Here is a 56,530-nt window from a genome sequence, read left to right on the forward strand (position 1 = left end):
TGGTAGGCGACGGCGATGAGGTACATGGGGATGAAGGCGAGAAGCACGATGCCGGGAGCCTTAACCCCGGCGAGGAGCGCGCCACCGCTCGCGACGATGAAACCGAGACTCGCGGCGAGGCTGTAAGCCGGGGCGGTGGAGGCCACCCCCATCACAATGCTGGAGATGAGTCCGAGGGAGCCACCCTTCAGGCCCTTGCTGTCCACATCGTTCGTGGACGGAACGGTTGCGGTCATGCGCACACTCCTTGCGTGAAGGCCGCAGACAGAACGGCACAGCCGGGTAGCCAGAATCGCTCGTCGTCGAACGGCCTGTGTGGCTCACACTAGTACTTCAGCGCACCAATTCCGAAGAGTTTTTGCTACGGATTTGATTGCGTGAGGGTCGCGAATACGACGAGATTCTCTGTGTAGTGTCCCGTCGAGCGATCAAATGGCCCGTCGCAGGTGATCAGCCGAAGTTGCGGGGTCGGCACGGTGCCGTAGACGGCATCGGTGGGGAAGGCCGATTTCGGCACGAGGGAACTCGATGAGACGACGAAACTCACGGAGGTGCCATCCGAGAGGCCCACGCTGATGGCGTCTCCGGGCACCAGCTCGGGAAGGTGCTCGAACACGGCGGGCCTGACCACCGAATCGAGGTGGCCGGCGATCACCGCCGGCCCGATGCGGCCGGGCAGCACTCCCCCGGAGAACCAGCCGGCACGATCGAAATCGATCGGAGGATGAAGGACGCCGCTCGAATCGACCGCGAGGGACTCGAGATCGGTCGACACCCCGATCGCCGGAATGTCGAGGTGGGTCGCCACGATGCCGGCTCGGGGCGGAGCATCCGTCGTCGCGATGGGATCCTGGAGAGGCCCCCCGGAGCCAGTCGAGTCCGCGACCGGCTGCTGGAGCTCTCCCGCACCGCTGATGTGGGCGGCGGCGACTGGGCCGACACCCTGCACTCCGGCGATGACCAGGGCGGCCGAGAGCCCCAGGACCGTTCCGCCCGCGAGGATGCCCGCTACCCAGGGTGCACGGCTGACCCGTGCGTGACGGCCGCTCATCGCAGCATCTCGGGCGCCACGTTCGCCGGGGTGAGGCTCGTCGTGGCGCTGCTCGGCGAGGCATTGCGAGCGAGGAATCCACCGCCCGTTTGCACGGCGCCGAGAGGAATCTGCTCGGCCGCGGCACTGTCCACGATCGGGCGGGCGGTGAGAGCCCCCCGGGCGGTGTCGAGTACAACCAGGGTGGTGACAGAACCGGGAACCAGGGACACCGTGGTGCTGAAATCCCGTGACTTCGCCTGGAGCAGGAGCGTCCAGGTGCCCGCCGGCACGTCGATGTACCCCGTCGCCGTGCCGCCACGAGCTTTGGTGGCGATAGTCGTGCCCGTAGAGGTTGCGACCGTGACGCTCGGCACCATCGCGGAAGCTTGAAGCAGACGGATGCGGGCGATGCCCGGTGCCGGGGTCGCGAGTTCGTCGGGGAAGGCCTTGAGGTGCAGCCGCGCGTTTCGCCCGTAGGCGGCGACCGTGGTGCTCTTCCCCTCCACAACCGTCACGGAGGAGCGGGCGACGGGAGTGCTCGAGGCGCGCGAACCGGCGCGCGTCATGGTGACAAGGTAGGTGCCGGGTGAGAGCGGCTGGTAGGCGGAGATCGCACCGTACGCGACAGAGTCGAGTCGAACTACGGCGGAATCCCGTCCGAGCTGGGTGAGGCGCACATCCACGGACCGGGTGTCGGGAGAGAGGTGCGCGACCCGCACCCATCCGGTCTGCGGCGCGGGAGTGGCGAGCGCGGGACTCGCTCCGGCGATGGTGGTGAGCGCGATGATCGCGAAAGCGACAACCGCGGGGACGAGGCGCCGGGGATTCGGCCGGGTATTCGACTGTGGCATGGGTAAGTCCTCCACGTCGCCGCGTGTCGGGTCGAGATTTCGGGTCACGATGTCGGGTCAAGGCGGTTCGGGTGCTACGACGACGTATTCCGGTTATTCGGAGCGCCTTCGAAGATCGGATTGGTGGGGGTCCGAGATTCGTTCGGCGGGTGACCACCCTGCCCCTTTCTGCGTAGGGTGGACACATGCAACCAGGCAACCAGTTCGGCGAATTCTTGCGCGCCCGGCGCGAACTCCTCACCCCCGAAGACGTGGGGTTGCCGGCCACCGGCCGACGTCGAATCCAGGGCCTGCGGCGGGAAGAAGCGGCCCTCGTATCCGGGCTGTCTCCCGAGGACTACCTCCGCCTGGAACAGGGTGTCGAACAGAACCCGACTGACGACGTGCTCGACGCCCTGACCAGGGCGCTCAAGCTCGACGACGACGCGGCCGCCAGCCTGCGCGACCTCGCTCGGCCCGCACCGGTGGAGCACGATGCGCTCCCGATCGCCCCGGACGAGGCGCCGGAGGGACTCGCCGGAGTCATCGACACCTGGCCCCACCAGGTCGCCTGGATCGAGGGAAGGCTCACCGAGGTGCTCTCGGCGAACCCCCTCGCCCGCGCCCTCTCCCCCCGCTTCGCCCCCGGCACCAACCTCATGCGCTCGGTGTTCCTCGACCCGGCCTCCCGCGAGCTCTATCCCCAGTGGGACCGGATGCTCGTGGCCACCGTTGCGCGGCTGCGTACGCTCATCGGTCCGGACATCGACGACCCGGCCCTCACCCAACTCGTGGGTGAACTCTCCGTTCGCAGCGGTGAATTCCGCGCCCTCTGGGGAGCGGCGGAGCTCCCCGCCGACGTCGACTCGATCACCCGGATCACCCACCCGCAGGTCGGCGCCCTCGAACTCGAGACGGAACGTCTCGCCATCGGCACGCCCGGGGGATCCGACACGCGATCGCTGGTCATCCTGCACGCCCGCCCTGGTTCGGAGTCGGAGACGGCCCTGCGCCGACTCGCCGCGATAGCATCCGGAACCTCGCCGGCGGAAGCCCAGCGCATCCTGCCCGCGCCCGTGCCGATCGAATCGAAGCGCCGCCTCCCGTGAGCCGGAACTCCACAGTGGGAGCGCCGGGCGGGACTCGCGTCGGCCGCCGCATGGTCCAGATCCTCGTCGCCATCCTGCTGGTCTTCGTGCTCGCGATCGTCGCCCTGGTCACCTGGGCGAACATCGTGATGCAGGGCGAACGCGGACCGGCTCTCGCCGCGTGGCGCGACCCAGGGATCTCGATCACCTCGACCGACCATTCGGTGATCCTCACTCCGAAGAGCGGAGCCACGGGCACCGGGCTGGTCTTCATCCCCGGTGCGAAAGTCGATCCCTACGCCTACCTGTACAAGCTCTCCGGCATCGTGGAGCAGGGGGTTACCGTCGTGATCACCAAGCCGACCCTCAACCTCGCGTTCTTCGACCAGAGACCCCTTGCCACCTTCACGGCGGATACCAGCGGGGTTACGCGCTGGTTCGTCGGCGGCCACTCACTCGGTGGGGTTCGCGCCTGCATGCTCGCCGATTCGAGCGAGGCACCCGCGGTCGCGGGCCTCGTGCTCTTCGGCAGCTACTGCGCCAACGACCTCTCCCGCACGGATCTCAGCGTGCTGAGTATCGGCGGGGAGCGGGACGGGTTGAGCACTCCGGCGAAGATCGCGGCGGGCAAGAGCCTGCTGCCGGCATCCGCGGTCTTCGTGGAGATCCCGGGCAGCAATCACGCGCGCTTCGGCGACTACGGTGTGCAGCCGGGTGACGGCACCGCGACGATCTCGAGCGCCCGGGCCCGCTCGGAGATCACCGCGGCACTGGCTGCGGTTCTCTCCGGCGGGTAGTCCGGCGCGCGACGCGGAGACACGTACCGGGTCAAACACAGAGCCAGGGCGGGCGAGTCCGGCCTTTCCGTGCCGGCGTGCCGACCCGCAAGGACCGGACTCGCCCGATCGTGCTGCTACTTGTCGCCGGTGAGCGCGTCCTTCACGCTCTCGCCAGCCTTCTTCACCGATGCCTTCGCCTGGTCGGCCTTGCCTTCGGCGACGAGGCTGTCGTTGTCGGTGACCTTTCCGAGCGCTTCCTTCCCCTTGCCGAGAAGGTCCTGCGCGGTGTTCTTGATGTCGTTGTCTGCACTCATTTGCGAACTCCATTTCTGGTTCGGTTTGCACTGGTTTTCACGACTGAGACGGGTACTGTGAACAATTCGTCACGCTCTGGGGCGAAACTTTTTTGAGACGGAACGGATGGCCGGTGATCGACCTCTCCACGGCCTCCGACCGCATCCTCGCCGAGCGGTCGGCCGATGGCGACACGAACGCCTTCTCTGTGCTGGTGAGGCGTCACGCCCCCTATTTGCGCGCCTTCGCCCACCGCCTCACCGGCTCTGCGGCGGATGCGGACGACGCCGTGCAGGAAGCCCTGATCTCTGCGTGGAAGCAGCTTCCTACGCTGCAGGACCCGAGCAAGGTGCGGTCCTGGCTGACCAGCATCGTCAGCCGGAAGGCCACCGACCGTATCCGCAGCAGGCGGCCGACTGGCGAGCTGGATGACGAGCTCGTGGCCGAGCACGGTTCCGGGCCCGAAGAACGTGCGATCGAGACATCCCGCATGGAGGCGCTCACCCGCATCCTCGACGAGCTGCCCGAAGGCCAGCGCCAGTGTTGGGTACTGAAGGAGGTGGGCGGCTACTCCTATGACGAGATTGCCGAACGGCTCGATCTCAGCGTGACCACCGTGCGCGGAAAGCTCGCGCGCGCCCGACAGACTGTAGTGAGAGAGATGGAGGTGTGGCGGTGACCGAAGCCTCTGCCAGCGACGACGTCGGTGGCTCCGGATTCTCGCTCGACGATCTCAGCGACTATCTCGACCGCGGGCGGGAGCCAGCCATTGCCGCCATCGACGGCAATGCCGAATGCCAGGCGATGCTCGCGAGCCTCGAACGTGTCGGAGCGCTCTCCCGCGACCTCGTCGTGCGGGATGCCAGGGACAACCCCGGGATCGAGGAGAGCTGGTTGCAGGGAGTGCTGACCGCGATCTCGCGCGAAGTGCGGGCGGGGCGGGACATCCCGCTCAGCAGCTCCGAACCGAACACTCGTCTCACCATCACCGAGGGCGCGGTGCACGAGCTCGTGAGAGCGGCCGGCGACTCCGTGGAGGGAGTACTCGTGGGGCGCTGCACCCTCGACGGCGACCTCGACGATCCTGATGCTCCCGTGCGCATTGCGCTGACGATCAGCGTCGTGCTCAGTGCACCCATCATTGACCTGGCCGACGCCGTTCGCGAGCGCGTCTATTCCGAGCTTCTGAAACACACCGAGCTCACCATCGAGAGCGTCGATGTCACAGTGACCGATGCCCACACCCTGGAACGCCCCGTCGAGGAGGACGAAGCATGACCGACGAACTCGACTCCCTCGCCGCTCAGCTCGATGCCGTCGTGCGTTCGGTTCCCACGGTCGCCGCGCTCTACGCCGCCGAGCCTGGTCTGTTGCGCTCGGTACGAGAGCTCACGACCGGGACCGACACCCCGCTCGCGTTGATCTCGGTGCGCCGGGCGGAGCAGGGTCTGGCGATCGTGGCGAGTGTCGCCGCATCCGGCCGACAGCAGGCCCCCGTGACCGCGCTCGCCGTGTCGACGGCGATCCGCTCCGCGCTTGCTCCGGGCGTCGAGGCGGAGATCCTGGTGCGGGTGAGCCGCATCGAGGGCTGAGGCAGCCCGTCAGCCGTCGTTGCGATTGTTGTGGCGGATGACCCGCACGGCGATCTCCTCGGCATCGATCGACGCGAGGATGGCCCGCACGGCCGGCTCCTGGTATCGCCCCTCGCGCCGGGCGGCGAGTACAGCCGCCCGCTCGGCCTCGATCATCGCCAGTCGAAGGCGACCGAACACCGCCTGCGCGGGCTCCACGCCGTCGTCTACCGGATTGAGGAGGGATTCGCCGAGCAGCGTGGCATCGTTGCGAAGGCGTTCGACCACGGCCGCGTCATCAGCCTCCATCCTCTCCGCGTCGAGTCTGACGACCCCGGCTGCGCGGGCCTCCGCCATCAGCATCTGGGCCTCCACGAGCTCCTGGTCCGCATTCGGCGGGGGAAGCTTCAGCCGGCGGATGATCCACGGCAGCGCGAGTCCCTGCACCAGGGTGCCCACGACCACCGCAAAGGCGAGGAATTGAAGAAAGGATTTCTGCGGGGTGGCATCGGGCAACAGGAAGACCGCCGCGAGTGTCACCACCCCGCGCATGCCGGAGAATCCGATGGCGACCGTGGCTTTCCCGCTCCAGCTGCGCTCGCGGAAGCGCTTCGGACCGACACGGTAGAACCCGCTCACCGCCAGAATCCAGGCGAATCGCGCCGCGATCAGGAACACGAGCATCCCGACGCAGATGAGAACGACCTGAGCGATTCCGAACCCGGAGTCGGCCACACCGCGCAGGATGCCTTTGAGGTTGAGGCCGATGAACAGGAACACGGAATTCTCGAGGAGGAACCGGATGGTGCGCCAATTCACGGAATCCGCGATGCGCGCCTGTGCCGATTGCACCACCGGCGCCTGGGTCCCGATGATCAGGCCGGCGATCACCACGGCGAGCACCCCGGAACCGTGAAGCAGTTGGGTGGGGATGAACGCCACGAAGGGTGTCGCCAACGACAGGCTCGTGTCGAGCACCGGCGCTTTCAGCGTCTTACGGATGGCGGAGAGACCGAATCCGGCCGCCAGACCGAACCCCACCCCCACGACGACGGCGAGCACGAAATCCGCCGCGACCGCCCAGGGGTTGAGGGTGCCGACGATCGCCGCCATTGCCGCGGAGAGGGCGACAAGAGCCGCAGCGTCGTTGAACAGGCTCTCACCCTCGAGCACGGTCACGACCCGTCGGGGCAGCCTGAGGCGGCCGGAGATGGAGGTGATGGCCACCGCATCCGTCGGGGCGACGACCGCAGCGAACGCAAAACCCGTCGCGAGGCTGATCGCCGGCACGATCAACCAGGTGAAGAAGCCGACGACAACGACCGTGAACAGCACAAGGCCGACCGAGAGGGTGAGGATGCTGTCGCGCCGGGCTCGCACGTCCACGAGGGACGTGCGGATGGCTGCGGCGAAGAGCAACGGCGGCAACAGCCCGTAGAGCACCAGCTCCGGCTGCACCTCGATCCTCGGCAGCCACGGCAGGAAGGAAGCGACCGCGCCGACGGCCACGAGCGTGACGGGCGCCGACCAGCCCACCCGCCGCGAGAGCCCCGTCACCGCGACGGTCACGAGCACGAACGACACGATCCAGATGATCGTCAAGACCGAGCCATCCATGCCGTATCCCTTCCCGTGTTGCTATCCGAGGGTAGAGGACGCGGGCAAACGACGAGAGCCTACGGCGCCGACAGCTGCTCCCTCACCACCCGCCGCAGCACCTTCCCCACGATATTGCGCGGCAACTCGTCGACGACCTCGATGCGCCTCGGCACCTTATAGGCCGCCATCCGCTCCTTCAGGTGCTCGCGAATCGCGGGCACATCGAGGGTGGCCCCGGGGCTGAGCACGACGGCGGCGACGACATCCTCTCCGCCCTGCGGAGTGCGGATGCCCACGACGGCGGCATCCGTGATGTCCGGATGCGAGATCAGGGCCTCCTCGACCTCGGTCGGCGCCACGTTGAATCCGCCCGTGATGATGAGCTCCTTGATGCGGTCGACGACGGTGACAAAACCGTCGGCGGAGACTGTGACGATGTCGCCGGTGCGCAGCCATCCACCGGCGAGCAGCGTCTCGGCCGTCTCGGTCGGGCGGTTCCAGTAGCCGCTGAAGACCTGCGGTCCGCGCACGAGCAATTCGCCCTCTTCGTTCACCCCGCGATCGATCGTGGGGTCGTCGGGATCCACCACCCGGATGTCCGTGCTGGGGAACGGCACGCCCACCGTGCCGGGCCGCCGAGAGGGTCCCATCGGGTTGCCGACGACGATCGGGGATGACTCGGTCATTCCGTAGCCCTCGACCAACAGGCCCCCGGTGGCCTGTTCCCAGAGCTCCACGATGCGGGTGGGCAGGTTCATCGCTCCCGAGATCGCAAACCGGATGCCGCGAAGGCCCACGCCCCGGTCCTCGGCCGCGGCGACCAGTCGTTCGTAGATCGGCGGCACGGCGGGCAGGAAGGTGGCGGGAGTCTTGCGGAACGCATCCAGCACGAGCTGTTCATCGAATTTGGGGAACAGCACGAGCCGGGCCCCGATGCTCAGCGCAAAGCTGAGGCACAGGGTGAGACCGTAGGCGTGGAAAAGGGGGAGCACCCCGTAGACGACCTCGCGGCCGGCGCGCAGTCCGGGAATCCAGGCCTCCCCCTGCATGGCGTTCGCCCGCAGGTTGCGGTGCGACAGGATCGCGCCCTTCGGCGTTCCCGTCGTGCCGCTGGTGTACTGCAGCACCGCGGTGTCATCGAGGGCCGCGCCGGGGAATCGGCGGGGAAGCGGTCGGGATGACTCGAGGTCGTGCCAGTCGATCGAGCCGCGCACGCGGCGTCCGCTGGTCAGCGCGGCTCGCGCAAGACGGGCCTTCTTCACCGGGAGCCGCAGGGCGACCTGGGTTCGCAGCGGCATCTCCCGCGTCACGTCGACCGAGACCACGGTCTCCAGTCCGAGGTCGTCGGGCATGTTCAGAAGCGTCGGCACCGTCTTGTCCCACGCGATCGCGACCCTCGCGCCGTGATCCTCGAACTGGTGGCGGAGTTCTCGCTCGGTGTACAGCGGGTTGTGTTCCACGACGATGGCTCCGAGACGCAGTACCGCGTAGAAGGCGATCACGTGTTGGGGGCTGTTGGGCAGCACGAGCGCGACACGATCCCCCTTCACCACTCCCCGGGCGCGAAGCCCGTTCGCGAAGAGCGAGATCCGGTCTCCGAGCTCGCCATAGGTGATGGTCGCGCCGAAGAACTGCAGGGCGACGTTCCGTCGGTATTTCCGCGCAGAGCTGGACAGCATCTGGCTCAGAGTCTCGGTGGGCTCCGCGATGTCGCGAGGCACGCGGAGCGCATAGGAGTCAAGCCAGGGACGATCGGAGAATGGGGTCATGTGCGCCTCGGTGGTCGAACGGTGTTCATGGGGAATTGTGTGTGCTGTCGTACTAGTTCGGAGCCACCGGCCGGGAGGAATGGTCGAGGGACTTCCAAGCTAAGGGGAGCAAGATCTCCCCATGCGCAATGATGTCACTCCCCTGACCCCCGGCCCTGGACAGGAGTCGGTGTGGGACTACACCCGGCCGCCCCGGGTCGAAGCCACCACCGATCGCATCCGCATCCGTTTCGGCGGCGAGACGATCGTCGACACCACGGATGCCGTGAGAGTGCTCGAGACGAGCCATCCGCCGGTCTACTACCTGCCTCGCTCCGCGTTCCCCGCGGGGTCACTGGAGAAGGCGCCGGGGGCGAGCTTTTGCGAGTTCAAGGGTGCGGCGAAGTATGTGACAGTGCGTGGCGGTTCGGCGCGCGCCGAATCCGCCGGCTGGTATTACCCCACCCCGAGCCCGGGCTACGAGCTCCTGGTTGACCGGGTGGCGGTGTATCCGTCGGCGATGGACTCGTGCGAGGTCGCCGGAGAGACCGTGACGGCACAGGCCGGAGACTTCTACGGGGGCTGGATCACCTCGCGCGTGGTCGGCCCCTTCAAGGGTGAACCCGGCACGATGGGCTGGTAGGGCTCGATACGCTCGCTCGCGCTTCCTACTCGACCCGCGGAGGTCGAGTAGGGCGCTCAGCGCCCGTATCGAGACCGGAAGGTCAGACCGAGACGGTCGCGAGCACCTCGTCGAGTACGGCGGAGGCCTCTTCGTCGGTGGAGTTCTGGGCGAGGGCGAGCTCTGAGATCAGAATCTGGCGGGCCTTGAGCAGCATCCGCTTCTCTCCGGCCGAGACACCGTGGTCCTGGTCGCGACGCCACAGGTCACGAACGACCTCGCTGACGCGGTAGACGCTTCCGCTGCCCATCTTCTCGGTGTTGGCCTTGAACCGGCGAGACCAGTTGCCCGGCTCCTCGACCATGTCACTGCGAAGCACGTCGAAGACGGCCTCGACGCCGGCGCTGTCGATGACGTCGCGCACTCCGATGAGCTCGACGTTCTCGATCGGCAATTCGATGGTCAGGTCCGTGGCGTGCACGTTGAGAGTGATGTACTCCTTCGGCTCGCCCTTGATCGTGCGGGTCTTCACCGCGGTGATCGTGGCAGCGCCGTGGTGGGGGTAGACGACAGTCTCTCCGACTTGGAAAATCATGCGGTAATGCCTTCAATCCTTGATTCTGTATCGCAGGGGCCTATCGCTCGCGACGAGAGCGCGATGGGAGCGGGTGGCTGCCTGGAGGGACATCGAGCGGTTCCACGTCCGAGACCGTATACATGATAACGCGTGTGGGCACCATTAAATTGCCAAACGGCCGGTCGGAGGCTGATCTGGCCGGGCGTAGCCTTCGATCATGACTCGAAATCTGCCCGACATCGACGTACCCGACCTCTCCGGACGACTTGCGATCGTCACCGGCGCGAACAGCGGCCTCGGCTTCGCACTCACCTCCCGACTGGCGGCCGCCGGTGCCGAAGTGGTGCTCGCCGTGCGCAACTGGGCCAAGGGAGAAGAGGCGATCGCCCGCATTCGCGCGGACGTGCCGACGGCGCGACTGAGGATGCTGCCGCTCGACCTGTCCTCGCTCGGCAACATCTCCACCTTCGCCGCCATGTTCACGGCGGAGGGCCGCGCCCTCGACCTGTTGATCAACAACGCGGGGGTGATGATGCCGCCGAAGCGCGGGACGACCGAAGACGGCTTCGAGCTGCAGTTCGGAAGCAACTATCTCGGACACTTCGCTCTCACCGCGCACCTGCTGCCCCAGCTGCGCGCCGCCGGGAGTGCCCGCGTCGTCTCTCTCAGCAGCATCCTCGCGCGCGCCGGTCGCTTCGACTGGGATGACCTCCAGGCCGAGAAGCACTACAGCCCGCAGGGCTCCTACGGCCTGTCCAAGCTGTCGATGCTGGTCTTCGCCCGCGAACTGCAGCGTCGAAGCGATGCAGCCGGGTGGGGCATCCGCAGCCTTGCCGCGCATCCCGGATCGACCCTCACCAACCTCCAGGTCACGGGGCCGCAGTCCGGCGGCACGAGCGGCGGTGCGATGACCGCGTACCTGAAGCTGACCTCGGGGATCCCCTGGCTGTGGCAACAGGCGCCGCAGGGCATCCTTCCCGCCCTGTATGCCGCGACGAGCATGGATGCGGTGGGCGGTGCGTACTACGGTCCGGGTGGATTCGCCGAGCTCACCGGCCCGCCGAAGCCCGCCGCCGTGCCGAAGCGCGCACTTTCGGCCGCCGACGCCGCCCGCCTGTGGACGGTGTCGGAGGAGCTCACCGGGGTGTCGTTCCCCGGCTGATCTCGCGGTGAAGCGTCACAGAGTGTCGGTTCATGCCGACAAGGGGCCAGATGTGACGGTTCGCGCGCGAAGACGGCGGGAAAACGGGTCAACCGCGCGCGGGATCGCTCTGCGCCGCCGCCCCGCCGGCTTTCGCACTGCCCTTTTCCGGCAGCAGCGTGTTCGCCTCCTCGAGCGACATTCCATTCGTCTCGGGGATGAAGCGGAAGACGAACAGGAACGACAGCAGCGCCATCGCGGCATAGAGCCCGTAGGTGAGCACGAGGGAGACCGCCGCGAGCGGCGGGAACGACACCGTCACGAGGAAGTTGGCGATCCACTGCGCCGCCGCGGCGACCCCGAGCGCCCGAGCCCGGATACGGGTGGGGAAGATCTCGCCGAGCAGCACCCACACCACGGGACCCCAGGATGCGCCGAAGCTCACCACGAAGACGTTGGCGACGACGAGCGCGATCGGCCCCCAGGCGCCCGGGAGCGAGGGCGCACCCTTCACGATGTCGGCCTGGCTGAAGGCCAGCGCCATGGTGGCGAGCGACACGGTCATGCCGGCGGATCCGAACAGCAGGATGGGACGGCGACCCACCCGATCGACGAGGGCGATCGCGACGAAGGTCACCGCGATGTTGGTGACAGCCGTGATCACCGAGATCGTGAAGGAGTCCTTCTCCTGGAATCCGACCGACTTCCACAGCGTGGTCGAGTAGTAGAAGATCACGTTGATGCCCACGAATTGCTGGAAGATCGACAGGATGATACCGATCCAGACGATCGGTTTGAGTCCGAAGCGATCCCCTCTGAGAGCCCCTTTCTTCGAACCCTCCTCATCGGTGTGGATCGCATCCCTCATGTCGCGGATGGCCCGCTCCACATCGTCGTCGGGCCAGATCCGGGCGAAGATCGCGCGCACGTCGTCGTCGCGCTTCTTGAGCACGAGGAATCTCGGCGACTCGGGAAGGAAGAAGGCGATCGCGCCGTAGACGACGGCCGGCACGACGCCGGCGAGGAACATCCACCGCCAGGCCTCCAGTCCGAGCCAGAACGTGGCGTCGGCCGCCCCGGCCGCGTTGGCGAACAGCGTGTCGGAGAGCAGCGCAGCGAAGATTCCGACGGTGATGGCGAGCTGTTGAAGGGACCCGAGCCGACCGCGCAATTGGCGGGGCGAGATCTCTGCGATGTAGGCCGGTGCGATCACCGATGCGATGCCGATGCCGAGCCCGCCGACGAGGCGCCAGACCACGAGGTCCCAGACTCCGATCGACAGCCCACAGCCCAGCGCGCTGGCGAGGAACAGGATCGCCCCGACGATCATCGCCGGGATGCGTCCGAAGCGGTCGGCGAGCCGACCGGCGAGGTAGGCGCCGACCGCGCATCCGATCAGGGCGCTCGCCACTGCGAAACCGGTGAGAGATGCGCCGAGCGAGAACTGCTTCTGCACGGCGTCGACCGCTCCGTTGACGACGGAGGAATCGAAACCGAAGAGGAAGCCACCGACCGCGCCGGCGATCGCGAGGGCGATGACCTTGAGGTTGGTGCGGGGGCTGGAGGTGTCTGACATCACTGGCTTTCGAACAGGAAACGGGGAACGCCTGTCACCCTACGCTCGGCTTTCATCACTAGTTCAGGGTGTGAACGAGATGCCCGGCGCTACAGTGAAGCGGTGCGGCAGGCGGTGATGGCAGGGGTGTGGGTGAGCATCCACCGGTCCACCGGTGACCGACTGCGAGACCGCGGATTCCTCGGCGCGGCGCTGGCGGAGACTCTTCCGCCGGATGCCTCGATCCCGCGTGTGCAGCAGCGGTGCGTCGACTGCGGGGGTGATCACGGGCAGCCACTCGTCGGGGACGGGGATGCCGTGTGGGCGAGTCTCACCCGCGCTGGCGGAGTCGTCGCGGTGGCGGTCAGCACCGCGGGGCCGGTGGGCATCGACCTCGAGGATCCCCTGGCGCTGGCCCACGCGCCGCTCGACGCCTTCGGATCGGACGAACTCGCTCTCATCCGCGAGTCGAGGGACTTCGCCCGCACGGCCACCCGACTCTGGACGGCGAAGGAGGCGATCCTGAAGGCCGACGGCCGCGGGCTCCGCTGCGAACCACGCGAGCTCCGGCTGGGCATCGAGCCGCTGGCCCTTCTGCGCTGGGACGACTGCCCGGTGCCGCTCGACACCGTGGTCATCGACGGTTTCGACGGGCCGGACGGGCTCGTCGGCGCGGTCGCGAACTTCAGGTGAGACGAGGAAGAGCCTTCGAGTAGACCCAGCGGCTGACGATGCCCTCGATCGCCGTCGAGCTGCCGAATTTCGCGAAGGTGTCGATGACGTCGGGAGGCGTGATGTGCCCGAAGCGCAGGCGGGATCCCAGGTCGCGCAAGGCCTCGAAGAAGGCCTCGTCGCCGATCGCTCGGCGCACCACGTGGAGGGCGAGTGCACCGCGCTTGTAGACCCGATCATCGAACAGGAGCTTCGTGCCCGGATCTCCGACGACGATGTCCTTGGGCTGGTCGTTCACCAGCGCCCAGTGAGAGCGGGCGCACTCGTTTGCGGTGGGACCACCGCTGGCTTCCGACCAGAGCCATTCGGCATAGCAGGCGAATCCCTCGTGCAGCCAGATGTCCTTCCAGCGGTTCACGGTGAGGGAGTTGCCGAACCACTGGTGGGCGAGTTCGTGGGCGATGAGCCGGTCGCAGCCATGGGTGCCATCGATGTGATTGCGGCCGAAGATGGCGAGACCGTGGGCTTCGAGCGGGATCTCCAGTTCATCCGCTGTCACGATCACTCCATAGGCCGGGAAGGGATACGGCCCGAACCGTTCCGAGAACAGCGCGATCATGTCGCCGAGACGGCTGAAATCCTCGGTGACCTCCGTGCTGAGGGCGCTCGGGTAGGAGATGGTGGTCGGTACCGCGGCATCCACCGGAAGCGCGCGATAGCGTCCGATCTGCACGGTCGCGAGGTAGGTGGCCATCGGTTCCGCAACGTCGAACTCCCAGCGCGCGCGACCGGCGCGACTCGTGCGGGAGACCTGCTCGCCGTTGGAGATCACCTGGTACACCGACTCGCAAGACACCACGATGTGGAATCTCGCCTTGTTGCTCGGGTGGTCGTTGCAGGGAAACCACGATGATGCTCCGTTGGGCTGGCTGGCCACCAGCGCGCCGTCGGCGAGCTCTTCCCAGCCGACCTCGCCCCACTCCGAGCGGATCGGATGCGGCGCGCCCCGGTATCGCACCGTCACGGTGAATTCCTCTCCAGCCACGATCGTCTCGAGCGGGGTGATCACGAGCTTGCGCGCGGTCTGCGTGACCTTGCGGGGGCGTTCGGCTCCGATGGTGACCTTCTCCACGACCAGCCCGGCGAGGTCGAGGCTGAAGCGATCGAGGTCATCTGTGGCTCGGGCGGAGATGACGGTGCTGGCGATCAGCCGGTTCGTCTCGACGCGATAGTCCAGATCGATGTCGTAGTGATCGACGAGGTAGCCGCCGTTACCGCTCGTGGGCAGGTAGTCGTCGCCCGCGGAGGGGGAACCGAGGGACGGGCGCGAAGTCTGGGGCATCAGTGCGCTCCAGTATTCCACGGCGCAGAAAGCGGCGATGCCCAGGGCGCAATCGGGTTGCCCGACCACAGCGTGCCCTCCGGCACCCGTTCTCCGCGCATGACCAGGGGTGCCGGCCCGACGGTCGCCCTCCGGTCGATGGATGCCGCGGGCAGGATCACGCTGTGCGGTCCGAGAGTCGATCCTTCGGCGAGGTTCACGGAGTCGAGTTGCATGATGCGGTCGTGGAAGAGGTGGGTCTGTACGACGCATCCGCGATTCACGGTGGAGCCGTCACCCAGAGCGACCAGGTCGGCTTCCGGTAGCCAATAGGACTCGCACCAGACCCCCCGACCGACGGAGGCACCCAGCGTGCGCAGCCAGACGGCGAGCGCCGGCGTTCCGGCGGCGTTCGCGGCGAACCACGGCCGAGCGACCATCTCGACGAAGGTATCGGAGACCTCGTTGCGCCACACGAATGACGACCAGAGCGGATGCTCCAGGGCCGCGATCCGGCCGGCGAAGGCCCATTTCGCCGCTGTGGTGATGCCGGCGGCCACCGCTCCGGCGAGCAACAGCACCACGCCGGAGAGCAGGATCGCCGCACCGGCACCGAGGGCGAGCCACAACGCCTCGAGTGCCGCGAGTACGGCGAGCGCGATCCAGCCGGTGACGAAGACGGGAGCGATGCGCAGCACCTCCCACGCGGCGCGGGCGACCCGCAGGCGCAGCGGTGGCTCGAAGGTGCGGGCCTCGTCGATGTCGCTGACGGTGCGACGGAGTCGGGAGGGCGGATTGCCCAGCCAGGACGATCCCCGTTTGGCCTTGCGCGGGGTCGCGGAGAGCACTGCTACCAGCGCGTTGCGCGGCACGGACCGACCGGGGCCCGTGATTCCGCTGTTGCCGAGGAAGGCGCGGCGGCCGATCTTCGCCCGGCCGATGCGCATCCAGCCACCGCCCAGTGCGTAGGTGGCCACCATGGTGTCGTCAGCCAGGAATGCGCCGGGGGCGATGGTGGTGAGACGCGGGATCAACAGCACCGTGGATGCCTCGACCCCCGCACCGACAGTGGCGCCGAGCATCCGAAGCCAGACCGGGGTGAAGAGGCTCGCGTAGAGCGGGAACAGGAGCGTCCGGGCGCTGTCGAGCAATCGCTCCGTGCTCCAGGCCTGCCAGCCGACGCGGCTGCGGACGGGATGGTGCCCTTCCGTCAGTCCGAGCCCCAACAGCCGCACCACAGCAACGACGAGGGCGGCGTAAGACAGTCCCGCCACGATCACGGCGAGCGGGACCGCGAGCGTCGCGCGGCCGAAGGCCTCTCCGAGGGTGACCGCCGGGCCGATGGCCGCTCCGACGACGAGCGCCCCGAGAACCACCGCGGTCGCGGGGATGGCCGAGAGTGCGAGCGAGCCGAGTCCGTAGACGATCAGCCACCGCGTTCCTCGCGGAGGGCGCGACGGCGGCCAGGCGTGCCGGGCGGAGCCGACACGTTCGGCCGGTGATCCCGCCCATCTCTCCCCCGCCGGAACCCGGCTGGAGACCGCGGCCCCCGCCTCGATCTCGGCGCCGCCCCCGACGCTGGCACCGCCGAGCATCGTGCTTCGCGTGCCGATGACGGCTCCCGCCCCGATGTGAACGGCACCGAGGCGTAGGGTGTCGCCGTCGACCCAGTACCCCGAGAGATCCACCTCGGGTTCGATGGCCGCCCGCGGCCCGATCGACAGCATGCCGGTGACGGGTGGGAGCGTGTGAAGATCGACGCCCTCCCCGATCTTCGCGCCGAGCGCGCGGGCGTAATAGCTGATCCAGGGCGCGCCGGCGAGACTTGCTCCGCCCACGAGGTGAGCCACCTGTTCGACCAACCACAGGCGCAGGTGCACGGATCCGCCGCGCGGGTAGTCGCCCGGGCGCACACCGGCGAGCAGGAGGCGGGCCGCGACCACGGTGATCGTCATCTTGCCGAGAGGCGAGACGAAGAGCACCAGCCCAGCCAGGATCCACCACCAGGAGAGGGTCGGCACGAAACTCGCACCGGTCACGGCGTCGAGCAGATTGTTGGCCGCGGCGAGATAGACCAGGTAGCGCATTCCCACCAGTGCGTGCAGAGGGACCCCGAGCAGGGTCTGGACCAACTGGCTGCGCCGGGGGGTCGGCGTGACGGTTCGCAGCGCGCGCTTCTCTGCCGGCACCCTCGCATCGAGTTCGTCCGCGAGCGAGCCGATGCGCGGATGATCGTAGATATCCGCCACCCGAGTCTGCGGATACCGCACCCGGATGGCCGAGACCAGTTGCGCGGCCGTGAGGGATCCCCCACCCTGCGCGAAGAAGTCGTCGTCCGGGCCCTCCACCGGCGTGCCGAGGATGGCGGACCACTGCCCGGCGATCCAGGCCGCGGTCTCCGACAGAGTGTCCGCAAGATCCCCGCCGACCGCGGGAAGCGGCCACGGCAGCGCCGCCCGGTCCACCTTGCCGGAGGTGCGAGTGGGGAGGGACTCCACCACGGCGAGCAACGGAACCAGAGCCGCCGGAAGCTCGGCACGCAGGAGCTCCGTTGCACCGGCCCGATCGAACTCCGTCGTGCCGTCGGCAAGGGCGAGGTAGCCCACCAACACGTGGTTGCCCGCGGGAGTCGTCTGCACGACGGCGGCGGCACCGGCGACTCCGGGAAGGCCCTGGAGCGCTGCATCGACCTCGCCGAGTTCGATCCGGCGCCCCCCGAGCTTCACCTGGTCGTCGGCGCGCCCCACGAAGATCAGGCCGACCGGGTCGTAGCGCACGAGGTCGCCGCTTCGGTAGGCCCGATCCCAACCGAGTTCGGCGAAGGGCGCATACTTCTCGGCGTCTTTGGCCGCATCGAGGTAGCGGGCGAGTCCGACCCCGCCGATGATCAGTTCGCCGATTTCTCCGGCCGCGACTCGTGCGCCAGCGGAGTCGACGACAGCGAGATCCCAGCCGTCGAGGGGTAGGCCGATGCGCACGAGGCCGGAGCCGTCGAGCACTGAGGCACAGGCGACCACCGTCGCTTCGGTCGGGCCATAGGTGTTCCACACCTCGCGTCCGCGGGAGACGATCCGGGTGACCAGCTCCGGCGGGCAGGCCTCACCGCCGAAGATGACCAGGCGCACGAGTTCGAGGGATTCCTCCGGCCAGAGAGCCGCGAGCGTGGGGACCGTGGAGACGATGGTGATGCCGTGCGCGATCAGCCAGGGGCCGAGGTCGACCCCCGAGCGCACCAGCGATCGCGGCGCCGGCACCAGGCAGGCTCCGTTGCGCCAGGCCAGCCACATCTCCTCGCACGAGGCGTCGAACGCCACGGAGAGGCCGGCGAGCACCCGATCTCCGACCCCGATGGGTTCCGCGGCGAGGAAGAGCCGAGCCTCCGCATCCACGAAGGCCGCCGCTGAGCGATGGGTGACCGCCACGCCCTTTGGCACTCCGGTGGACCCGGAGGTGAAGATGACCCAGGCGTCGTCATCCGGTGTCGGCGGGTCGATCTGGGTGAGCGCTCCGGTCTCTGGGGTGGGCGGAGTCGTGCTCGCCGACACCCGGTCCGCCGTTCCGCCGGTGCCGGCGAAGACACCGCCAGCGCCGATCACGCCCACCACCGCGGCTTCGGAGAACACGAGTTGTGCCCTCTCCTCCGGATCGTCGGCGTCCACCGGCACATAAGACGCCCCCGCCGCCAGAGTCGCGAGAATCGACACGTACAACTCGCGCGTGCCCGAAGGGATGCGGATGCCCACGCGGTCGCCCCGCGACACGCCTAGCGCGATCAGCTGTGCCGCTTGCGCGTTCACCAGCCGAAGGAGCCGCCGGTAGCTGATTGCGCCGAAGGGATCCTCAAGGGCGAGAGCGTCCGGTGTCGCTGCCGCCGTCGCCACCAGAATGTCGATCAGGGTGCGCGGCGGAGTCCGCCGATCTCCCCCGAGCAGCGGGGACTGGAGCGAACCGGGTTCGGGACGTTCCTGCTGGTCGACCGGATCGGGGGTCACTCGTCCTCCATGGTTCTGGGCGATCGGCGGGGTCAGCCGACGTGGCCCCATCGTCGCAGACCGTATTGCGTCGTGGTGACCAATGGGTGAACATCACGACGGCGACGGGCTCGCCCGGAGAGGCGGCTCAACCGCGGTCACGATCGATTTTTGGCTGATCGTCGACCGCCGTTAAGCTGCGAGCCACCCGCGGCGGCAAGGCTGGGTTCATGATCGCAATCACGCTCATGTTCGGCCTCAGCATGACGAGGGGCCTCGATGCGCTCGGCTGATACCGCGCAATCTCCCGCCATCGCCTGGGTCGAGTCTCCGCTCCAGTTGGTCGCCGCGGCGGAGTGGGCCGAGACCCAACCGCACCGGATCGTCGTTGCCCTGCGCATCACGAGCCCACAGATGCCGGCGACGGCCGCAGAACTCCTCTCCCGGGGTGCCCGCTTCGCAGAGTGCGTGCCTTACTTCGGCATCCCGTGGCAGTTGCTGTCCCGCCACCGCTCCTGGGCAGTGGGTGACGCCTTCTCCGGCCAGTTCCGACTCGCCGCCGCTGTGCGCCCGCCGCAATCCCTCACCCTTCTCGACGACGGATCGCAGGCCACCGCCATCGTCGACGCTCTCGTCGGCCGCACCAGTTTCGGGCGCCCGCACCAGCGCGATTCGGCCGCCCTCACCACTCTCGGGATCCTGGCCAGAGACCGGATGCTCGCCCTCGCCGCGCGCGACCGCCTCGAGATCGCCACCGCCTTCGAGTTCGGCGCGGTGCGCACCGTGCTGCTGAGCGATCAGCGCATCCCCGTCACCTCGCACCGTTTCGACTGGGTGCGTCGCACCGCACGGCCGATCGCCGTGCCCGGCAATCGCGTGCTGCTCGGCAGTGCCCTGCCGACGGACGGCCGGATGCCCGTCGACCGCTACCTGCGCTGGGTGCGGTCGGAGGCTGCGGACGCCCCGCTCATCTATCTGCCCCACCGCCGGGAGACTGCAGCGGTCCGGGAAGCGGTGGCCGCCATCGCCGGCGTGCGCATCTTCGACTCCGGCTTGCCCGTCGAGCTGGTACTCGCCGGCGCGCAGGAGCCGCTCGAGGTGATCACCCTACCGACGAGCGCGCGCACGACGCTCACGCACATCCTCGAGGGCACCGGCAGCAGCATCCGCACGCGCTCCCTGCACCGCGAATCGATCCGATGAGTGTGGCGACGGTGAGTCACGCCGAGTGGTTTCTCGTGGAGTCGGGCGGACTGTGTCGGTGGACGATCCGGCACCAGGTCACGGGTGAGCTGGCCGGCACCGTCACGCGCACCCCCGCCGGCTATGTGCTGACCGACGACCAGTCGCAGCGGATCGGCAGCTTCCCCACCCTCGAGCGGGCGCTCGACGGGCTCTACGACTTCGTCTGACCCACGCCCGCGAGAGCATCCGGGCTCAGGATGCCTCCCGGCGGAGGGAATGACCGAGGGTGGACTTTAACAGGAATCTCAACGCGTCCTCGACGGAGTCGAAGTGACCGATGGGCCGGTCGAGCCAGTCCATCAGCTCGAAACCGTCGCTCGTTCGCCAGACCTGCCCCGCGATCAGGAGAGTGCCGTGATGTTGCACATCCCAGCGTCCCTGGCCCGCCTCGACAAGGTCGAATGCCTCCGCGTAATTCATGTCCTGGGCTCCTTCCGACGGTAGAGCGCACCTTCGATCACGCCACGCTAGGCGACGTGCGTTAACGCCGACCGACCGGCGGGTTAAGACATCGCCCGGGTCCGCCGACCGCGCGCATTGACGGTCCCCGCTGCAGGGCGCACACTTGCGATATGCCCCCACTGTCAACGGAAGCCGCTGTCGGAAGAATCGTCGACCGCCTTGCGCTCCGTTTTCCGACCACCAAGCGGGAGCACATCGCGTCCACTGTCGCCGAGGAATACGCTGCGCTATCCGGTAGCCGCATCACCACGTACATCCCGAACCTCGTCGAACACGGCGCCAGATCGCGCTTGCAGCACGAGGTTCACCCCCTGCACCGGGATGTTCGTCCGCTCGCGCCGGCCGCCTGACACCGTCTCCTGTGCGTGACGGCTCGTCGCGTCGGCACCGCCGCCCGCGTCTGGACGCAGACGATGCGCCGCGAGGCGGGCAGCCTGATCTGCCACTGACCGCGAAGGTGAACAGCGAGCGAATGTCAACTGAACACTGCGGGTTGACGGCCCGGGCCTCCGGGCGCAACAATCGTCCCATGGATCAGGTGCAGGAGGACCAGGGCATCGCCAAGGTCATCGACCGGCTGGCGGAGCGGTTCCCGGCCCTCGATCGCGCACGGGTCGAGCAGGTGGTCGCGGATACACGCTCGTTGCTCGACGGCAACCCGATCCGGGACTACGTCCCGGTGCTCGTCGAACGCACCGCGAGAGACCAGCTCCGCCGCATCGCGGCCGGCGATCCGTCCCTGGCGCTGGTCCGCTGATCCGTTCCCAGACCTTTCTTCCTGTCGGGGGAATACTGCAGACTGTGAGAATGCTCTCTTAGAGGTCGCTCGGCTCGCTCAACCGGGCCTCGCATCATCCAGCATCCCCCCTGCACCTCCGGGCACCGCGGCCCACGCGCTCACCTCTGCGCCGCCGGCCCCACCAACGACCAGCCTCTTCCGACGGGAATCACGATGACCAGCACCGTCTCGACCGAATCCACCGCACTTCACGGCGAACCAGACGCCGCGCTCGGCGCGCGCAATCGCGTGGTGATCTTCCTGCTGCTGATCTCCGTGTTCGTCATGATCCTCAATGAGACGATCATGGGCGTCGCGCTTCCCACGCTCACCAAGGACCTCGGCATCACCCCGAGCGCCGCGCAGTGGCTCACGGCGGCGTTCCTGCTCACGATGGCCGTCATCATCCCGATCACGGGTTTCCTGCTGCAGCGCTTCCACACCCGACCGCTCTTCATCGCGGCCATGGGGCTCTTCACGCTCGGCACACTGATCGCGGCGGTCGCCCCCGGTTTCGAAATCCTGCTTGTGGCCCGCATCGTCCAGGCGAGCGGAACCGCGATCATGTTCCCGCTGTTGATGACCACCGTGATGAACCTGGTCCCGGCGGCCACCCGCGGACAGATGATGGGCAACATCTCGATCGTCATCTCCGTCGCGCCGGCCATCGGACCGACGATCTCGGGTCTCATCCTCAGTGTGCTCGACTGGCGGTTCATGTTCATCCTCGTGCTGCCGATCGCGATCGCCGCCCTCATCGTCGGCGCGAGCCTCATCACCAATGTGACCGAACCGGCTGCCACCCGCATCGACCTGCTCTCGGTCGTGCTCTCCGCCCTCGGTTTCGGTGGCCTGGTCTTCGGCCTCAGCAACCTCGGCACCGCGACCACCCCCCTCGAGACCTGGCTGCCGTTGGCGATCGGTGCCGCGGCGCTCGCCAGCTTCATCCTTCGCCAAGTGCGCCTGCAGCGCCGCGATCGTGCCCTACTAGACCTTCGCACGTTCAAGACCCGCGACTTCACCTTCTCGATCGTGATGTTCGCGATCAGCATGATGGCGATGTTCGGCGCCATCGTGTTGTTGCCGTTCTATCTCGTCGGGGTGCTGCACGTTCCGGTGATCACCGTCGGCCTGCTCTTGCTTCCGGGAGGTCTCATCATGGGCCTCCTCGCGCCCATCGTCGGTCGCATCTACGACCGCGTCGGCCCGACCGTGCTGCTCATCGTGGGTTCGAGCATCGTGAGTGCCGATCTCTGGGCGATGAGGATGCTCGACGAGAACAGCTCGTTCCTGTGGGTGCTCGCCGCCCATGTTGCACTGAGCATCGGCCTCGCCCTGCTCTTCACTCCCCTGTTCACTGCGAGCCTCGGATCCCTCAAGCCGGAACTGTACTCACACGGCAGCGCCATCGTCGGCACCGTGCAACAGCTCGCCGGCGCGGCAGGAACCGCTCTCTTCGTCACGGTGATGTCCGCGCAGGCGGCCACGCTGATGGCATCCGGAGCCTCCCCCGAGTCGGCGACGGCGGCCGGCATCCACGTCGCCTTCACCTATGGTGCGATAATCTCGCTCTTCGCGATTCCCGCCGCCTTCTTCGTGCGCAAGCAGCGCACAGACGAAAGCCCGCAGGCACCGGCGCAGCTCGCCTCGCACTGATCGCCGCCGCACGGGAGCGCCCAGTTCCTCGGATACAGTACTCACAGAAGCTCGAGGAGAACACACACAGCATGGGCAGTTTGGTGTATGGGAATTCCACCATCGAGGTGGCGTTCGACGATCGAGCGCTCATGCATCTTCAGATCGTGATCACCAACAAGCTCCGGCGCAACGAGAGCTTCATCTTCACCTGGGTGAATGCTCCAGAGCTCGGCAGCGGTCGCAGCACCATCTGGCTGGATCCGAGCAGCACCCTGTTCTACCGTTACTCCGGCAGCCGCATCCCGAGCATCAACCGCGAGTGGATCGAGGTGCTCATGCTCTCGGCCAACAGCGCGAGCGGCCTGTTCTTCACCCCGGAACCTCCGAGCGGGATGAGCTCATGACATCGCCAGTTCCACTCTCTTCTCACTTTTCCCGACGGATCGCAAGGCCCTCCCGTAGCGCCGCGACCAGGGCGCACACTGGAGAGTGATGATTCCTGCAAGCACCGCTCCCTGGAACGCGACACTCACCCAGCCGGAGTACCTGCTGTCGTTGTATTTCCTGGTGATCGCGGGCCTCGCCCTGTTCGCGGGATTCCTGCTCACCTGGACGACACGCAACGAGGTGGGCTCGCGCTATCGCGGCGCTGTCGTCGCGCGCCTGAGTATCACTATCGTCGCGAGCCTCAGTTATGTGCTCATCGTCGTGGAGTTCCTGCGCGGGTATGACGCCACGGGCAACGGCTATCGTCCCAATGCCGAGGCGATCCTGGCCTTCGCGCCGCGTTTCATGGACTGGTCGATCACGGTGCCCCTCCTCACCGTCGAACTGCTCGCCGTCTGCACCCTGGTGGGCGCCGCGGCCCGGCGCACGCAATGGCTGGCGGGGGGCGGTGCGTTCCTCATGATCTTCACCGGATTCCTCGGGACATTCATCTTCGGAGGCGGTGAGGACACCGCCCAGCTCCTGCTGTGGGGTGCGATCAGCGGCGTGTTCTGGATCTTCACCACGATTGTTCTCATTCGGTCCGTACGAGCCTCCGCGGTGATACTCACCCCGGAGGCGGCGCAGCTGCTGCGCCAGGCCACCGGGCTGCTGCTCGGCGGGTGGGCGATCTATCCGCTGGTCTTCGTCATCCACGTCTTCGCCTTCGGCGGTGGCTGGACGACGACCATGCAGGTCGCGCTGTGTGCCACCGACGTCGTGGTGAAGATCGGATTCGGCGGCCTGGTTCATCGAATCGCGAAGCTGCGGACCGCCGAAGACGTGCGAGCGGGCGATGACGTGCACCCCGAATCCATCTGGATCTCCTCGATCAAGCAGTCGGATGCGGGCGCGGCTCGCGAGGTCTACCTCTCCGAGGGGGCGATCATCCACCCTCGCCGAAGCCGGCCCCCGTTGAACGCCGCCGTTGCCGCGGCACCGGATCCGGAACTGCCCGAACTCGACGACTGAACCGGCGGCACCGTCCGCCTACCGCTCATCGGGCTCGATAAGTCAAATTTGAGTTCACAGGTGCGCTCGTTAGGGTTATGGGCGGCGTCCACCCCCCAAACGGGGGGCGCGTTTCGATCAAGAAACGTGTGAGGTGTTGCCCATGTGGGATTTTATCCAGAGTCATTTCGACCAGATCGCGTTCTCGTCGTGGCAACATCTGAGCCTCGTGGTCCAGTGCCTGGTGCTGGCGAGCATCATCGCCGTCGGTCTGGCCGCGCTCGCCTACCGCAGCAGAGCGCTCAGTTCGGCGGCCAACACGCTTTCCGCGATCGGCCTCACCTTCCCCGCCTTCGCTCTCGTCGGGATCGTGATCGCACCCTTGGGATTCGGCGTTCCCCCGGCGGTCGCGGTCGTCACGTTCTTCGCGATCCTGCCGATCCTGCGCAACACCGTCGTGGGACTGAATGGTGTCGACCCGGCGATCGTCGAATCGGCGCGCGGCATCGGAATGGGGCGCGTTCGCACCTTCCTCCAGGTTGAACTTCCTCTCGCCTGGCCCGTGATCCTCGGCGGCATCCGTGTTTCGGCGCAGATGGTCATGGGGATCGCCGCCGTCGCGGCCTACGTGCTCGGCCCGGGTCTCGGCGGGTTCATCTTCTCCGGGCTCTCCCGTCTCGGCGGCGCCAATTCGCTCGAGTCGGTGCTCACCGGCGTCTTCGGCGTTGTCATCCTCGCCCTCATCCTCGATCTCGTTCTCGTCGGCGTCGGCCGGCTCACCACACCAAGGGGTATCCGTGTCTGAAACCATCGCAACTGAAACCACCGCGGTCAGCGGCAAATCGATCATGCTCGAGGGCGTCACCAAGCACTATCCCGGCCAGAAGTCGCCCGCGGTCGACGGCATCACCCTCGAGATCCCTGCCGGCAAGATCGTCATGCTCGTCGGGCCCTCCGGCTGCGGCAAGACGACGACCCTCAAGATGATCAACCGCCTGATCGAGCCGAGCGATGGTCGTATCGTGCTTGGCGGAGAAGACGTGACCGATATCGACGGCGATGAACTCCGCCGGCGCATCGGGTACGTCATCCAGGCCGGCGGACTCTTCCCTCACCTCACCGTCGCGGCGAATATCGCGATCGTGCCGAAGATGCTCGGCTGGGACAAGAAGCGCATCGCCGATCGCGTCGACGAGCTTCTCGAACTGGTGTCTCTCGACCCGAAAGACTATCGCGACCGCTTCCCCAAGGAGCTCTCCGGTGGGCAGCAGCAGCGCGTCGGTGTTGCGCGCGCTCTCGCCGCGGACCCGCCGGTGCTGCTCATGGATGAGCCATTCGGAGCCGTCGACCCGATCACCCGCCAGCGGCTGCAGGACGAACTGCTCCGCATCCAGGAGGAGCTCCAGAAGACCATCGTCATCGTTACCCACGACTTCGACGAAGCCGTGAAGCTCGGTGACTGGATCGTCGTCTTCAGCGACGGCGCCCGCATCGTGCAGTACGACACGCCCGAACGGATCCTGGCCGAGCCCGCCAATGAGTTCGTCGAGAACTTCATCGGATCCGGCGCCGGTCTCAAGCAGCTCACCCTGAGCCGGGTGAATGATGTCACTCTGGCGGATGCCGTGCTCGCCCACCCCGGCGAGATCGCCTCAGAGGTGCTCGCCCGCGCCGTCGCAGCGAAGCACAACCACGTGGTCGTCATCGACGAGCGTGAGCGCCCGATCCAATGGTTGTCCCGCCGGCAATTGTCCCGTCTGGAGACGATCTCCGCCGGGCGAGAGGACCGCCTACCGGTGGTCGGCAGCCGTGCCACCCTCAATGACGCGCTCGACACCATGCTGGTCTCCAGTGCCGGGGCTGCGCTCGTCACTGGTAAGCGCGACAGGTTCCTCGGCGTGATCGATGTGGAGACGGTGATGGCGGCGATCACCTCTGCGCGCGCCTCGGCGGCCGCATCCGCCGCCGCGCCGACCGGCACGAATTCGGGCGAGATCCCCGTGGTCGCCGGCGCGGCCGCCACCGGAACGGTCGCCGCATGACCGCCGTCATCACTGACACGTCGTCGCCGGGGATCTCCCCGGCCCGTGTTCCGTCAGCGGTTCACTCCTCATCCTGGCGTGGACTCATCGTGCAGCCGATCGCCATCCTCGTCGTGCTCGCCGGATTCGTCGTCTGGCTCAACGTCGCACCGATCACAGCGACGGAGCGCACCACTCTCGCTCCGGACGCCCTCTGGGCCGCCACGCTCCAGCACCTCTCGCTCACCTTCGTCTCCGCTGCGATCGTGCTGGCCATCGCCATCCCGCTGGGAGTGCTTCTCACCCGGCCGAGGTTCCGGCGACTCGGGCTGCCGATCCTCGCCATCGCGAACTTCGGGCAGGCGGCTCCCGCGATCGGACTCGTGGTGTTGCTCGCGATCTTCATCACCTCCGGCTACTGGGCGTCGATCCTCGCCCTGGTGCTCTATGCGGCACTTCCCGTGCTGCGCAACACCATGATCGGCGTGCGCGGGGTCGACGAGCGCCTGGTCGAGGCCGGACGCGGCATGGGGATGAGCGCGGTCGCGGTGCTCTTCCGCATCGAGCTGCCGCTCGCGGTGCCGGTGATGCTCGCGGGCATCCGCACCGCCCTCGTGCTGCTTGTGGGCACCGCTGCCCTCGCGGCGTTCGTCAACGGTGGCGGCCTCGGCATCCTCATCGTCACCGGCGTCAACCTCTACCTCTACAGCGTGCTCGTCTCCGGGGCGCTGCTCATCGCGCTTCTCGCGCTCGCCATCGACTGGCTCGGACGCATCGTCGAGCAGGTCGCCCGTCCGAAGGGACTGTGATGAAACGCACCGCCATTGATCGTCTCGGGCGCTCCGTCGCCGTCGTCGCCGCCGGAATGCTCGCACTCACCGGATGCGGCCTGCAGCCGGCCACCGCTTACGTGCCGGAGGTCTCTCGCGGATCGATCGCGCCGCTCGATCTCCCTGCCGGGGCCTCGCTCACCGTCACCTCGAAGAACTTCACCGAGCAGCTCATCCTCGGAAAGATCGCCGTGATCGCCGCGAAGGCCGCTGGGTTCTCCGTGACCGACCTCACCAACGTGCCCGGCAGCGTTCCCGCCCGGCAGCTGATGACCTCCGCGGGCGCCGACATGATGTGGGAGTACACCGGCTCGGCCTGGCTCACCTATCTCGGCAAGGCGAAGGGCATTCCCGACAAGCAGGGGCAGTACCTTGCCGTGAAGAAGGCGGATGCCGCGAACGGCCTGACCTGGCTCGAGCCGGCGCCGCTCAACAACACCTACGCCCTCGCCATCCGCTCGGAGGAGGGGGAGAAGCTGGGAATCACGAAGCTGTCCCAGATCTCGACCCTCCCGGTCGCGGACCGCACCTTCTGCGTCGAACCGGAGTTCAACTCTCGCGTCGACGGACTGAACCCGATGCTCAAGGCCTACGGCCTCACCCGCGGCAAGGCCAGCAGCGTTCCGGCCTCCGCGGTGAAGGTCTTCGATACCGGAGCCGTCTACACGGCGACCGATCGCGGCACCTGCAACTTCGGCGAGGTGTACACGACTGACGGACGCATCAACAAGCTCAAGCTCACCGTGCTCGAGGACGACAAGGCCTTCTTCCCCGCCTACAACGTCGCTGCGGTACTGAACTCTGACGCCCTCGCGAAGTACCCGGGACTCGCGGGTGTCTTCGACAAGATCTCCCCGCGGATCACCGAGACGACCCTGCGCAAGCTCAACCTGCGGGTGGATGACGGCGGAGAAGAGCCGGCCGACGTCGCCCACGAGTTCATGGTGAAGAACGGATTCATCGGCCCGGATAAGTAAGGGCGGCTCTCGCGCTGCGCGCGCTGACTGCGGCGACTGTGCTGACTGCGGAGATCGCGCTGTCTCCGCTGCGGGCGCTGAGTGCGGCGGCTTCGCCGCCGGCGCCGGCAAGCGCTGCAGGCTCGGGTTGTGCAGGACAGCGTCCTGCGTAACCGCGGAACCCCCCAGATGGTGGCCCCGTCCGCCAGGCGGCACGACGGCACCGGGCAGACTCCAGTTGTGCAAGTCGATGTGCTGCACAACCGCGCGCACTCTCCGTAGGCCGGCGCTCGGAACGCCCAGCTCTACGGCACCTCGTCGCTTACCTCTCGAAGCCCTGCGGTTCTGCGGGGCCTCGACCTGACGAACTCGAGCCGCCGCTGGGGAACACCGCAGTCCCAGCGACTCACGTCGCCCCCGTCTGCGCGCCGGGGCCGGGCCGAGGAGGGCGGATATTCCCCGGACCCAACGGCGAGTCCGCCGCGAGCGGACGGCGTGTCGCGGGAGCGTCCGCCCTCGACCGGGCGCGAAGCCTTCACGGCCGAACAGGGAGGGAGCCGAGTGACTGCAAACCCCGGCGACGCTGCACGACACCACTCCCGACGGCCCGATGCCCGAGCGCCGGGGCGGCTAAAAGCCGCCGAAGTCTCCCCCGCCGAAATCTCCGCCGAAGTCCCCGCCGCTGTCATAGCCGCCATCCCAACCGCCAGAGTCTGCGGCCCCAGAGTCTGCAGCACCCGCGTCCGAAGTACCCGAGTCCGAAGCACCGGCATCGGTGCCATTCGCGTCGGCGGCGCTGGCGTCGGAGCCCCCATCCATCGGCATGAAGCTGCTCACGAGGGCGGAGCCGATGACGTAGCCCGCGACGCTGCCGAGAAGCGAGCTGGCGAACATCCCGCCGAGCCAGACCCCTCCGGCGCCGCCGAGAGCGGATCCACCGAGAGTGCGGGTGAGAGTGCCCGGCTGCTGAAGTTCTGCGCGTGTGGCCGCCTTCGCGAGGGTCGCCGGAGCGGCATCCGCCGGGCGTTCGTTCGCGTCGGAGTTCGCGTCGGCGTTGGCGGTGAGCTTCTCGAACAGGATGTCGCGCTGTTGCGGGGTGAGCTTCGAGAACGCCTCGGTGTGCACCTTCTCGATGGTCTCCGGCGGCGCGGTGCGCAGGAGGTATTCGTAGCGCTCGACGGCGATCTCGTCGTCACTCCGGCGGTTTGCGGCCGCCGGGCGTTTCGTTGCCGCCTGATCCTCGCGGCCGAAGAGTCGGTCGAAGAAACCCATGGTCCTGCTCCTCTCGGGGCTGATAGACCCCATCCTCGCCGTCGATTCTTGCGAACCGCTGCATGTCCGCCAGAAACGGAAGCCGTAAGCCGGAGGTGCCGGCAGAAGACGGGAGGACGGGGTCGTTCAGTGGGGCTAGCCGAGGAACGCGCCGATCCTGGCCGCGATGCGCCGGCCCTGGTCGCGCCCGGCCAGCGCCGACACGGATGCCGTGGCCGGGTCGAGCGGGTTGGTTCCAAACGCGAAGATCGACGCCTCGTCCGCGCACACGACGTGGACGCGGGCGGGCTCGAGCGCGGCAAGCTCATGTGCCGGCAGCGCAACCGGCAGGTTCGCCTCGGCGAGCGGAGCGAGGATCAGCACCGGATCCGACCCCGCGGCGAGGTCCGAGTTCGCGATCGTGCGCACTCCACCGTCGGTGTAGCGCTTGCCTTCGATCTCGACGGTCGGCCAGATTCCCGGAACGGCGCAACTCGCGGAGACGGCGTCGATGAGGTCGACCCCCGAATCCCGGTCGAAGACGCGCAGTTCCCCGGTCTCGGCGTTCACCGCGGTGATGAGCAATCGGCGTTCAGGCCAGTGCTTCACGGTCAGGCGGGCGTCGATCACCGCTCGACGGTCGCCGGCGGCGACGGTCGTGGCGTCGATGGCGAACCGCCCGACGCGACGACGACCCTCCTCGGCGGAGGTCACCCCGTCGAGGAGTTGCGCGAGCTTCTCCTGGAACTCCTGCACGTCGAACTTCGCGCCGACCTCGGCGGTGTGCTGCTCGAGTTGCTGCTCGAACAGCGTCCGCAGAGGCACTCCCCCGGCAACCTGCGAGGCCACGACGGACCCCGCCGAGGTGCCGATGAACGCGGAATCCGCGTGGAGAAGCCTCGACGCGGCCCCAGGCTCGCGCTCTTCGATTCCGAAGAGCACGCCAACCTCCCACGCGATTCCGGCAATTCCCCCGCCCGCCAGTACCAGCGCGCCCACGATCAGGCCTTCGGCACGTAGTCGAAGGTATCGGGGTCGGGGCCGGTGCGCTCGTTGCGGTCGAGCTCGGTGATCGACTGGATGTCATCGTCCGACAGCTCGAAGTCGAAGAGCGCGAAGTTCTCCTCGACACGGGAGCGGGTCACCGACTTGGGGAAGACGATGTCGCCGCGCTGGATGTGCCAGCGAAGGGTGACCTGCGCGGGAGTCTTGCCGACCTTCTCGGCGATCGAGACGATGACCTGGTCGTCGAGCACCTTGCCCTGGGCGATGGGCGACCACGCCTCGGTCGCGATGCCGTGTGCCTCGTCGAAGTCGCGGAGGCTGTCCTGCACGAGGTAGGGGTGAACCTCGATCTGGTTGACGGCGGGCACGATGCTCGTCTCGTCGAACAGTCGCTGCAGGTGCGCCTGCTGGAAGTTGGAGACGCCGATCGCCTTGACGCGTCCCGACTCGTACATCTCCTGCATCGCCTTCCACGTTTCGACGAAGTCGCCGATCGTCGGCAGCGGCCAGTGGATGAGGAACAGGTCTAGGTAGTCGAACCCGAGGGCGTCGAGGGTGCCGTCGAAAGCGGTGAGTGCGGCATCCCGCGCGTGGAATCCGTTGTTGAGCTTGCTGGTCACGAAGATCTCGGAGCGGTCGATGCCGGATGCTGCCACCGCTTCGCCGACCTGCTTCTCGTTGCCGTACATCTCGGCGGTGTCGATGTGGCGGTATCCGACCTCGAGGGCATCGAGGGTGGCCTGCTTCGCGTCATCCGGGGTGATCTGGTACGTGCCGAATCCGAGTTGCGGGATGACGACCCCGTTGTTCAGGGTGATCGTGGGTACTTCGGTCATAGTTATGGTTCTCCTTGCGTTCGTTTCGTGTCCATTGGAGGCCAACACCACCCGCATACCGTGTATGCCCAGCGATTGCCCAGAAAAATATTCGACGGAGAGACCGTCAGGCCGAAGTCACGTCGATCAGCACCTTGCCCACGATGTCGCCCTCGACCGCGGCGTGCGCTTCGGCGGTCTCGGCCAGCGGGTAGCGGTGAAGCGGGAGGCCCGCGTCGTCTCCGATGGGCAGCGCCCCGTCGATGATGGCCGCGTTGATGTCCTCGGCGGCGGCGTCCCGCACGTCCTGCCCTTGGGTGTACAGCAGCTGGAACTGGTAGCGCACATTGAGAGTCATGAGCACCCGGATGTCGAGCACCAGCGGATCGCCGGTCGTCGCGTAGACGGCGATCGACCCCCGGTTGCGGATGACCTTGCCGTCGAGCTCGGCATTCTTGTCGGGAGCGACCTCGACGATGAGGTCGACGCCGTCCGGGGCGAGCCGGCGGATCTCGAAGGCGGCATCCGTCTCGCGGTAGTTCACGACGTGATGGGCGCCCGCTGCTCGCGCAAGAGCCGCCTTCGCGGGTGAGCTGATGGTCGTGACGACGGTTGCTCCGGCCCAGCGGGCCAGTTGGATGGCGGCGTGCCCGACGGCTCCGGCTCCACCGGCGACCAGCACCGTGGTGCCGGCGAGTGCTCCGGGAAAGAGCCGCGACGGGCCGTCCTCTGCGACGGTGAGCGCGCGATGCGCGGTCATGGCGGGCACACCGAGAGAGGCACCGAGATCGAAGCTCGCGGAATCCGGGAGCGGGTAGACACGATCCACCGGCAGCACGGTGAACTCCTGCGCGGTCCCGCCGCGAGCGCTCCGGTACGCGGCGATCGCGGTCCAGACCCGATCCCCCACCGCGAACTTCCGCACACCCGCGCCGACCGCATCGATCACGCCGGCGCCGTCCTGATTCGGCACGACTTCGGCGAATTCCGCCGGATCCCCCGGCCGCGATCCGCGACGGGTCTTCCAGTCGGTGGGGTTCACGCCCGAGACGACCAGGCGGATCCGCACCTCACCGGCCTCCGGTTCGGGCACCGGCCGCTCGACCAGGTGGAGCACGGAGGGGTCGCCGGTTTCGCTGTACACGATTGCTTTCATGATGGAACCAACGCTACGCCCCAAAGAACTCCGCAAGGATCGGCGCGAGCACGGACTGGTCGACGCCATGGTTCTGCCCGTCGACGGTTCGCCGCGCGCCGTGGACGACGGCCGATGAGACGCCCACAGCCGCGCGCGCCGCCCAGGCCGGGCTCTCGCCACCGTCGAGGGCCAGCACGGGCACATCGACGACGCCAAGGCGATCGGCCGGTACGCGTCCGTCACCGGTGAGCGCGATGTCGTGGGGAAGCGTGAGGGCGGTGCTGATCATGCCGGGCCACCAGGGTGCGGCACTCATGCCGGCGACGGCGCCGGCCGGCATGCCGGTGATCTGCAGGAAGGCGCGAGCCGCCCCATCCGTGTCCCCCGCCGCGATCGCCGCGGGGAAGCCGAAGTCCTCCCCGGGTTCGGGATGCTCCGGATCGAAGCTGTACGGCGGTTCATAGACCGCGAGGCGGGTGATGGGCACCCCCGCCATCGCCGCCTCGAGGGCGAGGATAGCGCCGGAGGAGTGCCCGTAGGCCATCGCGGCACCGCCGGCCGCGGTCACCACCGCGGCGAGATCCTCCACCTCACGCGTCACGGTGTCCTCGCCGGCATCGCCAGTGCCCGCACCGCTGTCGCCTCGACCGCGGCGGTCGTAACTCAGGACGGTGAACCGTTCGGCGAGAAGCGTCACCAGGGGGTAGGGCGAGAGTCGGGTGTTGAAGGCTCCCCCGACGACCACGAGCGCGGGACCCTCGCCCACCCGGTCATAGGCGATCGGGGTACCGTCGGCGGACGCCGCAAATTGGGTCATGGAGTCTCCCTCGAGATGTGAACTGGGTCCACCCTCACCGCCCAAGGCTGTCGAGTCAAGAGCGGTTCGGTGAGGCAACCCCCAACCACCGCGTGCCCCGCACCCGCAGACCGAGGGCCAGCGCCCGTGCACCGATGTAGCCGAGCCCGAATGCAGACCAGACCGCCAGCACACTGTGCTGCTGGCCGACGGAATACAAGAGGGGCAGATAGACCGCGACAGTGAGGATGCCGCTCAGCGCGAGGTACCGCCCCTCGCCTGCCCCGATCAACACCCCGTCGAGCACGAAGACGAATCCCGCCAGCGGCACCCCGACGGCCATCACGAGCAGCACGGGAGGCAGGGCCGCGATCACGTCGTCATCGCCCGTGAATACGCGGCCGAGCAGCGGCGAGAGGGCGGCGACGATCACGCCGATCACCAGGCCCGCACCCACACCGAACCGCACGAGTCGGCCGGTCACGAGTCTCACCCGGTCGGGCCGGTCCGCTCCCAGCCCGTGCCCGACCATCGCCTGGCCGGCGATCGCGAGCGAGTCGAGCACGAACGCGAGCAGTGAGAACACCGCGAGTGCCACCTGCAGGGTCGCGAGCCCGGTGACCCCGAGAAGGCTGGCGGAGAACACCGTGGCGAGCATCGCCGCCCGCAATGATGCCGTGCGCAGGAGCAACCAGCCCCCGGATGCCGCGGCCAGCCGCACCCCCGCGAGACCGGGCCGCAGCCGTGCGCCGGTCGCACGCGCGGCGCGCACCACGGAGACGGCGAAGAGGGCCGCGATTCCCCATTGCGAGATCACCGTACCCGCCGCGGAACCCGCGATCCCCCAGCCGAATCCGTAGAGGAACAGCGCGTTGAGGGCCGCGTTGGCGGCGAATCCGACCCCGACGACCACGAGCGGGGTGCGGGTGTCCTGGAGTCCGCGGAGCAGGCCGGTCGCCGCGAGCACGAAGAGCATCGCGGGCAGTCCCCAGGCGGAGATGGCGAGGTAGCTAGCTGCGGCGGCCGAGACATCCGGCGCGACGCGGAAGGCCGCGACGGCGGCGGGCGCGAAGACGATCCCCAGCACGAGGAGCGCCGCTCCGACAGCGAGGGCGAGCCACGCGCCATCCACTCCGGCACGCACGGCCGCACGGCGGTCCCCGCCGCCAAGCAGCCGCGCGACCGCCGGGGTGGTCGCGTAGGCGAGGAAGACGAGAAGGCCGACAGCGGTCTGCAGCACGACGCTCGCGATGCCGAGGGCCGCGAGGGGGACGCTGCCGAGGTGGCCGACCAGGGCGGTGTCCACGAGAAGGAACAGGGGTTCGGCGACGAGGGCGGCGAGAGTCGGCACGGCAAGGCCGAGGATCTCGCGGTCGAGCGGATGGACCCTCACCGGGTCAGCGCCGCCGAAGGCTGATCGCGAGGGCGACCACCGCCACGATCACGAGAATGACAAGTGCCGTGGGAATCCATCCGATGTCGAACGCCGTCGCCGTGTCGTCGCAGTCCGGCACGCTGGGAACGCACGAGAGCCGCACCGTCAGCTGGTTCATTCGGCCAGCCTATTGGTGGGTCGATCGGCACCGACTCAGTGCGAGCGCTCGATCTCCGCCACGATGCCCGGCAGCACTCGTGCCATGTAGGGACCCCAGAGGAACTTGATGATCGCCGCGAGCGGCAAACCGTAGCCGGGCTTCGAGTGGAAGGTGTACCGCCAGCGGATGAGCGTGCCGTTCGGGGCCGTGGTGAACGTCCACTCGGCCCGGGCGCTCGCCACCATCACGCCGAAGATCTTTTGGAAGTCGGTGAGGTTGTAGGCGAAGAATTCGAGGCGGTCCACGTTGGTCGTGTGCTCGATCACGCTTCCCCCGTCGGAGAGCATGAGCTGCCGGGTCTGCCCGACCCCGTCCCAATCGCCGGTCTGGTCGCGTACTTCGACGACCGCCGGAAGCAGGCCGGCCTTGGGGTAGAGACCCACCGGTGTGTGCATCGTGGCGACGTCCCAGGTGTGATCGAGGGAAGCCGTGGCGAGCAATTCCGTGATGGCGGTCGCGCTGCGTCCGGACATTCGATTCCTCATTTCACTGACGATGACTGGTGTTCGGAGCGGAGCGTTTGCGGGTTTGCCCGGGCTACGCGGCCGCGGGTTCCAACCTACGCGGCTGGGGCGGTCTCCGGGATGAGGACGGTCTCCGGGATAAGGGCGATCTTGCCGCCCGGATGCCCGGCGGTGAGCACGGTGAGCGCGTCGATCGCGTTGGCGAGCGGGTAGGTTCGCGCGATGGGCACCACGAGGGTGCCGGCGCCGGCGAGTGCGATGAGCTCGGCTCGAACCTTATCGCGATAGGCCGCACTCGCGGGAAGAGCACCCATGATCACCCGGATGCCGTCACCCTCTGCCCGCTGCATGGCGGCGATCGTGACGATCCTGCCGCGGTCCGCGACAAGGGAGAGCGAGACATCCACCGCCTCGTCGGTGCCGACGGTGTCGAGCGCGGCGGCAATTCCCTCGGGAGCGAGGTGGCGGACGCGCTCTTCGAGACCCTGGCCGTAGGCGACCGGCTCGGCGCCGAACCGCTCGAGCACCGGGAAGCTGCCCTCACTGGCCGTGCCGATCACGCGTGCCCCGAGCAGTCTCGCCTGCTGGATCACACTGACCCCCACCGCGCCGGATGCGCCGTGCACCAGCACGGTGTCGCCGGCGGTGACTCCGGTCACGTGCAACATCTCGGAGGCGGTGGTGGCCGCAAGCAACAGGTTCGCCGCTTCCGGGAATCCCAGCGAGGCGGGTTTCGCGAACACGTTCCTCGAGTCGACGGTGATCGCGGTGGCGTATCCGCCCTGCACCCGGAACGCGATCACCTCGTCGCCGACCTCTCCACCCCCGGATGCCAGGGTGGTGTCCGGGCCGATCGCGCTGATGACCCCCGCGACCTCGTAACCGACGGCGATCGGCAGGAGCGAGCGATCGGATCCGCGCGCGACGTGCTTGAAGTCGGCGGGATTCATGCCGGCGGCACGCACCGAGATCGTCACCTGCCCCGGTGCGGGAGGGGCGACCTCCACCTCGTCGAAGCGGAAGACATCGAGCCCCCCGAAGTCAGTTGCGACCCAGTGCTGGTCCACGGCTACGCCTCCCTCGCGTCAGGGTTGGGAAAACATCAGGTTAGTCCCGTCGCGAGGAGTCAGTCGGCGAGAGGCCCCCAATCCATCGTCTCCGGCGCGAGATCCGAGAGCGGAGCTAGAGGATCCTCGTGCGGGATCGACCGCGACCGAGCACCCTCGCACCCTCCCGGATTCCGAGGAAGATGACGGCGGCCGTGCCGACGAAGGCCCAGTCGACCAGGCCGAGGGGTGCCGTGCCGAAGAAGCCAGCGACCAGCGGCACGTACAGGATGACGCCCATGATGCCGATGGCGAGGGCTATGGCAAGCCAGAAGGTGCGGTTGGAGAACTGGTAGCGCGTGAAGAATCCGTGGATGCTGCGGCGCTGGATGATGCTCACGAGCTGGCAGACCATGATCGTCGCGTAACTGATGGACATGGCCGGCGCGAGGACGGCCGACGGCACCGAGCCGACGAACGGGTCGACCCCGCTGCGCTGGTAGAAGAGCAGGTAGTTCACGATCGAGAAACCTCCGATGAGGGCTCCACACCACGCGAGGTCCCAGAGCGACCGGCCATTGAGGATGCGCGCGCGGGGGTCTCGCGGGGCCTCCTTCATCGTCTCGCCCTCCTCCGGATCCCGCCCGAGAGCCGCGATCGGGAAGATCTCGCCCAACAGGTCGATGGCCAGGATCTGCAGCACGTTGAGCGCGAGGGGCACACCGTAGAGGGAGGTGAGACCGAGGCTCACCGAGTTGACGACGAACTCCGCGACATTGGAGGTGAGGCAGCTGAGCACGCCCTTGCTGATGTTGCGGTAGATGGTGCGCCCCTGGCGGACGGCCCCGACCAGGGTCGCAAAACTGTCGTCGAGCAGCACGATCTCGGCCGCCTGCTTCGCCACATCCGTTCCCGACTCCCCCATCGCGACGCCGATGTTCGCGTGGCGCAGCGCGGGGGCGTCGTTGATCCCGTCCCCGGTGACCGCCACGATGTACCCCGAGTCCTTCACGAGGTCGACGATGCGCACCTTGTCTTCCGGAGCGACCCGACTGAATACCGTTCCACCCCGGAGGGCGTGGGCGAGGACCTCGGCGTCGGGCATCGTCGCGAGTTCGGTGCCGGTCACGATGACGAGTCCGTCGTCCCCGGCAAGTCCGGCCTGCCGGGCGATCGCGGCGGCGGTGAGGGAGAAATCGCCAGTGACGATGTTGACCTTCACGCCAGCGGCGAGCACGGCAGTCATCGCGTCCGGCACGGTGGTGCGGATCGGATCGATCATGGACACCAGGCCGAGCATCGTGAGATCTTTCTCGATCACCGCGAGCTCGGCGCTCGCGGCTTCGGCAGCCGTGATCGACCGCCGGGCGAACGCCAGGTTGCGCAGTGCTCGACTCGCCTTCTCGGTGTGGAGCGCGAGAAGAGCCACACGATCCTCCGCGGTGATGGGCCGTATCCGCGTGCCGTCGTCGATCGTCGAACACCGGGAGAGGATGCTCTCCGGTGCGCCCTTCACCCAGGCCGTGACCGCACCCCCGGCGTCACGGCGCATCGAGGTCATCAGTTTGCGGGTCGAGTCGAAGGGCAGTTCGCCGATCTCGACGGTGCCGGCGAGCAGGGCCGCGCGGTCGATGCCGGCCTTGTCTGCTGCCACGAGCAGCGCCCCCTCGGTCGGATCGCCCACCACGTGCCAGTGCCGGACATCCTCGCCCGGTGGCACCAGCCGCGTGTTGCTCGCGAGCACTCCGACGGTGAGGAAGTCGCGCAACCGGTGATCCGCATCCGCTGTCTCCGGCTCTATCCGGCCGGTCGGGTCGTACCCGATCCCGGTGACGCTATAGGGCATCGTCCCGATCACGAGTTCGGTCACCGTCATCTCGTTCCGGGTGAGCGTGCCCGTTTTATCGGTGCAGATCATGTGGGTCGCTCCGAGCGTCTCCACGGAGCTGAGACGCTTCACCAGGGCGTTCTGTTTGGCGAGAGCGCCCGCCGCGGACGCGAGGGCGGTGTTCACTTCTGCCGGAAGACCCTGGGGAATGAGGGCACAGGCGAATCCGACGGCGAAGAGCATGGCCTCCTTGATCGGAAGGTCGGCCCGCACGGCAATCACCAGCACGACTATCGAGACGGCGCCGACCCCGAAGCTCACGTACTTGGCGATGTTGGAGGTCTCGAGCTGAAGCGGGCTCCGGGTGGCCGGAGCGGACTGGCTCAGTCGGGCGATCCGACCCAGTTCGGTCTGCAGCCCCGTGGCCACGACCACGGCAAAGGCCTGGCCGGTGGCCACCGTCGTTCCCGCGAATGCCATGTTGTGACGATCGGCCACCGGCACTTCATGCGGGATCCGATTCGCGTTCTTACGGGTCGGATCGCTCTCTCCGGTGAGGGCGAACTCATTTGTCGAGAACGCGGTCGCCTCGATCAGTCGCACGTCGGCGGGCACCGACACGCCTTCCGCGAGGCGCACGACGTCCCCGACCACGAGGCTCTTCGACTCCACCTCCCCGAGTTCACCGTCGCGGTAGGCCTCGCTGGTGGGTGCGACGAGCCTCTCCAATGCCTCCATCGTCTTTTCCGCGCGATACTCCTGCACGAATCCGATCAGCGTGTTGAGCGCGACGAGCCCCACGAGCACGGCCGCCGTTCCGAGGTCACCGAGCACCCCGGTGATGGCGGCGCTCGCCAGCAGCAACACGATCATCCAGTCCGCGAACTGGCGCAGGTAGTGTCGGAGTCCCGATTCCTTCGTGAGCTCGACGATTATGTTGCTGCCGAACCGCAACCGGTGCGAAGCCACCTCTTCGGTACTGAGCCCGGTCGGCCTGGTCTCGAACTCGCCGATGACCGCGTCGACGGTGTCGAGATAGGCGCCCGCTGAGACTGTCATCTCGTCGGTCGCGCTGCGCTGGCCTTCGACGATTCCATGGGGTCAGCCTAGGCGCGCCGCGGACCGCCGGCGGGTGGCCCGCAGGTCCACCAGTCCGAGGGTGAGAGCCGCGATGGAGAAGACCATCGCCGCGATGACCCCGGTCACGATGGCCGCCGAGAAGTCCTGCGGATGCTGCGCCGGCGATCCCGGTGAGGGCGAGGCGGCGCTGCCGGCGAGCACCGCGAAGAACACCGCCCCGATCGCCGCCTGCCCGATCGCCGCCCCCACCCGCTGGGAGGTCTGGAGAACACCGCCGGCCGATCCGCCGATCCGCCTGTCGACATCCGCAAGGGAGAGGGTCTGATTGGGCGTGATCACTGCGCCTCCGCCGACCCCGATGAGGAAGAGCGGAAAAGCCAGGCGCAGGATGATCGCGCCGGGATCGGTGAGCGCGGGAGCGGCCGCCACCACGATCGCGATCCAGGCGGCCCCGACGATGAACAGGCTGACGCCGACAACCACCAGCGGTCGACCGATCCGCGGTACCAGTCGACCCGCGATCGGGGCCGACACGGCGGAACCGACGGCGAGCGAGGTGACAGCGAGCGCCGCCTGGAGCGGCTCGAACCCGATGCCCTGCTGAAGGTAGAGCGTGAGCACCAGCGGGAGACCGGTGGAACCGCAGAAATACAACAGGATGAAGGTGACCCCGATGGTGAAGGACGGCTGGCGGAAGAGACGCAGATCGAGCAGCGGAGAGGCCTCTGCCGAGGTGAGCCGCGCCTCGCGTCGGAGGAACAACGCGGCGAAGGCAGCCCCGGGTACGAGAAGCAGGAAGATCCATCCCGAGCGGAAGGTGCTGAATTCCACGATCGGGAAGAGCACGCAGAGGATGGCGATCCCGAGCAGAATCGCGCCGGGCACGTCCAGGACCTGGCGCCGTGTCGATGAGGGCTTTCGTGCCTCTGTCACCCAGGCGAGGGCGAGCACGATGGCCGTGATCCCGATCGGCAGGTTGATGAAGAAGACGAGCCGCCAGCCGAACTCCGGTCCGCCGAAGGCGATGAGCAGCCCACCGACGACGGGGCCCAGCGCGGTGGCCACCGCGAGGGCGAGTCCGAGTCGCCCGAATGCGCGACCCCGCTCCGCCCGGGGAAAGGCGTTCTGGATGTATCCCGACACCTGGGGTCCGAGCACGCCCCCGAAGAGCCCCTGGACGACGCGGGCCACGATGATGAACACCGGATCGGGCGAGAGGCCCACCGCAGCGCTCGAGACGACGAAGCCGACGAGGCCGACGATGAAGATGCGGCGACGGCCCCCGATGTCACCGAGTCGGCCCCCGATGATCGGCATGAGGCCGAAGGCGAGCACGTAGCCGGTGACGATCCACTGCAGCTCCGACGGGCTGGAGCCGGTGGAGCGCCCGATCGACGGAAGGGCGACATTGGTGACGCTGACATCGAGCAGCGCGGCGAACTGGCCGAGGAGCAGCACCCAGAGCCCGCGCCAGCGACGGGGATCGGGGGACGTCTCGCTGGCACTCGCCCGTGCATCCGTCATCCAGTGCTCCTCCTCCCCTCCAGTAGATCAGACTCAAGTGGGCGCGCGGTCTGGCCACGGCGCGGATGCGCGCCTAACATGTGGGCTACGAGACTGGTGCCCACCGAACCGAGAGGCGCCGCATGCCTGAAGCCACCGACACCCGAGTAGCCGTCTACATCGATTTCGACAACATCGTCGTCTCGAGATACAACCAGCTTCACGGTGCGCGCCGGTTCAGCACCGACGGCGCGCGCAACTTCGGACCAGACACCGCCGCTGTCGCCGGCGCTGCCGGGGTCATCGGCACCAGGCTCCGGGAGGCGACCGTCGACTTCGGCGCGGTGCTCGACTACGCCTCCTCGTTCGGGCCCATCGTCATCAGTCGCGCCTACGCAGACTGGTCGGCCAAGGCGAACGCCAGCTACCAGAAGCAGCTCATCGACCGGGCAGTGGACCTCACCCAGCTCTTTCCCACCACCCAGGCGATGAAGAACGGCGCCGACATCCGCCTCGCCGTCGACGTGGTCGAAGACCTCTTCCGTCTCGACGATCTCACCCACGTGGTGATCGTCGCCGGTGACTCCGACTACATCGCTCTCGCCCAACGCTGCAAGCGGCTCGGGCGTTACGTCGTCGGCATCGGCGTCGCCGGTGCCACCAGCCGATCCCTGGTCGCCGCCTGCGATGAGTTCCAGGACTACGACGACTTGCCCGGTCTGGTGAGTCCCGGTGAGGACGAGACCGTCGCGATGGTCGATCCGCCCGCGGAGGTTGCCGTGACAGCATCCGAGCCTCCGCCGAAAGCGCCGCGAAAACAGCCCGCTGCCGATCGGCCGAAGGCGCTGGTGGCCGATGACGACGCGCCAATCAAGCTCTCCCCGCGTGCAGCCACGAACCTCATGATGCGGGCACTCCGACTGGGGATCGCCAAGAGCGACAGCGAGTGGATGCCGAGCTCAGAGGTCAAGAAACAGATGCGGCGCATGGACCCCGCGTTCAGCGAGTCGGCCCTGGGATACAAGACATTCACCGACTTCGTGAAGTCGCGCAGCGGCCAGGTGGAGATGGATGACGGCGGGGCGAACAACTCCCGTCGCATCCGACTGAGGGCAGCAGCCTCGCCGACCGGCTGACCGCTTCGAGGCTGCGGGCGCGGCAGAATGGTGCCATGACGATCCCCCGCAGCACCCCAGAGGCCGAGGGCATGGCCTCGTCCGCCATCCTCGACTTCATCCGCGCCGCCGATGCCGGCCTCGACAGCCTCCACAGCCTGATGATCGTGCGTCACGGCCGGGTTATCGCCGAGGGGTGGTGGGCGCCCTATTCTGCGGGGCATCCCCACATGATGTTCTCGGTGAGCAAGAGCTTCACCGCAATGGCCATTGGGCTCACGATCAGCGAAGGGCTCCTGTCCCTCGACGACCGCGTCGTCGACCTGCTGCCCGAGGATCTTCCCGCCGAGATCGACGCGCGCCTCGCCGCCCTGACCGTGCGCCACCTGCTCACGATGACGACCGGGCACGCCGTCGATACCGTCTCGCTCGCGGACAGCACCCACGGTGACAACTGGGCTCGCGTGATCCTCGCTCAGCCTCTCGAGTTCGAGCCGGGCACGCACTACCTGTACAACAGCGGCGCGACACACGTGCTCTCGGCGATCGTGCAGCGCCTCACCGCACAGCGCCTGCTCGACTATCTCGGCCCACGTCTCTTCGAGCCGCTCGGAATCACGGATGCCACCTGGGAGAGCTCCCCGCAGGGCATCGACGCCGGAGGGTGGGGGCTCAGCATCACGACCGAACAGCTGGCCACCTTCGGTCAGCTCCTGCTGCAGCGGGGGCAGTGGAACGGCAGACAACTCGTGCCCGCCGAGTGGATCGATGAAGCCACCTCCCTTCAGGTGGTCACCGCTGCGGCCGATCATGATCTCGACGGCCGCCAGGGCTACGGCTTCCAGTTCTGGCGCAACCGCCCCGGCGGGTACCGGGCCGACGGCGCGTTCGGCCAGTTCTGCCTTGTGCTTCCCGAGCAGGATTCCGTCGTGGTGCTCACCTCCGCCCTGCCGGTCGCGCAGCTCGCCCTCGACCTCGTGTGGGAGCACCTGCTCCCGGCCTTCGGCGACACGGCGCTCCCTCCGGCGGACAGCCCACTGGAACGGGTGCTCGCAGGCCTCAGTATCCCGACCGTTGCCGGGGAAGCGACGAGCGCAACTGCGGAGCGGATCGCCGGAGTGCGCTTCGCCTTCGACCACCCGGCGGTCTCTGCGGTGACGGTGGAGCCCGGACGGCTCGTCGTCGACGAGAGCGGCGCGATCACCGAGCTCGCCTTCGAACACGGCCAGTGGCTGGGTTCCGCCGATTCTCGGGTCTGGGCCAGCGGCGCCTGGGTCTCCCCTGACACCCTCGTCGTGCGGGCGCTCGATGTCGTTACCCCGTATTCGCGCACCGTCACCCTGACCTTCGTGGATGACGCCGTGACCCTCGATATCGCACAGAATGTGGCCTTCGGGGACCTGCCGCACACCCACGCGGTCTCACTGCCGCGCCGCTGAGCCCGGCAGCTCAGTGGGCGGGGAACCCGCCAGTTGACCTGATGTTCAGGCGACACTGTCGTGCAATTTACTGTCTGTCCAACTCGCCTCGGGAAGGTGGTCTCGCTACGGAGCAACGCTCCGGAGCGAGGCTCCTCCTTCCACGAAAGAGGTCGCAGTGCCAGACGTCACCCGCCGCTCACTCCTGCTCTCCGGGGCCGGTGGGCTCGCGCTCCTCTCACTCGGTGGCCTCTCGGCACAAGCCGAGGCTCGCATCACCCGCCTGACCGATTCCCGGGCTTTCACCACGGCAGGTACGACACTCGAACAGACGGCGAGCGCTTCCGCGACCAGCGGATATCGTCGCCTGGTCGCGGGGCCGGGCTTTGCGCTGGTCGTGCGAGAGGAACTCGCGGCCTCGCAGCGCGGGCGGGACGACCGGCGCTCGGCACTGGCCTCGATCGTGCATCTCACCGACCTTCACATCATCGATGCCCAGTCGCCGATGCGCTTCGAGTTCATGGCAGAGTCCTGCCCGTCCTTCTTCCGCCCCCAGGAGGCCCTCGGAACCCACGCGGCAGCGCAACTCGTCGCGCGGGTCAACCAGCTCGCGACCGGACCGTTCAGCGGCCGGGCGTTCGACTGTGTCGTCTCGACCGGCGACAACTCCGACAACAACGAAGAGCTCGAGATGCACTGGTTCCTGAGGGTGATGAGCGGTGGGGTGATCGTGGCGAATTCCGGTGCCGAGACCGAGTGGGAGGGCGTGCAGCACTCGGGCGATCCGCTCTACTACAACCCGGACCTCGCCGTGATGGACCGCTACAAGAAGGCCGGATTCCCGCGCATCGAGGGGTTCTTCGACCGGGTGATCCGCGAGCACGACAGCGAAGGGGTGAAGACGCCGTGGTACTCGGTGTTCGGCAACCACGACGACTCCGTCGGCGGCACGATCCCCGCGAACTGGACGCCGCTCGAGGAGCTCTACACCGGCCCCACCAAGTTCACCGGTTTCACGACAGAGGCCGCGAACGCGACGCTGGCGGCGGGCCTCACCGGAGACCGGTCCGCACGTCTCGGTCGAGAGGTGCGAGCAGAGCGACGCTGGGAGGTGACTGCCGACCACCGGCGCAAGCCATTCTCGCCGCGGGGGTTCATGGCCGCCCATCTCGACCCATCAGCGACCGGTGCCGGTCCGGTCGGACACGGTTTCACGCCCAAGGCGGCGGACGAGGGCATCGCGTATTACAGCTTCGAGATCTCGCCCGGAGTCACCGGTATCGCCCTCGATTCGACCAATCATGGTGGATGGACCCGCGGGTCAGTGGGACACGCCCAGTTCCTCTGGCTGGAGAGGATGTTGCGCTCGGGAAGCAGCACCTCCTACGATGAGAGCGGCGCGAGGGTGATGCGCCAAGCCGATGACCGCCTTTTCGTGCTGTTCAGCCATCACACCAGTAGGTCCATGGACAACCTCGCACCGGACCCGGCCAACCCCGGCGAGAAGAGGCACCCGGGGGGCGAGATCGTCGCCCTCCTGCAGCGCTATCCGAATGTGCTCGCCTGGGTGAACGGTCACTCCCACACCAACGCGATCACGCCGCGCCCCGGGCCATCCCCCGAACGCGGCTTCTGGGAGATCAACACCGCGTCCCACATCGAGTTTCCCCAGCAGGCGCGGATCATCGATGTCTGCGACAACCACGACGGAACGCTCTCGCTGTTCACGACGCTGATCGAGTCGGCGGCGCCGTACCAGAGCTCGTACGAGGATGGCGACCAGGCCGCCCTCGCCTCGCTGTATCGCGAATTCTCCGTCAACGATCTCCACTACACCGGAGCGCACGAGGGGCTGCCGAAAGACCACAACACCGAGTTGCTGTTGCTCCATCCGCTTCACTGACGGAGCTCCTCCGAAGAGTCGCCCTACGAGAGCGTGAGCCGCGGAACATCCGGCGGATCGAAGCCCAACACCTGGCCGTAGAACGAGAGCTCGCTTTCGGTGGCATCGACGATCGTCTCCGCTCGCCGGAACCCGTGGGATTCACCCTCGTAGGCCAGGTAGGCGTGCGGCAGCCCCTTCGCCGCCAGCTCGTCACGGAACAGCTCAGACTGGGCCGGTGGCACGATCTCGTCATCGAGTCCCTGCAACAACAGCACCGGAGTTGTCAGGTCGTTGACGTGAGTGATGGGCGATCGCTCCGCGTAGAGGGCGGATGCCTCCGGCAGCGGCCCCACCAGGCCATCCGTATAGCGGGACTCGAAGTCGTGGGTCTCGACGGCGAGGGTGGCGAGGTCGGAAACGCCGTAGTACGAGGCTCCGGCCGCGAAGACAGAGGATCGGGTGAGCGCCGCGAGCACCGTGAAGCCGCCGGCCGATCCCCCGCGAATCGCCAGGCGAGCGGAGTCGGCGAGACCGGCATCCGCGAGCCCGCGAACCGCGGCGATGACATCTTCCACGTCGACGACGCCCCACTGGCCGCGAAGCCGGTTGCGGTATTCACGGCCGTAGCCGGTGGACCCGCCGTAGTTCACGTCGATGATTCCGATTCCGCGACTGGTGAAGAAGCTGTAGACGGGCGAGTACCCCCCGGAGCTGTGGCCGGTGGGCCCGCCGTGGACCACGGCGATGTACGGCGGTCTCTCGCCTGCCGGAGCGTCATAGTCGCCGTTGCGCGGCGGATAGACGAAGCTGTGGACATCGCGCTCACCGAAGAAGGTCCGCGCCTCCGCGATCGGCACGTATGCCGCATCCGGCATGCCTTCGACGTCCAGGCGCACATCGGTGAGTGAGCCGTCGTCGAGATCGAAGATGCGGAGACCTCCGCACAGTGCGGAGCTGCCTCCCGTGAGCAGCACCCGGCTGCCGTGACGCGGCCCGAGGCGGATACCGGTCACCGGCAGATCGACGGCTTGCGAGGTGCCATCGGCCGGGTCGACGATCACAAGAACGTCCGCTCCGAGAGTTCGTACCGCGAGAATCCGCCCATCGTCGAGTACGTCGTAGAACCGGTTGCCGAGCTGCCAGAGCGGGCCGCCGAAGTCTGCCTCTTCCCGATGGAGGGGGGCCACCTCGCCGTGAAGGGTCACGGAGTAGAGATTCCACCAGCCACTCCGGTCGCTCACCATCGTGAGCGTGGCATCGTCGATCCACTCCGGTTGCAGCACGCTCTCGGTGGCCGAACCCGCGAGGGTGCTGACCGTTCCGGTCTCCAGTTCGGTCACTCGGAGTTCGGTGCCGTCCCACGGCATCTGGGGATGCTCCCATCCGATCCAGGCGAGCCTCGCGCCATCCGGCGAGAAACGCGGAAATGCGAGAAAATGCGACCCGGATGCCAGCGAACGGATGCCGGTGCCATCGACAGCCCCCGTGCCATCGAGAGCCCCAGTGCCATCGAGCTGCACGGCCACGATGTCCCGGGTGACCGCGCCATCCGCATGGATCTCGCGGACGGCGATCACCTCCGACCCCCGCACACTGATGTCACCGAAGCGGAAGCCGCGGCCCGCGGGCGTGAGCGGCACGGGAACCGAGCCACCGTCGTCCAGGCGGTACAGCCGTTGGTCGCTGAATTCGGCGAAGACCAGCGCCCGATCGGAGGTCACGGCCCAGGCGCCTCCCCCGTATTCGTGCACGCGGCTCCGAGCGTTCCACGGGGCGGGCAGCACGTCACCCCCGGCATTCGCCACGACGTAACGCCCACCCTCCTCGGGTCGCCCCTCGCACCACCACGCCTGCCCGCCGACCCAGCATCCGCCCTGCACCGGATGCCCGCTCGCGGCGATGTCGCGGGCGGAGATCGGAGAGCGCCAGGTTCCGTAGGGAGAGGTGATGGTCATCGTCTCATTCTGCCCGCTGCCGGGTGGGGGAATTCCGCCCTTCCCCCGATAGACCCGGCGGGTCTAGCCTCATACCGTGACGGCCGACCCCGGTGCCTACAGAGAGCCCCTCGAGCGCGCCCATGCCCATGCCCTTGAGTGGCTCGAATCCATCCCCACCCGACCGGTGCCTCCACGGCTGACAGCCGACCAGGTGGCTGCGACCCTGGCACATCCCCTCGCCGAGCACGGACGCGATGCCGCCGATGTCGTCGATTCGCTCTCCGCGATCGTCGAACCCGGTCTGATGGCAGTCCCCTCCGGTCGATTCTTCGGCTGGGTCATGGGCGGCACCCTTCCCTCGGCGATGGCGGCGGACTGGCTCGTGAGCGCCTGGGACCAGAACGCCGGGATGCGCTTCGCCACACCGGGTGTCGCCGCGATCGAGGAGGCGGCGGGGGCCGAACTCCTTGACCTGCTCGGACTCCCGTCCGGATCGGATGTCGGATTCACGACCGGAGGAACCACGGCGAACTTCGTGGGAATCGCGGCCGGCCGACAGCAGGTGCTCGACCGGATCGGCTGGAATCTCACGGCGGACGGGCTGAGTGGCGCACCGCGGATCGCCGTCTTCGCCGGACGCGAGCGACACGCCTCCGTCGATCTCGCCCTGCGCTACCTCGGCCTCGGACTGCCGATCGAGGTGGATGCCGACCGCGAGGGGCGCATCATCCCCGCGGCTCTCGCCGAGGCGATGCGTGACGTCGACGGGCCGGCGATCCTCTGCCTCCAGGCCGGAAACCTGCACTCCGGCGCCTTCGACCCGATGCGCGAGTCGATCGAGATCGCCCATCACCATGGCGCGTGGGTGCACGTGGACGGCGCCTTCGGACTGTGGGCTGCGGCGAGTCCGCTCTACCGCACGCACCTCGACGGTCTCGAGATGGCGGATTCCTGGGCGACGGATGCGCACAAGACGCTCAACGTTCCCTACGACTGCGGAATCGCGGTCGTCGCCCATCCGGAAGCGGTGAGATCGGCCTTCGCGGTGCACACCAGCTATCTCATCAATGCCAGCGACGGTCCGGGCGACCCCTTCGACAAGGTGCCGGAGCTGTCGCGCCGGGCGCGAGGAGTTCCCGTGTGGGCCGCCCTGCAGGAGCTCGGACGCTCGGGGGTGATCGCGCTCGTGGAGCGTCTCGCCGCGAACGCCCGCGCTCTCGCCGATGGTCTCTCGTCTCTCCCCGGTGTCGAGGTGCTCAACGATGTCGTCTTCACGCAGGTGAGCCTCGCGTTCGGGGATGACGAGAACACCCGCCGGGTCACCCAGAACCTCATCGCCGATGGCGCGGTCTGGATGAGCGGATCGCGCTGGCAGGACCGCGACATCCTGCGCATCTCGGTGAGCAACTGGTCGACGGATGACGCGGACCTGGCCATCGCCATCGACGCGGTGAGACGGGCGATGGCCGGCTAGAGCCGGGCGAAGGACGGCCCGCCTGCTGGCCCTTCGCAGCGATGCGCATCGCCTACAGGCAGAGCGTGCCCCACACGCGATTGCCCCGGGCAGCGCGATCATCGAGCGCACTGTAGACCGCTGACCAGCCCGCCTCGAACTGCACCGGGCTGAGCCGGCCGGCGCGGGATTCGGCATCCAGCTGCTCGAGGCGCTCGAGACTGCGACGAAACAGCTCGGGTTGGCCGACTAGCCGGCTCTCCCCTGCCAGGCAGGTCACGATCGCCGACACGACGCGCAGTTCGCTCCGAACCCGCCGAGTGAGCGCACGCGTGGCGACCAGGCCGGCCAGATAGACGACCCCGAGCCCGAGGAGGGCGGCGGGGGATCGAAGATCCGCGAGCACGACCGCGCAGATCAGCGCCACCGCGAATCCCCAGCCGCACCACGACTGGGAGAGGGCCAGCAAGCGCCGTTCCGATTCGTTGGTGCCGGGCGGGAACACGGTGAGCCGGTAGCGACCCCACCCCCTCCGGTTCACGTCCGCGAGATTCGGGAGCTCCACCCGACCCCATGCGTGATGGCTATCGAGGGGGGTTCGTGCGACGCTTCTTGATGGAGAGGGCTTCTTCGGCCCGGATTCCTTGGGCAGGGACTCTGTTGACACAGCCACAGGTCTACGCCCGCTCCCGCGGCCGGCGGGGCATCCTTACGAAACTCCTACGCGATCCTGACGGCGAGGTCGGGCCATTGCGCGCCTTTCGGCACCGCTCAGGCAGTCGGGCCGGATGGCGCAGTGGCCACCCAGCATTCGACGATGCGGTCGCCGCTCTTCCAGGTGTCCGCCGTCGGTTCGTACGTCACCCACACCACTCCAGCGGCATCCGCCGGGTCGCCACAGTGCGCCTGGTCGAAGGCGTTGCGCACCTTCTCGCTGGGGAACGGTGCCCCATCGTCACCCGGCAGGGCGTCCTCCGAGGCTTCCCTCCATTGCGGATCCTTCGCGCAGTCGGCGTAGGTCGCGGAGTCCGAGCTGAACGGGTCGCTGGAGTCGGTGCTCTCCGTGGTGTTCACGCACAGGGCGAAAATCTCCGGCCGGGACTCCGCGTCGCGGACGAATTCGCTGATCTTCGCGGGCAACTTCTCCAACCGGGGGTCCGAGAACGAGCTTCCGTAGGCGATGATCGCGAAATCACAGCGCACCCATCGGGCCCCGGCAGCCCACGCTGCCTCCGAGGGGAGGAAGTAGCCCGGTTCAAGACGGGACTCCTGAAGGGTACTGCTGGGGAGAAAGTGCGCCGAGGCGGCATCACAACTCTCGAAAGCCGCCGAGTCGATGTCATCCCGCACTGAGCCGGTGGAGTCGTCGACCAGTGTGCGCGGCAGCGACTTGGCAAGAACGGGCACGGCATAGGTATAGCTCTGATGGTCCGTTGCGCAGTCGACCGGATGCCCGCTGGTCCAGGTGTAGTCCGAATCGATGGTGGTGAAGTCGGTGTGCCAGCAATCGCCGACCGAGGGCAAGACGCTCGATCCATTCACCTTCTCGGCGACGGTGTTCACCAGCGGCAGGAAGGCGCAACCGGAGAGCAGTCCGGGGATCAACAGCCCCGCGGCCACAACACGAAGGATTCGAGACTGCTTCATTCTGCTGTTTCCCTCACTGGATCCCTGACCGATAGTTGAGAATAACGCAGCCATGGGAGTCTTCGCGTCCCCTCGAACGGGGCGGATCTGCGGGCTTCAGCGAGCCCCGTCCATCGTCAGCTCATCGCGGGAGCGAGAGGCGAATCCGTTTCCCCGGCACGCCAATAGCGGCGCCGCAGCAGCGCCCGCTCGCCGAGGGTCCAGGCGGTCGTCGCCGCGAGATAGATCGTCGCGGCGAGGGGAACGAATGCCGCGAAGGCGATGGTGAGGAACGGCATCCAGCTCAGAACCCGGGCGATCGTGGCAGCCGATTCCGGCGCATCCGGATTCGGCAACACGAGCCGGAGTGCGACTCGCCGGGACAACCACGCGAAGCCGGCCATCAGCACGAACAGCACGAGGTAGACGACGATGCCGGCCGCCCCGGTGGTTGCGAGCTGCACAAAGGTGGTGCCGAGCGGCACTCCGAACAGGCGTTCGGTCAGGAGCGCATTCGGATGCCCATCCACGGTGACGCGGATGAAGAGTGCATAGACGAGAGAGAGCACCGGCGCCTGGGCGAGGGCGGGCAGGATGCCCGCGAATTGCGATGTGTTCTCGGCCTTGTAGAGCGCCGCCGTCTTCTGCTGAAGCAGCAGCGGATCCTTCCTGTGTCGTCGCTGCAGGGCGAGGATCTGCGGGTGAAGGCGACGGCGAGTACCCTCAGCCTTCACCTGCGAGACGCCGACCGGGATGAGCAGCGTGCGCACGATCGCGGTGAGCAGGATGATGGCGACGGTTGCGCTGGCCGCGCCCGCGAGGGGAGAGACGAGGGCCGCGAGACCCTCGACGAGGGAGTAGGCCAGGTCGAGAAGAGTGGCGATGGGGGCAAACGAGAAGAGGTCCACGATGAGAGTCCTTGCAGTCGAAACGGATGGGTGACCGAGTGTGGCCACAAGGCATCCGCTTGCGCGGGGGCTCTGCTAGGTGGCCGGGATCGACTGCGAGGGTGCCCTGGTGCGGGGACGCCCAGGGGTGGTCGGATGCTGCGGGGCAGGCATGCCGAAGGCGACGGAACGCCGCACCTGCGCTCGCGCGCCGACGGTCATCTCGGCGGAGCCCACGAGCACGAGCGAGTAGCCGATGGCTGCTGCACTCGCCACCGTCACAGCGGCGATGCCGAGAACGGTGAGCGAACCGTGGCCGCCATCCGATGCCGCGATGGACACGAGAAGAAGCACCGCGAGTCCGCCCGGAAGCATCGTCGAAAGGGCAGTGAGAAGCCGTGTCGCGATCGCGACAGGCTGTGCCTTCGACGTGCTCATTCGGCAACCGTACCCCGCGGAGCGGCCACAGACCATACTCCGGAGGGCGTACTCACCCCGGCGTGAACGCACCGAAGGCCGGGTCCCACCGCAGTGGGAACCGGCCTTCGGAGTGATCGCATTGCGGTTTCAGTCCGCCAGGATCAGGTAGAGGGCGCGGCGCGCCTCATCCAGCTTTTCGATGGCGGCCGCCCGCTGGGCGTCCGTTGCCGAGTGACGGAACTGCTGGGCGACGCCCATCAGCTTTCCGACGCTCTCGAAGAATGCTCCAGCCTGTTCGGAGCGACCGGGGGTCGCCTCCCAGGCCTTGGCGAAGTCATCCGCGTGCTCGCTGACGTAGGTCTTGCCGGCATCGGTGAGTTCGAATTCGGTCTTCCGACCGTCGCCAACGGAGACGATGAGGTCCTCGTCGACGAGCTGCTGGAGCGTCGGATAGACCGAGCCGGGGCTCGGGCGCCAGGCACCACTGGTCTTGTCGGCGATCGCCTTGATCAGGCCGTAGCCGTTGGACGGGCCCTCGGCCAGCAGGGAGAGGATGACCGAGCGAACATCGCCCTTGCCCGCCCTGCGGGGACCGCGTGGTCCGAATCCCGGCCCGCCGAAACCGGAGCCGAAGCCCGGTCCCCCGAAACCCGGTCCGCCGAAGCCACCGAATCCGGGGCCTCCACCGCGGCCTTCGCCGGAACCGGCGGACTCGTGATTGAACCGAAGCGGGTGATGGTCGGAGGGGTGGAAGTTTCTGTTGTGAATATCGTGATTGCGTTTCATGATCGCATGTCCTTTCGTTCGCCCAGCTACGTGATATCTTGCTGAGCCATCGCAGAGTTTCTGCGATGGGTCAAAGATATATCGTTGACTATCGCGAAGCAAGCCTCATTGCTGTCAATGTGCTGAGTGCGGCGAGATCGAATATTTCCGCGGGCTCATCGAGCGGCGCGAGAGCGGGTCGGCGAAGCGTCCCTCCGGTTGCGAATCGTGGGCAGTCTCGGCCTCGATGCTCCCTTCCCACCCGGTCCGACCAAGCGCTGCGACGAGACGACACCACTTCGCATCGCCTGCACTGCATCCACCGGCACGAGCACACCGAGCGGGTGGGCGATACTGCGCTCGAGCGGCCGTGGCAGGTTATGAGCCGGATAACCGAGGGTCGCGGCTGGTCAGTGACTTTAATGAGGTAGTGACTGCAAGAAGTAATGACTGCAGGCGGCACCGACCGCAGTCGGTTCAGCACTGCAGTCAGTCCGGCACCGCAAATACGGCAGGCCGTCAGCGCGTGGACGCAGGGAAGTTTTTCACGGGATCAGTCCTGAGGGATCCCGCAGGATGACCGATCTCTCACTCGGAGGTCGTCAAAACCGTGAGCACCGGCGGGCCCGCGAGCACGGTGCCCAGGTTCGATGCTCCATCGCCCGCGCGCCAGGCACGGTAGGCGGCATCGGCCTCGAGGGACTCCCACCGCTCGAGCACCACGATGTGCAGCGGGTTCGTCACATCGACGAGCACTTCGACACCCTGGTTGCCGGCAAACGCCCGCGTCGCAGCGAGTACCTCGTGAATCACCGAGTGCGCGACATCAGCCGACTCGGGGGCGATCGAGAGTTCGAGTGTTGCGGTGACGGTCATTTCCGGGGCTCCAGTCTGTTCGGTTCGGGTGCGGTGTCGGCCGTTACTGCTGCGCGCGCTCCAGCACGAGTTCGCGCACGCGGGCGGCATCCGCCGTGCCCTTCATCGCCTTCATCACCGCACCGATCACCGCGCCGGCGGCCTGCACCTTGCCGTCGCGGATCTTCTCGAGCACGTCGGGCTGGGCCGCGAGAGCCTCGTCGATCGCAGCGATGAGCGCACCGTCATCCGACACCACCTTGAGGCCCCGCGATTCGACGACCGCGGCGGGCGAACCCTCGCCGGCGATGACTCCCTCGAGCACCTGGCGCGCCAGCCGGTCGGTGAGTTCGCCGTTTTCGATGAGGGCGATCAGCTCGCTGACATGCAGTGGCGAGACGAGGGACGACGCGTCCACGTCTGCGGCGTTGGCCAGCCGGGCGATCTCGCCGGTCCACCACTTGCGGGCCTGCGCTGCGGAAGCACCCGCGGCCGTGGTCTCCTCGATTTCGACGAGGAGACCGGAGTTCGCGACATCCTGGAACTCCAGGTCGGTGAAGCCCCAGGCCTCCTTGAGCCGACGACGACGAACCGCCGGTGCTTCGGGCAACGCGGCACGCAGTTCCTCGATCAGCTCGAGCGAGGGCTCGACGGGAAGAAGGTCTGGCTCGGGAAAGTAGCGGTAATCGTCGGCGTCGCTCTTGGGCCGGCCGGCGGACGTCACGCCGGTGTCCTCGTGCCAATGCCGGGTCTCCTGGATGATCGTGCCACCGTCGGCGAGGATCGCCGCCTGGCGCTGGATCTCATAGCGGATGGCCCGCTCGACGCTTCGCAGGGAGTTGACATTCTTCGTCTCGGTGCGAGTGCCGAGCGTGCCGGATCCGCGCGGGGACAGCGAGATGTTCGCGTCGCAGCGCAGGTTGCCGCGCTCCATCTTCGCGTCGCTGATCCCGAGGGACCGCACGATGTCGCGGATGGTCGAGACATAGGCCTTTGCGAGCTCCGGGGCATCCCGTTCCGCGCCGTAGATGATGTTGGTGACGATCTCGACCAGGGGCACGCCGGCGCGGTTGTAGTCGACGAGCGAGTACTCCGCACCCTGGATGCGCCCGGTGGCGCCGCCGACGTGGGTGAGCTTGCCGGCATCCTCTTCCATGTGCGCACGCTCGATGGGAATCTGGAAGGTGCGACCATCCTCGAGCTCAACCTCGACGCTGCCATCGAAGGCGATGGGCTCGTCGAACTGGCTGATCTGGTAGTTCTTCGCCAGGTCGGGGTAGAAGTAGTTCTTGCGCGCGAAGCGGCTGGAGGGGCGGATGCTGCAGCCCAGGGCCAGCCCGAGGCTGATCGAGTACTTCACCGCTTGCTCGTTGACCACCGGGAGGCTGCCCGGAAGTCCGAGGTCCACGGGCGTGACGTTCGTGTTGGGCTCGCCACCGAAGAAGTTCGGCGCGTCGCTGAACATCTTGGTCTTCGTGTTCAGTTCGACGTGCACCTCGAAACCGAGCACCGGCTCGAAGAGCTCGATCGCACGGTCATAGTCCATCAGTTCAGCTTTAGCCACCAGACGATTCTACGGGCGTGGCGAGCGGAGGATCTTCGGATGGCGACGGCACGGCGATCGGCTCGGTGTTCGCGCCCGCTTCGAGCATCGTCGCGGCACCCCGCTTCTCGGCGCGGACGAAGGCGATGCCGGCCAGGATGAGCGCTCCCCCGATCAGCTGCAGCACCGTGAGGTCTTCCCCCAGCAGGATCCACGCGTAGAGCGCCGCCGCGATGACCTCGAGCAGGCCGGCGAAGGAAGCCAGCCGGGAGCCGAGCATCTCGGTCGCGGTGATGCTGCTGGCGTAGGCGACCGCCGTGGCGAAGACGCCGACGACGAGCAGAGGCACCCACCAACTCCCCATCGTGCCGAGCAGATGCACGGTCGTGAACGTCGCCGTGAAGGGAACGAGACCGGTGAGGCCCGCGATCCCGAGTACGAGCCCGCCGAGCACGAGTCCACACGCCGCGAGCGCTACCGGCGGAAGACCATCGCTCGGCCGGGCCGCGACCACGTAGTAGATCGCGCACCCTACCGTCGCCAGCGTCGCGAAGCCGAGGCCCAAGAGGTCGAAACCGCCTCCCCCACGCGGCGAGACCACGAGAACGAGACCCGCCACGGCCACGACCGAGCCGATGAGCACGACGGCGGAGGGCATCCGCCGACTGGTCACCCAGACGAACCCGACCAGCAGCAGCGGCGCCATGTATTCGATGAGAATCGCCGTGTTCACGGGAATCCGTTGCAGGGCGGCGAAGTAGACCAGCTGGGTGCCGGCCACGCCGATGAGCCCCATCGCCACGATGCGCCACCGGGCGCGCCAGAGCGTTGACCACCTGCCTCGGAGCGAGAACAGGGCGAGCGGCGCGAGCACGAGTCCGCCGATGAGCGCCCTCGCCGTCACCGCGGCCGCGGGACTCCAACCCGCCTCCAGAAGGGGCTTGATGAAGGCGCCCGACATGCCGAAGGTCGCGGCGGCGATCACGGCGATGACCAGGCCGAGCGAGGTGGACGAAGGCTTCATTCTGCTGACGGTAGTCTGGTCAAAAGTAAGGAGTCAAATTGCTTTTTGCCCCTGACACCGTGGAGACACTCGAATTCACCGTCGCCTTGGCGAACACTCATCCGCTTGCCTCCCGCAGCGGGTCGGACGAGCTCACCACGATCGGTGATCTCGACGCGATTCTCGCCCGTTTCCGGTACTCCGGCCGCATCGATCACGACGAGGCGGAGCGCGCACAGGTCGCGCTCACGCGGCAGCGATTGCGGAAGATCTGGGACCTCGGGCGGGACGGTGCCGTCACCGAGGTGAACGCGATGCTGGCGGAAGCGGGCGCCCTCCCCCAGCTCACCCGGCACGACGACTCCGGGTGGCACTGGCACGCGACGGCGGCTGATGCGCCCCTCGCGGAGCGGATGCGGGTCGAGGTGGCGCTCGCCCTGGCCGATGTCATCCGTATGGACGCGATGGACAGGCTCCGCACCTGCGACGCACCGGACTGCTCCGGGGTGCTCGTGGACCTCTCCCGCAATGGGTCGAAACGGTACTGCAGCGTGCGCTGCGGCAACCGGATGAACATGGTCGCCTTCCGCGAGCGCGCCGCCGACGACGTGCCGGCGGTCGATGAGCTCACTCACGGACGCACCGGCGGCACGGTTTCGATGGGATTTCGAGCCGATGGCGCTTGACCCCGCGGATGGTGCCGCCGGGCACAGCTAACGCGTGGCCAGCTCCGGTGCCTGGCTGATCAGCGTGCGACCCCAGCTGTCTTCGAGCAGGGCCTCGATGACGGCACCGTGCTCGTAGAGCCGGGCATCCGCGCGTGCCGGTGCCATGAGCTGGAGGCCGGTGGGCAATCCATCCTCCGGAGCAAGCCCCATCGGTAGCCCCATACCCGGGATGCCCGCGAGGTTCGCCGGGATCGTGGTCACGTCGT

At 67.7% G+C, this 56,530-nt stretch carries 56 protein-coding genes (2 of these 56 running past the window's edge); 24 read left to right on the forward strand and 32 right to left on the reverse strand.

The window, feature by feature from the left end; genetic code table 11:
• The 3 genes from VLI63_RS03575 to VLI63_RS03585 form a co-directional block, all read right to left on the reverse strand.
• A protein-coding gene (locus VLI63_RS03575; protein ID WP_409155540.1) for an APC family permease crosses the window boundary here: on the reverse strand, positions 1–236 show its start. It extends 1,504 nt beyond the left edge of the window; 236 of the gene's 1,740 nt are visible here — the first part of the coding sequence; the start codon lies at positions 234–236; its stop codon lies beyond the left edge, outside the window.
• Between the two features lie 125 nt (positions 237–361).
• Complete coding sequence (locus VLI63_RS03580; RefSeq protein ID WP_409155541.1) at positions 362–1,051, reverse strand: sortase domain-bontaining protein; 690 nt, start codon at positions 1,049–1,051, stop codon at positions 362–364.
• Entirely contained in the window at positions 1,048–1,884 is an 837-nt protein-coding gene (locus VLI63_RS03585) for a DUF4397 domain-containing protein (protein WP_409155542.1), read from the reverse strand. Before VLI63_RS03585 ends, VLI63_RS03580 begins: the two co-directional genes overlap by 4 nt.
• Positions 1,885–2,069: 185 nt before the next feature.
• Here VLI63_RS03585 and VLI63_RS03590 point away from each other — a divergent pair, with 185 nt between their 5' ends.
• The gene (locus tag VLI63_RS03590; RefSeq protein ID WP_409155543.1) at positions 2,070–2,972 is read left to right on the forward strand and encodes a helix-turn-helix transcriptional regulator; all 903 of its coding nucleotides are present in this window, start codon (positions 2,070–2,072) and stop codon (positions 2,970–2,972) included.
• A 50-nt stretch (positions 2,973–3,022) separates the two neighbouring features.
• A complete protein-coding gene (locus tag VLI63_RS03595) occupies positions 3,023–3,748 on the forward strand; it encodes an alpha/beta hydrolase (protein WP_409155544.1) in 726 nt (241 codons plus the stop codon).
• A gap of 116 nt (positions 3,749–3,864) precedes the next feature.
• On the opposite strand, the gene VLI63_RS03600 is transcribed toward VLI63_RS03595, so the two are convergent.
• Positions 3,865–4,044 (reverse strand): CsbD family protein, encoded by a 180-nt coding sequence (locus tag VLI63_RS03600; protein ID WP_409155545.1) that lies wholly within the window; start codon positions 4,042–4,044, stop codon positions 3,865–3,867.
• Positions 4,045–4,157: 113 nt separating this feature from the next.
• On the opposite strand from VLI63_RS03600, the gene VLI63_RS03605 reads away from it, so the two are divergent.
• The 3 genes from VLI63_RS03605 to VLI63_RS03615 are packed head-to-tail and all read left to right on the forward strand — an operon-like array spanning position 4,158 to position 5,616.
• Positions 4,158–4,703 (forward strand): RNA polymerase sigma factor, encoded by a 546-nt coding sequence (locus VLI63_RS03605; RefSeq protein ID WP_409155546.1) that lies wholly within the window; start codon positions 4,158–4,160, stop codon positions 4,701–4,703.
• The gene (locus VLI63_RS03610; RefSeq protein WP_409155547.1) at positions 4,700–5,302 is read left to right on the forward strand and encodes an Asp23/Gls24 family envelope stress response protein; all 603 of its coding nucleotides are present in this window, start codon (positions 4,700–4,702) and stop codon (positions 5,300–5,302) included. Before VLI63_RS03605 ends, VLI63_RS03610 begins: the two co-directional genes overlap by 4 nt.
• Positions 5,299–5,616, forward strand: a complete 318-nt coding sequence (locus VLI63_RS03615) for a hypothetical protein (protein WP_409155548.1) — start codon at positions 5,299–5,301, stop codon at positions 5,614–5,616. The genes VLI63_RS03610 and VLI63_RS03615 overlap by 4 nt, the downstream gene beginning before the upstream one ends.
• A gap of 9 nt (positions 5,617–5,625) precedes the next feature.
• Here the strand turns inward: VLI63_RS03615 and VLI63_RS03620 are convergent, their stop codons facing one another.
• Both VLI63_RS03620 and VLI63_RS03625 read right to left on the reverse strand, forming a co-directional pair.
• Positions 5,626–7,212, reverse strand: a complete 1,587-nt coding sequence (locus VLI63_RS03620) for a cation:proton antiporter (RefSeq protein WP_409155549.1) — start codon at positions 7,210–7,212, stop codon at positions 5,626–5,628.
• Between the two features lie 59 nt (positions 7,213–7,271).
• A complete protein-coding gene (locus VLI63_RS03625; protein ID WP_409155766.1) occupies positions 7,272–8,999 on the reverse strand; it encodes a long-chain-fatty-acid--CoA ligase in 1,728 nt (575 codons plus the stop codon).
• Positions 9,000–9,084: 85 nt separating this feature from the next.
• On the opposite strand from VLI63_RS03625, the gene VLI63_RS03630 reads away from it, so the two are divergent.
• Positions 9,085–9,585 (forward strand): DUF427 domain-containing protein, encoded by a 501-nt coding sequence (locus VLI63_RS03630; protein WP_409155550.1) that lies wholly within the window; start codon positions 9,085–9,087, stop codon positions 9,583–9,585.
• Positions 9,586–9,667: 82 nt separating this feature from the next.
• On the opposite strand, the gene VLI63_RS03635 is transcribed toward VLI63_RS03630, so the two are convergent.
• Positions 9,668–10,159, reverse strand: coding sequence for a CarD family transcriptional regulator (locus VLI63_RS03635; RefSeq protein WP_185201090.1), 492 nt, complete (start codon positions 10,157–10,159; stop codon positions 9,668–9,670).
• A 199-nt stretch (positions 10,160–10,358) separates the two neighbouring features.
• Between VLI63_RS03635 and VLI63_RS03640 the strand changes: the two genes are divergently transcribed.
• Entirely contained in the window at positions 10,359–11,303 is a 945-nt protein-coding gene (locus tag VLI63_RS03640; RefSeq protein WP_409155551.1) for an SDR family oxidoreductase, read from the forward strand.
• Positions 11,304–11,391: 88 nt separating this feature from the next.
• On the opposite strand, the gene VLI63_RS03645 is transcribed toward VLI63_RS03640, so the two are convergent.
• A complete protein-coding gene (locus VLI63_RS03645; RefSeq protein WP_409155552.1) occupies positions 11,392–12,858 on the reverse strand; it encodes a sugar porter family MFS transporter in 1,467 nt (488 codons plus the stop codon).
• 102 nt (positions 12,859–12,960) lie between these two features.
• Between VLI63_RS03645 and VLI63_RS03650 the strand changes: the two genes are divergently transcribed.
• On the forward strand, positions 12,961–13,530 hold the full coding sequence (locus tag VLI63_RS03650; protein WP_409155553.1) for a 4'-phosphopantetheinyl transferase family protein: 570 nt from the start codon (positions 12,961–12,963) through the stop codon (positions 13,528–13,530).
• On the opposite strand, the gene VLI63_RS03655 is transcribed toward VLI63_RS03650, so the two are convergent.
• Together VLI63_RS03655 and VLI63_RS03660 are read right to left on the reverse strand one after the other, a co-directional pair.
• Positions 13,523–14,851, reverse strand: coding sequence for a M1 family metallopeptidase (locus VLI63_RS03655; protein ID WP_409155554.1), 1,329 nt, complete (start codon positions 14,849–14,851; stop codon positions 13,523–13,525). The genes VLI63_RS03650 and VLI63_RS03655 overlap by 8 nt on opposite strands.
• Positions 14,851–18,822, reverse strand: a complete 3,972-nt coding sequence (locus tag VLI63_RS03660) for a Pls/PosA family non-ribosomal peptide synthetase (RefSeq protein ID WP_409155555.1) — start codon at positions 18,820–18,822, stop codon at positions 14,851–14,853. Before VLI63_RS03660 ends, VLI63_RS03655 begins: the two co-directional genes overlap by 1 nt.
• A 258-nt stretch (positions 18,823–19,080) precedes the next feature.
• Between VLI63_RS03660 and VLI63_RS03665 the strand changes: the two genes are divergently transcribed.
• Both VLI63_RS03665 and VLI63_RS03670 read left to right on the forward strand, forming a co-directional pair.
• Entirely contained in the window at positions 19,081–20,004 is a 924-nt protein-coding gene (locus tag VLI63_RS03665; protein ID WP_409155556.1) for a hypothetical protein, read from the forward strand.
• Positions 20,001–20,213: a hypothetical protein gene (locus VLI63_RS03670; RefSeq protein WP_354574844.1), complete on the forward strand. Its 213-nt coding sequence runs from the start codon at positions 20,001–20,003 to the stop codon at positions 20,211–20,213. Before VLI63_RS03665 ends, VLI63_RS03670 begins: the two co-directional genes overlap by 4 nt.
• Positions 20,214–20,238: 25 nt before the next feature.
• On the opposite strand, the gene VLI63_RS03675 is transcribed toward VLI63_RS03670, so the two are convergent.
• Positions 20,239–20,466 carry a hypothetical protein gene (locus tag VLI63_RS03675; RefSeq protein WP_409155557.1) on the reverse strand — a complete coding sequence of 76 codons (228 nt, stop codon included), beginning with the start codon at positions 20,464–20,466 and terminating at the stop codon, positions 20,239–20,241.
• Between the two features lie 152 nt (positions 20,467–20,618).
• Between VLI63_RS03675 and VLI63_RS03680 the strand changes: the two genes are divergently transcribed.
• The 9 genes from VLI63_RS03680 (at position 20,619) to VLI63_RS03720 (ending at position 28,189) form a co-directional block, all read left to right on the forward strand.
• Positions 20,619–20,858, forward strand: coding sequence for a three-helix bundle dimerization domain-containing protein (locus VLI63_RS03680; protein ID WP_409155558.1), 240 nt, complete (start codon positions 20,619–20,621; stop codon positions 20,856–20,858).
• A 179-nt stretch (positions 20,859–21,037) separates the two neighbouring features.
• Complete coding sequence (locus VLI63_RS03685) at positions 21,038–21,265, forward strand: three-helix bundle dimerization domain-containing protein (RefSeq protein ID WP_409155559.1); 228 nt, start codon at positions 21,038–21,040, stop codon at positions 21,263–21,265.
• A gap of 195 nt (positions 21,266–21,460) precedes the next feature.
• Positions 21,461–22,942 carry an MDR family MFS transporter gene (locus VLI63_RS03690; protein WP_409155560.1) on the forward strand — a complete coding sequence of 494 codons (1,482 nt, stop codon included), beginning with the start codon at positions 21,461–21,463 and terminating at the stop codon, positions 22,940–22,942.
• 71 nt (positions 22,943–23,013) lie between these two features.
• A complete protein-coding gene (locus VLI63_RS03695; protein WP_354574839.1) occupies positions 23,014–23,328 on the forward strand; it encodes an ATP-dependent DNA ligase in 315 nt (104 codons plus the stop codon).
• A gap of 88 nt (positions 23,329–23,416) precedes the next feature.
• Positions 23,417–24,382 carry a bacteriorhodopsin gene (locus tag VLI63_RS03700; protein WP_409155767.1) on the forward strand — a complete coding sequence of 322 codons (966 nt, stop codon included), beginning with the start codon at positions 23,417–23,419 and terminating at the stop codon, positions 24,380–24,382.
• 142 nt (positions 24,383–24,524) lie between these two features.
• Positions 24,525–25,166, forward strand: a complete 642-nt coding sequence (locus VLI63_RS03705) for an ABC transporter permease (protein WP_409155561.1) — start codon at positions 24,525–24,527, stop codon at positions 25,164–25,166.
• Positions 25,159–26,403, forward strand: a complete 1,245-nt coding sequence (locus VLI63_RS03710; RefSeq protein WP_409155562.1) for an ATP-binding cassette domain-containing protein — start codon at positions 25,159–25,161, stop codon at positions 26,401–26,403. Before VLI63_RS03705 ends, VLI63_RS03710 begins: the two co-directional genes overlap by 8 nt.
• Entirely contained in the window at positions 26,400–27,191 is a 792-nt protein-coding gene (locus VLI63_RS03715; RefSeq protein WP_409155563.1) for an ABC transporter permease, read from the forward strand. Before VLI63_RS03710 ends, VLI63_RS03715 begins: the two co-directional genes overlap by 4 nt.
• A complete protein-coding gene (locus VLI63_RS03720; RefSeq protein ID WP_409155564.1) occupies positions 27,191–28,189 on the forward strand; it encodes a glycine betaine ABC transporter substrate-binding protein in 999 nt (332 codons plus the stop codon). Before VLI63_RS03715 ends, VLI63_RS03720 begins: the two co-directional genes overlap by 1 nt.
• A 609-nt stretch (positions 28,190–28,798) precedes the next feature.
• Here VLI63_RS03720 and VLI63_RS03725 read toward each other — a convergent pair.
• From VLI63_RS03725 to VLI63_RS03775, 11 genes are all read right to left on the reverse strand, one after another.
• Positions 28,799–29,440 carry a hypothetical protein gene (locus VLI63_RS03725; RefSeq protein ID WP_409155565.1) on the reverse strand — a complete coding sequence of 214 codons (642 nt, stop codon included), beginning with the start codon at positions 29,438–29,440 and terminating at the stop codon, positions 28,799–28,801.
• Between the two features lie 135 nt (positions 29,441–29,575).
• Positions 29,576–30,418 (reverse strand): patatin-like phospholipase family protein, encoded by an 843-nt coding sequence (locus tag VLI63_RS03730; RefSeq protein WP_409155566.1) that lies wholly within the window; start codon positions 30,416–30,418, stop codon positions 29,576–29,578.
• A 2-nt stretch (positions 30,419–30,420) separates the two neighbouring features.
• Positions 30,421–31,260, reverse strand: a complete 840-nt coding sequence (locus VLI63_RS03735; protein ID WP_409155567.1) for an aldo/keto reductase — start codon at positions 31,258–31,260, stop codon at positions 30,421–30,423.
• 106 nt (positions 31,261–31,366) lie between these two features.
• Complete coding sequence (locus tag VLI63_RS03740; RefSeq protein WP_409155568.1) at positions 31,367–32,395, reverse strand: NADPH:quinone reductase; 1,029 nt, start codon at positions 32,393–32,395, stop codon at positions 31,367–31,369.
• Between the two features lie 13 nt (positions 32,396–32,408).
• Positions 32,409–33,194, reverse strand: a complete 786-nt coding sequence (locus tag VLI63_RS03745) for an alpha/beta fold hydrolase (protein ID WP_409155569.1) — start codon at positions 33,192–33,194, stop codon at positions 32,409–32,411.
• A 55-nt stretch (positions 33,195–33,249) separates the two neighbouring features.
• Entirely contained in the window at positions 33,250–34,566 is a 1,317-nt protein-coding gene (locus tag VLI63_RS03750; RefSeq protein ID WP_409155570.1) for an MATE family efflux transporter, read from the reverse strand.
• Between the two features lie 4 nt (positions 34,567–34,570).
• Positions 34,571–34,726 carry a hypothetical protein gene (locus tag VLI63_RS03755; protein ID WP_409155571.1) on the reverse strand — a complete coding sequence of 52 codons (156 nt, stop codon included), beginning with the start codon at positions 34,724–34,726 and terminating at the stop codon, positions 34,571–34,573.
• 35 nt (positions 34,727–34,761) lie between these two features.
• Positions 34,762–35,241, reverse strand: coding sequence for an SRPBCC family protein (locus tag VLI63_RS03760; protein WP_409155572.1), 480 nt, complete (start codon positions 35,239–35,241; stop codon positions 34,762–34,764).
• Positions 35,242–35,327: 86 nt separating this feature from the next.
• Entirely contained in the window at positions 35,328–36,299 is a 972-nt protein-coding gene (locus tag VLI63_RS03765; protein ID WP_409155573.1) for an NADP-dependent oxidoreductase, read from the reverse strand.
• Positions 36,300–36,414: 115 nt separating this feature from the next.
• On the reverse strand, positions 36,415–39,165 hold the full coding sequence (locus VLI63_RS03770) for a cation-translocating P-type ATPase (protein WP_409155574.1): 2,751 nt from the start codon (positions 39,163–39,165) through the stop codon (positions 36,415–36,417).
• Between the two features lie 42 nt (positions 39,166–39,207).
• The gene (locus VLI63_RS03775; RefSeq protein WP_409155575.1) at positions 39,208–40,710 is read right to left on the reverse strand and encodes an MFS transporter; all 1,503 of its coding nucleotides are present in this window, start codon (positions 40,708–40,710) and stop codon (positions 39,208–39,210) included.
• A gap of 122 nt (positions 40,711–40,832) precedes the next feature.
• Between VLI63_RS03775 and VLI63_RS03780 the strand changes: the two genes are divergently transcribed.
• From VLI63_RS03780 to VLI63_RS03790, 3 genes are all read left to right on the forward strand, one after another.
• Positions 40,833–41,825: an NYN domain-containing protein gene (locus VLI63_RS03780; RefSeq protein WP_409155576.1), complete on the forward strand. Its 993-nt coding sequence runs from the start codon at positions 40,833–40,835 to the stop codon at positions 41,823–41,825.
• Positions 41,826–41,860: 35 nt separating this feature from the next.
• Positions 41,861–43,243: a serine hydrolase domain-containing protein gene (locus VLI63_RS03785; protein WP_409155577.1), complete on the forward strand. Its 1,383-nt coding sequence runs from the start codon at positions 41,861–41,863 to the stop codon at positions 43,241–43,243.
• A gap of 157 nt (positions 43,244–43,400) precedes the next feature.
• Complete coding sequence (locus tag VLI63_RS03790) at positions 43,401–45,125, forward strand: TIGR03767 family metallophosphoesterase (protein WP_409155578.1); 1,725 nt, start codon at positions 43,401–43,403, stop codon at positions 45,123–45,125.
• A 23-nt stretch (positions 45,126–45,148) separates the two neighbouring features.
• Here VLI63_RS03790 and VLI63_RS03795 read toward each other — a convergent pair whose 3' ends face one another.
• On the reverse strand, positions 45,149–47,062 hold the full coding sequence (locus VLI63_RS03795; RefSeq protein ID WP_409155579.1) for a prolyl oligopeptidase family serine peptidase: 1,914 nt from the start codon (positions 47,060–47,062) through the stop codon (positions 45,149–45,151).
• Between the two features lie 76 nt (positions 47,063–47,138).
• Between VLI63_RS03795 and VLI63_RS03800 the strand changes: the two genes are divergently transcribed.
• Complete coding sequence (locus VLI63_RS03800; protein ID WP_409155580.1) at positions 47,139–48,518, forward strand: pyridoxal phosphate-dependent decarboxylase family protein; 1,380 nt, start codon at positions 47,139–47,141, stop codon at positions 48,516–48,518.
• 52 nt (positions 48,519–48,570) lie between these two features.
• On the opposite strand, the gene VLI63_RS03805 is transcribed toward VLI63_RS03800, so the two are convergent.
• The 8 genes from VLI63_RS03805 to VLI63_RS03840 all read right to left on the reverse strand — a co-directional run bounded on the left by VLI63_RS03805 (position 48,571) and on the right by VLI63_RS03840 (position 55,617).
• On the reverse strand, positions 48,571–49,170 hold the full coding sequence (locus VLI63_RS03805; RefSeq protein ID WP_409155581.1) for a DUF6611 family protein: 600 nt from the start codon (positions 49,168–49,170) through the stop codon (positions 48,571–48,573).
• Between the two features lie 98 nt (positions 49,171–49,268).
• Positions 49,269–50,144 carry a septum formation family protein gene (locus VLI63_RS03810; protein WP_409155582.1) on the reverse strand — a complete coding sequence of 292 codons (876 nt, stop codon included), beginning with the start codon at positions 50,142–50,144 and terminating at the stop codon, positions 49,269–49,271.
• A 116-nt stretch (positions 50,145–50,260) separates the two neighbouring features.
• Positions 50,261–51,031: a YidC/Oxa1 family membrane protein insertase gene (locus VLI63_RS03815; protein ID WP_409155583.1), complete on the reverse strand. Its 771-nt coding sequence runs from the start codon at positions 51,029–51,031 to the stop codon at positions 50,261–50,263.
• A gap of 75 nt (positions 51,032–51,106) precedes the next feature.
• Complete coding sequence (locus VLI63_RS03820; protein ID WP_409155584.1) at positions 51,107–51,448, reverse strand: hypothetical protein; 342 nt, start codon at positions 51,446–51,448, stop codon at positions 51,107–51,109.
• A 129-nt stretch (positions 51,449–51,577) separates the two neighbouring features.
• The gene (locus VLI63_RS03825) at positions 51,578–52,216 is read right to left on the reverse strand and encodes a PadR family transcriptional regulator (protein WP_409155585.1); all 639 of its coding nucleotides are present in this window, start codon (positions 52,214–52,216) and stop codon (positions 51,578–51,580) included.
• A 567-nt stretch (positions 52,217–52,783) separates the two neighbouring features.
• Positions 52,784–53,071, reverse strand: coding sequence for a putative quinol monooxygenase (locus VLI63_RS03830; RefSeq protein WP_409155586.1), 288 nt, complete (start codon positions 53,069–53,071; stop codon positions 52,784–52,786).
• A 43-nt stretch (positions 53,072–53,114) separates the two neighbouring features.
• Entirely contained in the window at positions 53,115–54,614 is a 1,500-nt protein-coding gene (gatB, locus tag VLI63_RS03835; RefSeq protein ID WP_409155587.1) for an Asp-tRNA(Asn)/Glu-tRNA(Gln) amidotransferase subunit GatB, read from the reverse strand.
• Complete coding sequence (locus VLI63_RS03840; RefSeq protein WP_409155588.1) at positions 54,607–55,617, reverse strand: DMT family transporter; 1,011 nt, start codon at positions 55,615–55,617, stop codon at positions 54,607–54,609. Before VLI63_RS03840 ends, gatB begins: the two co-directional genes overlap by 8 nt.
• Before the next feature lie 38 nt (positions 55,618–55,655).
• Between VLI63_RS03840 and VLI63_RS03845 the strand changes: the two genes are divergently transcribed.
• Positions 55,656–56,282, forward strand: coding sequence for a CGNR zinc finger domain-containing protein (locus VLI63_RS03845; RefSeq protein WP_409155589.1), 627 nt, complete (start codon positions 55,656–55,658; stop codon positions 56,280–56,282).
• Between the two features lie 27 nt (positions 56,283–56,309).
• Here the strand turns inward: VLI63_RS03845 and gatA are convergent, their stop codons facing one another.
• Positions 56,310–56,530 carry the final stretch of an Asp-tRNA(Asn)/Glu-tRNA(Gln) amidotransferase subunit GatA gene (gene gatA / locus VLI63_RS03850; protein ID WP_409155590.1) on the reverse strand. It continues 1,309 nt past the right edge of the window, so 221 of the gene's 1,530 nt are visible here — the last part of the coding sequence; the start codon falls outside the window, past its right edge — the gene reads right to left on this strand; its stop codon occupies positions 56,310–56,312.

It is taken from the genome of Lacisediminihabitans sp. H27-G8, from assembly GCF_046156175.1.
Taxonomy (GTDB): Bacteria; Actinomycetota; Actinomycetes; order Actinomycetales; family Microbacteriaceae; genus Lacisediminihabitans.

Bases quoted from the DNA above. Each gene is read 5' to 3' on its own strand.
- VLI63_RS03620 (WP_409155549.1), bottom strand. From the start codon at position 7,212: ATGGATGGCTCGGTCTTGACGATCATCTGGATCGTGTCGTTCGTGCTC.
- VLI63_RS03595 (WP_409155544.1), top strand. From the start codon at position 3,023: ATGGTCCAGATCCTCGTCGCCATCCTGCTGGTCTTCGTGCTCGCGATC.
- VLI63_RS03735 (WP_409155567.1), bottom strand. From the start codon at position 31,260: ATGACCGAAGTACCCACGATCACCCTGAACAACGGGGTCGTCATCCCG.
- VLI63_RS03830 (WP_409155586.1), bottom strand. From the start codon at position 53,071: ATGACCGTCACCGCAACACTCGAACTCTCGATCGCCCCCGAGTCGGCT.
- VLI63_RS03635 (WP_185201090.1), bottom strand. From the start codon at position 10,159: ATGATTTTCCAAGTCGGAGAGACTGTCGTCTACCCCCACCACGGCGCT.
- VLI63_RS03665 (WP_409155556.1), top strand. From the start codon at position 19,081: ATGCGCTCGGCTGATACCGCGCAATCTCCCGCCATCGCCTGGGTCGAG.
- VLI63_RS03740 (WP_409155568.1), bottom strand. From the start codon at position 32,395: ATGAAAGCAATCGTGTACAGCGAAACCGGCGACCCCTCCGTGCTCCAC.
- VLI63_RS03670 (WP_354574844.1), top strand. From the start codon at position 20,001: ATGAGTGTGGCGACGGTGAGTCACGCCGAGTGGTTTCTCGTGGAGTCG.
- VLI63_RS03585 (WP_409155542.1), bottom strand. From the start codon at position 1,884: ATGCCACAGTCGAATACCCGGCCGAATCCCCGGCGCCTCGTCCCCGCG.
- VLI63_RS03580 (WP_409155541.1), bottom strand. From the start codon at position 1,051: ATGAGCGGCCGTCACGCACGGGTCAGCCGTGCACCCTGGGTAGCGGGC.
- VLI63_RS03715 (WP_409155563.1), top strand. From the start codon at position 26,400: ATGACCGCCGTCATCACTGACACGTCGTCGCCGGGGATCTCCCCGGCC.
- VLI63_RS03775 (WP_409155575.1), bottom strand. From the start codon at position 40,710: ATGACGGATGCACGGGCGAGTGCCAGCGAGACGTCCCCCGATCCCCGT.
- VLI63_RS03645 (WP_409155552.1), bottom strand. From the start codon at position 12,858: ATGTCAGACACCTCCAGCCCCCGCACCAACCTCAAGGTCATCGCCCTC.
- VLI63_RS03780 (WP_409155576.1), top strand. From the start codon at position 40,833: ATGCCTGAAGCCACCGACACCCGAGTAGCCGTCTACATCGATTTCGAC.
- VLI63_RS03720 (WP_409155564.1), top strand. From the start codon at position 27,191: ATGAAACGCACCGCCATTGATCGTCTCGGGCGCTCCGTCGCCGTCGTC.
- VLI63_RS03785 (WP_409155577.1), top strand. From the start codon at position 41,861: ATGACGATCCCCCGCAGCACCCCAGAGGCCGAGGGCATGGCCTCGTCC.
- VLI63_RS03700 (WP_409155767.1), top strand. From the start codon at position 23,417: ATGATTCCTGCAAGCACCGCTCCCTGGAACGCGACACTCACCCAGCCG.
- VLI63_RS03655 (WP_409155554.1), bottom strand. From the start codon at position 14,851: ATGCCCCAGACTTCGCGCCCGTCCCTCGGTTCCCCCTCCGCGGGCGAC.
- VLI63_RS03680 (WP_409155558.1), top strand. From the start codon at position 20,619: ATGCCCCCACTGTCAACGGAAGCCGCTGTCGGAAGAATCGTCGACCGC.
- VLI63_RS03745 (WP_409155569.1), bottom strand. From the start codon at position 33,194: ATGACCCAATTTGCGGCGTCCGCCGACGGTACCCCGATCGCCTATGAC.
- VLI63_RS03840 (WP_409155588.1), bottom strand. From the start codon at position 55,617: ATGAAGCCTTCGTCCACCTCGCTCGGCCTGGTCATCGCCGTGATCGCC.
- VLI63_RS03725 (WP_409155565.1), bottom strand. From the start codon at position 29,440: ATGGGTTTCTTCGACCGACTCTTCGGCCGCGAGGATCAGGCGGCAACG.
- VLI63_RS03825 (WP_409155585.1), bottom strand. From the start codon at position 52,216: ATGAAACGCAATCACGATATTCACAACAGAAACTTCCACCCCTCCGAC.
- VLI63_RS03675 (WP_409155557.1), bottom strand. From the start codon at position 20,466: ATGAATTACGCGGAGGCATTCGACCTTGTCGAGGCGGGCCAGGGACGC.
- VLI63_RS03770 (WP_409155574.1), bottom strand. From the start codon at position 39,165: ATGACAGTCTCAGCGGGCGCCTATCTCGACACCGTCGACGCGGTCATC.
- VLI63_RS03695 (WP_354574839.1), top strand. From the start codon at position 23,014: ATGGGCAGTTTGGTGTATGGGAATTCCACCATCGAGGTGGCGTTCGAC.
- VLI63_RS03810 (WP_409155582.1), bottom strand. From the start codon at position 50,144: ATGAAGCAGTCTCGAATCCTTCGTGTTGTGGCCGCGGGGCTGTTGATC.
- VLI63_RS03590 (WP_409155543.1), top strand. From the start codon at position 2,070: ATGCAACCAGGCAACCAGTTCGGCGAATTCTTGCGCGCCCGGCGCGAA.
- VLI63_RS03615 (WP_409155548.1), top strand. From the start codon at position 5,299: ATGACCGACGAACTCGACTCCCTCGCCGCTCAGCTCGATGCCGTCGTG.
- VLI63_RS03705 (WP_409155561.1), top strand. From the start codon at position 24,525: ATGTGGGATTTTATCCAGAGTCATTTCGACCAGATCGCGTTCTCGTCG.
- VLI63_RS03690 (WP_409155560.1), top strand. From the start codon at position 21,461: ATGACCAGCACCGTCTCGACCGAATCCACCGCACTTCACGGCGAACCA.
- VLI63_RS03795 (WP_409155579.1), bottom strand. From the start codon at position 47,062: ATGACCATCACCTCTCCCTACGGAACCTGGCGCTCTCCGATCTCCGCC.
- VLI63_RS03820 (WP_409155584.1), bottom strand. From the start codon at position 51,448: ATGAGCACGTCGAAGGCACAGCCTGTCGCGATCGCGACACGGCTTCTC.
- VLI63_RS03640 (WP_409155551.1), top strand. From the start codon at position 10,359: ATGACTCGAAATCTGCCCGACATCGACGTACCCGACCTCTCCGGACGA.
- VLI63_RS03630 (WP_409155550.1), top strand. From the start codon at position 9,085: ATGCGCAATGATGTCACTCCCCTGACCCCCGGCCCTGGACAGGAGTCG.
- VLI63_RS03755 (WP_409155571.1), bottom strand. From the start codon at position 34,726: ATGAACCAGCTGACGGTGCGGCTCTCGTGCGTTCCCAGCGTGCCGGAC.
- VLI63_RS03760 (WP_409155572.1), bottom strand. From the start codon at position 35,241: ATGTCCGGACGCAGCGCGACCGCCATCACGGAATTGCTCGCCACGGCT.
- VLI63_RS03685 (WP_409155559.1), top strand. From the start codon at position 21,038: ATGGATCAGGTGCAGGAGGACCAGGGCATCGCCAAGGTCATCGACCGG.
- VLI63_RS03600 (WP_409155545.1), bottom strand. From the start codon at position 4,044: ATGAGTGCAGACAACGACATCAAGAACACCGCGCAGGACCTTCTCGGC.